Source organism: Caryophanon tenue (assembly GCF_001700315.1).
Taxonomy (GTDB): Bacteria; Bacillota; Bacilli; order Bacillales_A; family Planococcaceae; genus Caryophanon; species Caryophanon tenue.
Window position 1 is genome coordinate 230,685 of record NZ_MASJ01000003.1, and the last position, 57,671, is coordinate 288,355.

58 protein-coding genes and 1 other annotated feature (2 of these 59 cut by a window edge) are annotated in these 57,671 nt (G+C 41.0%); of the genes, 50 read left to right on the forward strand and 8 right to left on the reverse strand.

The features are described from left to right. The 5 genes from ctaD to A6M13_RS04275 all read left to right on the forward strand — a co-directional run. Positions 1-994 carry the 3' portion of a cytochrome c oxidase subunit I gene (gene ctaD / locus A6M13_RS04255; RefSeq protein WP_066543182.1) on the forward strand. The gene continues 899 nt to the left of window position 1, outside the view, so the window shows 994 of its 1,893 coding nt (coding positions 900-1,893); the start codon falls outside the window, past its left edge; its stop codon occupies positions 992-994. Next, positions 994-1,623, forward strand: coding sequence for a cytochrome (ubi)quinol oxidase subunit III (locus A6M13_RS04260; protein WP_066543184.1), 630 nt, complete (start codon positions 994-996; stop codon positions 1,621-1,623). Before ctaD ends, A6M13_RS04260 begins: the two co-directional genes overlap by 1 nt. A 1-nt stretch (position 1,624) precedes the next feature. Continuing rightward, a complete protein-coding gene (locus tag A6M13_RS04265; protein WP_066543186.1) occupies positions 1,625-1,969 on the forward strand; it encodes a cytochrome C oxidase subunit IV family protein in 345 nt (114 codons plus the stop codon). Positions 1,970-2,166: 197 nt separating this feature from the next. Further along, positions 2,167-3,090, forward strand: coding sequence for a cytochrome c oxidase assembly factor CtaG (gene ctaG, locus A6M13_RS04270; protein WP_066543188.1), 924 nt, complete (start codon positions 2,167-2,169; stop codon positions 3,088-3,090). A 17-nt stretch (positions 3,091-3,107) separates the two neighbouring features. Continuing rightward, entirely contained in the window at positions 3,108-3,581 is a 474-nt protein-coding gene (locus tag A6M13_RS04275; RefSeq protein WP_066543190.1) for a DUF420 domain-containing protein, read from the forward strand. Between the two features lie 69 nt (positions 3,582-3,650). Here the strand turns inward: A6M13_RS04275 and A6M13_RS04280 are convergent, their stop codons facing one another. After that, the gene (locus A6M13_RS04280; protein ID WP_066543195.1) at positions 3,651-4,025 is read right to left on the reverse strand and encodes a YugN family protein; all 375 of its coding nucleotides are present in this window, start codon (positions 4,023-4,025) and stop codon (positions 3,651-3,653) included. 178 nt (positions 4,026-4,203) lie between these two features. On the opposite strand from A6M13_RS04280, the gene A6M13_RS04285 reads away from it, so the two are divergent. After that, positions 4,204-5,259, forward strand: coding sequence for a CAP domain-containing protein (locus A6M13_RS04285; protein ID WP_066543196.1), 1,056 nt, complete (start codon positions 4,204-4,206; stop codon positions 5,257-5,259). Between the two features lie 46 nt (positions 5,260-5,305). Here A6M13_RS04285 and A6M13_RS04290 read toward each other — a convergent pair whose 3' ends face one another. Beyond that, entirely contained in the window at positions 5,306-5,806 is a 501-nt protein-coding gene (locus tag A6M13_RS04290; protein ID WP_066543197.1) for a PaaI family thioesterase, read from the reverse strand. An 83-nt stretch (positions 5,807-5,889) separates the two neighbouring features. Between A6M13_RS04290 and A6M13_RS04295 the strand changes: the two genes are divergently transcribed. Continuing rightward, positions 5,890-6,336, forward strand: coding sequence for a YlbF/YmcA family competence regulator (locus A6M13_RS04295; RefSeq protein WP_066543198.1), 447 nt, complete (start codon positions 5,890-5,892; stop codon positions 6,334-6,336). Between the two features lie 54 nt (positions 6,337-6,390). Here the strand turns inward: A6M13_RS04295 and A6M13_RS04300 are convergent, their stop codons facing one another. After that, entirely contained in the window at positions 6,391-8,352 is a 1,962-nt protein-coding gene (locus tag A6M13_RS04300) for an S-layer homology domain-containing protein (RefSeq protein WP_066543200.1), read from the reverse strand. Between the two features lie 203 nt (positions 8,353-8,555). After that, entirely contained in the window at positions 8,556-9,458 is a 903-nt protein-coding gene (locus A6M13_RS04305; protein WP_066543202.1) for a glycerophosphodiester phosphodiesterase family protein, read from the reverse strand. A gap of 126 nt (positions 9,459-9,584) precedes the next feature. Here A6M13_RS04305 and A6M13_RS04310 point away from each other — a divergent pair, with 126 nt between their 5' ends. Next, positions 9,585-9,857: a YlbG family protein gene (locus tag A6M13_RS04310; protein WP_066543203.1), complete on the forward strand. Its 273-nt coding sequence runs from the start codon at positions 9,585-9,587 to the stop codon at positions 9,855-9,857. A gap of 10 nt (positions 9,858-9,867) precedes the next feature. Here A6M13_RS04310 and A6M13_RS04315 read toward each other — a convergent pair whose 3' ends face one another. Continuing rightward, positions 9,868-10,257 (reverse strand): DUF7147 family protein, encoded by a 390-nt coding sequence (locus tag A6M13_RS04315; protein ID WP_066543208.1) that lies wholly within the window; start codon positions 10,255-10,257, stop codon positions 9,868-9,870. A gap of 55 nt (positions 10,258-10,312) precedes the next feature. Here A6M13_RS04315 and A6M13_RS04320 point away from each other — a divergent pair, with 55 nt between their 5' ends. The 4 genes from A6M13_RS04320 (at position 10,313) to A6M13_RS04335 (ending at position 13,997) form a co-directional block, all read left to right on the forward strand. Next, on the forward strand, positions 10,313-11,749 hold the full coding sequence (locus A6M13_RS04320) for a hypothetical protein (RefSeq protein ID WP_066543210.1): 1,437 nt from the start codon (positions 10,313-10,315) through the stop codon (positions 11,747-11,749). Positions 11,750-11,767: 18 nt separating this feature from the next. Next, positions 11,768-12,334, forward strand: a complete 567-nt coding sequence (gene rsmD, locus A6M13_RS04325; protein WP_066543213.1) for a 16S rRNA (guanine(966)-N(2))-methyltransferase RsmD — start codon at positions 11,768-11,770, stop codon at positions 12,332-12,334. A gap of 2 nt (positions 12,335-12,336) precedes the next feature. Beyond that, positions 12,337-12,819 carry a pantetheine-phosphate adenylyltransferase gene (gene coaD, locus A6M13_RS04330; protein ID WP_066543214.1) on the forward strand — a complete coding sequence of 161 codons (483 nt, stop codon included), beginning with the start codon at positions 12,337-12,339 and terminating at the stop codon, positions 12,817-12,819. Positions 12,820-12,944: 125 nt separating this feature from the next. Further along, positions 12,945-13,997 carry a SepM family pheromone-processing serine protease gene (locus A6M13_RS04335; RefSeq protein WP_066543215.1) on the forward strand — a complete coding sequence of 351 codons (1,053 nt, stop codon included), beginning with the start codon at positions 12,945-12,947 and terminating at the stop codon, positions 13,995-13,997. A 44-nt stretch (positions 13,998-14,041) separates the two neighbouring features. On the opposite strand, the gene A6M13_RS04340 is transcribed toward A6M13_RS04335, so the two are convergent. Next, on the reverse strand, positions 14,042-15,253 hold the full coding sequence (locus tag A6M13_RS04340) for a nucleotidyltransferase (protein ID WP_066543216.1): 1,212 nt from the start codon (positions 15,251-15,253) through the stop codon (positions 14,042-14,044). 128 nt (positions 15,254-15,381) lie between these two features. On the opposite strand from A6M13_RS04340, the gene A6M13_RS04345 reads away from it, so the two are divergent. From A6M13_RS04345 to ileS, 23 genes are all read left to right on the forward strand, one after another. Continuing rightward, positions 15,382-15,915: a YceD family protein gene (locus A6M13_RS04345; protein ID WP_066543221.1), complete on the forward strand. Its 534-nt coding sequence runs from the start codon at positions 15,382-15,384 to the stop codon at positions 15,913-15,915. Between the two features lie 20 nt (positions 15,916-15,935). After that, the gene (gene rpmF / locus A6M13_RS04350; RefSeq protein ID WP_066543222.1) at positions 15,936-16,109 is read left to right on the forward strand and encodes a 50S ribosomal protein L32; all 174 of its coding nucleotides are present in this window, start codon (positions 15,936-15,938) and stop codon (positions 16,107-16,109) included. A 161-nt stretch (positions 16,110-16,270) separates the two neighbouring features. Then, positions 16,271-17,038 carry an enoyl-CoA hydratase/isomerase family protein gene (locus A6M13_RS04355; protein ID WP_066543223.1) on the forward strand — a complete coding sequence of 256 codons (768 nt, stop codon included), beginning with the start codon at positions 16,271-16,273 and terminating at the stop codon, positions 17,036-17,038. Between the two features lie 127 nt (positions 17,039-17,165). Continuing rightward, positions 17,166-18,008 (forward strand): ketopantoate reductase family protein, encoded by an 843-nt coding sequence (locus tag A6M13_RS04360; protein ID WP_066543224.1) that lies wholly within the window; start codon positions 17,166-17,168, stop codon positions 18,006-18,008. Between the two features lie 11 nt (positions 18,009-18,019). Then, positions 18,020-18,400 (forward strand): DUF3397 family protein, encoded by a 381-nt coding sequence (locus A6M13_RS04365; RefSeq protein WP_066543227.1) that lies wholly within the window; start codon positions 18,020-18,022, stop codon positions 18,398-18,400. A gap of 95 nt (positions 18,401-18,495) precedes the next feature. Further along, complete coding sequence (gene bshC / locus A6M13_RS04370) at positions 18,496-20,109, forward strand: bacillithiol biosynthesis cysteine-adding enzyme BshC (RefSeq protein WP_066543228.1); 1,614 nt, start codon at positions 18,496-18,498, stop codon at positions 20,107-20,109. A 460-nt stretch (positions 20,110-20,569) separates the two neighbouring features. Next, complete coding sequence (gene rsmH, locus A6M13_RS04375; RefSeq protein ID WP_066543230.1) at positions 20,570-21,520, forward strand: 16S rRNA (cytosine(1402)-N(4))-methyltransferase RsmH; 951 nt, start codon at positions 20,570-20,572, stop codon at positions 21,518-21,520. After that, complete coding sequence (ftsL, locus tag A6M13_RS04380) at positions 21,521-21,898, forward strand: cell division protein FtsL (RefSeq protein ID WP_066543232.1); 378 nt, start codon at positions 21,521-21,523, stop codon at positions 21,896-21,898. Then, a complete protein-coding gene (locus A6M13_RS04385) occupies positions 21,895-24,150 on the forward strand; it encodes a penicillin-binding protein (protein WP_066543234.1) in 2,256 nt (751 codons plus the stop codon). Before ftsL ends, A6M13_RS04385 begins: the two co-directional genes overlap by 4 nt. A gap of 185 nt (positions 24,151-24,335) precedes the next feature. Further along, positions 24,336-25,307: a phospho-N-acetylmuramoyl-pentapeptide-transferase gene (gene mraY, locus A6M13_RS04390; RefSeq protein ID WP_066543235.1), complete on the forward strand. Its 972-nt coding sequence runs from the start codon at positions 24,336-24,338 to the stop codon at positions 25,305-25,307. Further along, positions 25,304-26,653, forward strand: coding sequence for a UDP-N-acetylmuramoyl-L-alanine--D-glutamate ligase (gene murD, locus A6M13_RS04395; RefSeq protein ID WP_066543236.1), 1,350 nt, complete (start codon positions 25,304-25,306; stop codon positions 26,651-26,653). The genes mraY and murD overlap by 4 nt, the downstream gene beginning before the upstream one ends. A 69-nt stretch (positions 26,654-26,722) precedes the next feature. After that, positions 26,723-27,607: a cell division protein FtsQ/DivIB gene (locus A6M13_RS04400; protein ID WP_066543237.1), complete on the forward strand. Its 885-nt coding sequence runs from the start codon at positions 26,723-26,725 to the stop codon at positions 27,605-27,607. A gap of 1 nt (position 27,608) precedes the next feature. Next, positions 27,609-28,295, forward strand: coding sequence for a DUF881 domain-containing protein (locus A6M13_RS04405; RefSeq protein WP_066543239.1), 687 nt, complete (start codon positions 27,609-27,611; stop codon positions 28,293-28,295). Positions 28,296-28,298: 3 nt separating this feature from the next. Continuing rightward, the gene (locus A6M13_RS04410; protein WP_066543241.1) at positions 28,299-28,979 is read left to right on the forward strand and encodes a DUF881 domain-containing protein; all 681 of its coding nucleotides are present in this window, start codon (positions 28,299-28,301) and stop codon (positions 28,977-28,979) included. Positions 28,980-29,015: 36 nt separating this feature from the next. After that, entirely contained in the window at positions 29,016-29,378 is a 363-nt protein-coding gene (locus A6M13_RS04415) for a small basic family protein (RefSeq protein WP_066543242.1), read from the forward strand. A 102-nt stretch (positions 29,379-29,480) separates the two neighbouring features. Continuing rightward, a complete protein-coding gene (ftsA, locus tag A6M13_RS04420) occupies positions 29,481-30,785 on the forward strand; it encodes a cell division protein FtsA (protein ID WP_083998221.1) in 1,305 nt (434 codons plus the stop codon). Between the two features lie 37 nt (positions 30,786-30,822). After that, positions 30,823-32,007: a cell division protein FtsZ gene (ftsZ, locus tag A6M13_RS04425; RefSeq protein ID WP_066543243.1), complete on the forward strand. Its 1,185-nt coding sequence runs from the start codon at positions 30,823-30,825 to the stop codon at positions 32,005-32,007. Positions 32,008-32,197: 190 nt separating this feature from the next. Continuing rightward, positions 32,198-32,872, forward strand: a complete 675-nt coding sequence (locus A6M13_RS04430; RefSeq protein ID WP_066543245.1) for a YggS family pyridoxal phosphate-dependent enzyme — start codon at positions 32,198-32,200, stop codon at positions 32,870-32,872. A gap of 15 nt (positions 32,873-32,887) precedes the next feature. Then, positions 32,888-33,403, forward strand: coding sequence for a cell division protein SepF (locus tag A6M13_RS16650; RefSeq protein WP_066543246.1), 516 nt, complete (start codon positions 32,888-32,890; stop codon positions 33,401-33,403). Positions 33,404-33,429: 26 nt separating this feature from the next. Next, a complete protein-coding gene (locus A6M13_RS04440) occupies positions 33,430-33,720 on the forward strand; it encodes a YggT family protein (protein ID WP_066543249.1) in 291 nt (96 codons plus the stop codon). Between the two features lie 74 nt (positions 33,721-33,794). Beyond that, positions 33,795-34,580, forward strand: a complete 786-nt coding sequence (locus A6M13_RS04445; RefSeq protein WP_066543251.1) for a YlmH family RNA-binding protein — start codon at positions 33,795-33,797, stop codon at positions 34,578-34,580. Between the two features lie 92 nt (positions 34,581-34,672). Beyond that, complete coding sequence (locus tag A6M13_RS04450; RefSeq protein WP_066543252.1) at positions 34,673-35,194, forward strand: DivIVA domain-containing protein; 522 nt, start codon at positions 34,673-34,675, stop codon at positions 35,192-35,194. Positions 35,195-35,251: 57 nt separating this feature from the next. Next, positions 35,252-35,475: a binding site (T-box leader), on the forward strand. A gap of 68 nt (positions 35,476-35,543) precedes the next feature. Next, a complete protein-coding gene (gene ileS / locus A6M13_RS04455) occupies positions 35,544-38,309 on the forward strand; it encodes an isoleucine--tRNA ligase (protein ID WP_066543253.1) in 2,766 nt (921 codons plus the stop codon). Between the two features lie 54 nt (positions 38,310-38,363). On the opposite strand, the gene A6M13_RS04460 is transcribed toward ileS, so the two are convergent. After that, positions 38,364-39,569, reverse strand: coding sequence for a helix-turn-helix transcriptional regulator (locus tag A6M13_RS04460; protein ID WP_083998222.1), 1,206 nt, complete (start codon positions 39,567-39,569; stop codon positions 38,364-38,366). Between the two features lie 216 nt (positions 39,570-39,785). On the opposite strand from A6M13_RS04460, the gene A6M13_RS04465 reads away from it, so the two are divergent. From A6M13_RS04465 to A6M13_RS04535, 15 genes are all read left to right on the forward strand, one after another. After that, the gene (locus tag A6M13_RS04465; protein ID WP_066543254.1) at positions 39,786-40,160 is read left to right on the forward strand and encodes a hypothetical protein; all 375 of its coding nucleotides are present in this window, start codon (positions 39,786-39,788) and stop codon (positions 40,158-40,160) included. After that, complete coding sequence (locus A6M13_RS04470) at positions 40,135-41,703, forward strand: sodium/solute symporter (RefSeq protein ID WP_066543256.1); 1,569 nt, start codon at positions 40,135-40,137, stop codon at positions 41,701-41,703. Before A6M13_RS04465 ends, A6M13_RS04470 begins: the two co-directional genes overlap by 26 nt. Positions 41,704-41,827: 124 nt before the next feature. Next, positions 41,828-42,301: a signal peptidase II gene (lspA, locus tag A6M13_RS04475; protein ID WP_141680896.1), complete on the forward strand. Its 474-nt coding sequence runs from the start codon at positions 41,828-41,830 to the stop codon at positions 42,299-42,301. Next, complete coding sequence (locus A6M13_RS04480) at positions 42,301-43,218, forward strand: RluA family pseudouridine synthase (RefSeq protein ID WP_066543257.1); 918 nt, start codon at positions 42,301-42,303, stop codon at positions 43,216-43,218. The genes lspA and A6M13_RS04480 overlap by 1 nt, the downstream gene beginning before the upstream one ends. A 474-nt stretch (positions 43,219-43,692) precedes the next feature. Next, complete coding sequence (gene pyrR / locus A6M13_RS04485; protein ID WP_066543261.1) at positions 43,693-44,235, forward strand: bifunctional pyr operon transcriptional regulator/uracil phosphoribosyltransferase PyrR; 543 nt, start codon at positions 43,693-43,695, stop codon at positions 44,233-44,235. Between the two features lie 23 nt (positions 44,236-44,258). Further along, the gene (locus A6M13_RS04490) at positions 44,259-45,566 is read left to right on the forward strand and encodes a solute carrier family 23 protein (protein ID WP_066543262.1); all 1,308 of its coding nucleotides are present in this window, start codon (positions 44,259-44,261) and stop codon (positions 45,564-45,566) included. 241 nt (positions 45,567-45,807) lie between these two features. Next, on the forward strand, positions 45,808-46,686 hold the full coding sequence (locus A6M13_RS04495) for an aspartate carbamoyltransferase catalytic subunit (protein WP_066543263.1): 879 nt from the start codon (positions 45,808-45,810) through the stop codon (positions 46,684-46,686). Then, complete coding sequence (locus A6M13_RS04500) at positions 46,686-47,960, forward strand: dihydroorotase (RefSeq protein ID WP_066543264.1); 1,275 nt, start codon at positions 46,686-46,688, stop codon at positions 47,958-47,960. Before A6M13_RS04495 ends, A6M13_RS04500 begins: the two co-directional genes overlap by 1 nt. Next, a complete protein-coding gene (locus tag A6M13_RS04505) occupies positions 47,957-49,057 on the forward strand; it encodes a carbamoyl phosphate synthase small subunit (RefSeq protein ID WP_066543265.1) in 1,101 nt (366 codons plus the stop codon). Before A6M13_RS04500 ends, A6M13_RS04505 begins: the two co-directional genes overlap by 4 nt. Further along, positions 49,050-52,247: a carbamoyl-phosphate synthase large subunit gene (gene carB, locus A6M13_RS04510; RefSeq protein WP_066543267.1), complete on the forward strand. Its 3,198-nt coding sequence runs from the start codon at positions 49,050-49,052 to the stop codon at positions 52,245-52,247. Before A6M13_RS04505 ends, carB begins: the two co-directional genes overlap by 8 nt. 1 nt (position 52,248) lies before the next feature. After that, positions 52,249-53,022 (forward strand): dihydroorotate dehydrogenase electron transfer subunit, encoded by a 774-nt coding sequence (locus tag A6M13_RS04515; RefSeq protein WP_066543268.1) that lies wholly within the window; start codon positions 52,249-52,251, stop codon positions 53,020-53,022. Beyond that, complete coding sequence (locus A6M13_RS04520) at positions 53,019-53,930, forward strand: dihydroorotate dehydrogenase (protein WP_066543270.1); 912 nt, start codon at positions 53,019-53,021, stop codon at positions 53,928-53,930. The genes A6M13_RS04515 and A6M13_RS04520 overlap by 4 nt, the downstream gene beginning before the upstream one ends. Continuing rightward, positions 53,930-54,634, forward strand: a complete 705-nt coding sequence (gene pyrF, locus A6M13_RS04525) for an orotidine-5'-phosphate decarboxylase (protein ID WP_066543271.1) — start codon at positions 53,930-53,932, stop codon at positions 54,632-54,634. Before A6M13_RS04520 ends, pyrF begins: the two co-directional genes overlap by 1 nt. A 1-nt stretch (position 54,635) precedes the next feature. Then, entirely contained in the window at positions 54,636-55,271 is a 636-nt protein-coding gene (gene pyrE / locus A6M13_RS04530; RefSeq protein ID WP_066543272.1) for an orotate phosphoribosyltransferase, read from the forward strand. A 184-nt stretch (positions 55,272-55,455) separates the two neighbouring features. Next, positions 55,456-56,553 (forward strand): acyltransferase family protein, encoded by a 1,098-nt coding sequence (locus A6M13_RS04535; RefSeq protein WP_066543273.1) that lies wholly within the window; start codon positions 55,456-55,458, stop codon positions 56,551-56,553. 481 nt (positions 56,554-57,034) lie between these two features. Here the strand turns inward: A6M13_RS04535 and A6M13_RS04540 are convergent, their stop codons facing one another. After that, positions 57,035-57,671: the 3' portion of a methyl-accepting chemotaxis protein gene (locus tag A6M13_RS04540; RefSeq protein WP_066543279.1), read on the reverse strand. 1,055 nt of this gene lie beyond the right edge of the window; 637 of the gene's 1,692 nt are visible here — the last part of the coding sequence; its start codon lies off the right edge, out of view; the stop codon is at positions 57,035-57,037.

Here is a 57,671-nt window from a genome sequence, read left to right on the forward strand (position 1 = left end):
TACAGTGGGTCTAGGAGCGACGGCGAATGCAATTTTTGCAGTTGCCACGATGTTGATTGCGGTACCGACCGGCATGAAAGTATTTAACTGGCTGCTCACAATGTGGGGTGGCTCGATAAAAGTAACAGTGCCAATGCTTTATGCACTCGGCTTTATTCCATCATTCGTAGCTGGTGGGGTAACCGGAGTGATGCAAGCAGCAGCACCACTTGATTATCAGTTACATGATTCATACTTTATCGTTGCCCACTTCCACTATGTAATTGTTGGTGGTATCGTACTTGCATTATTCGGTTCAGCACATTATTACTGGCCGCTGATGTTTAATCAAATGTTAAGTGAAAAGTTAGGGAAAATAACATTTTGGTTATTCTTTATCGGATTCCATTGTACGTTCTTCGTACAACATTTCTTAGGATTAATGGGTATGCCACGTCGTGTTGCTACATACTTAGACAACCAAGGCTGGGATACATTTAACTTAATTTCGACAGTAGGGGCATTTTTAATGGCAATTGGTGTACTAACGCTTGTCATTAACGTGATTATTACGGCTGTGAAAAATGAGAAAGTTGGACGTGACCCGTGGGGAGATGGACGTACACTTGAATGGGCGATTCCACAACCTGTACCGTTTTATAATTTCCGTCAAACGCCACTTGTGCGCGGTTTAGACACGTACTGGATTGAGAAGCAAGAAGGCAATACGGAAGGGATGACATATGCAGAGCCACTTGGTGATATCCATATGCCAAACAATTCCATTATTCCGTTCGTTATGTCTGTCGGGTTATTTATTGCCTCATTTGGGGCATTATATAATATGGATGCGGATAAAGGCTGGTCGATTTATTTACTCATTGGTGGTCTATTAATTACCTTTATTTCGATGTTTGTACGTTCTGCAAAAGATGACCATGGTTATCATCTTCATGTGGAAGATATTATCGCAGAAGAAGAGCGTTTATACGGCAAAAAAGGGGGTCATGAGTGATGGATTTTAATACGAAATTCACGCCACAAACGTGGCCAGACCATCCAGAGCAAGCAACGTTAGAAGGGAAAAATAAATTTGTTGGCTTCTGGTTATTTTTAGCCTGTGAGATTGTCCTATTTGCGTCCTTATTTGCCACATATTTAGCATTAAAAAATAAAGGACCAAATGGGATGGGCGCAGAATTTACGACACAAGCATTATTTGAATTACCACTTGTGTTTGTTATGACGATGGTGTTATTGACGTCGTCATTAACATCTGTGTATGCCATGTACCATATGAAAAATCATAATTTTAAAGGTACACAAACCTGGATGGGGATTACGGTATTGTTAGGTGCAGTATTTTTAGGGCTTGAAATTTATGAGTTCAACCATTACGTACATTTAGGTTTTAACTACACACATTCAGCCTTTTCATCAGCGTTTTACACATTAGTTGGTACTCATGGTGCCCACGTACTATTAGGGTTATGTTGGATTACGGCGTTAATTATTCGAAATAGTAAGCGCGGCTTAAATTTATACAATGCCCCGAAATATTATGTAGCAGCCTTATATTGGCACTTTATTGATGTTGTGTGGGTATTTATCTTTACAGTCGTGTATTTGATGGGAGCGATGTAACATGGCACATCATGGTGAAGTCGTTGCAAAGACGGCTACAGAATTTAAATATGCACGTGAACAGCGCGCTGCCGGTATGCGCATGCAAGTTGTGACATTTGCGTTGATGATTTTTTTAACGCTCATTGCTTTTTTAGCGGTTGGCGCAGGTTTTTCTTTCTACTTTGTCGCACCGGTTATTTTATTATTAGCAGGCGTGCAAGTCGTGTTGCAACTGTATTATTTCATGCATATGAATGAACGTGAGATGGGATTGATTTCATTCTTCATGTGGAGTGGTATTTTAGTCGCGTTTATTACGATTTTATGCTTTGTCACAATTATTTGGTGGCATAACGCATGGTAAGTTAAACTGTCACAAGTAGGTGTCCACGCTCTTTGTCGAGGACACCTTTTGTGTCTCTCTGAACAACTATTTCATGAAATAGCAAAACATTTGCAACGACATCTGTCTGTTTTCATGAAAATTGTCATACGTTGTTCATTGAAGTACTACATAGGGATACTTATAATGAAGCTAGTGAGAGAAGGGAAGCGTTTTCTATGAAGCTAAGTGTATTTGGCTTTCAGGCGTTATGGAGTCCGTATTTTCTTTGTGTCATCATTCTTGTGTCATTGTTGTTTTTTGCAAGTGCGACAACATGGCGGCATCGCTTTTCAGTAAGTGAGCCTCTAACAAAGGCACAAGCAGTTTATTTTAGTTTAGCGATGATGTTATTGTATATTGTAAAAGGAACACCAATTGATGTACTTGCCCATATTAGCTTTACGATGCATATGGTGCAAATGGCGTTACTCCTTTTATTAGTGCCGATTGTGCTCATAAAAGGAATTCCGTGGTGGATGTGGCAAGCCTTTATTTCGTTGCGGATTATTCGACCATTATGGCGCGTGGTGACACAGCCGATTGTGTCCTTATTTACATTTACATTATTGTTTAGCTTCTATCACATTCCTGTTATTTTAGATGTTGTGAAATTAAGTGAGCCGCTTCATGCAGCGTATACGAGTCTATTATTTAGTAGTGCTGTATGGATGTATTGGTCATTGTTAAATCCAATACCAGGTAGTAAAGAGATAAAGGGCTTACACAAAATAGGCATTGTCATGGCGAATGCGGTACTTATTACACCCGCGTGTGCACTTATTATTTTTGCAGATATGCCGATGTATGAGACGTATGTAGCCGGAGATGCTTGGTTGCAATCGATGGCGCTTTGTGTGCCAGCATCGACATTAGCGATGTTGCCATCACTTGGTGTCACAGGGCCAGAATTATTTATGTCCATGTCGACACTTGAAGACCAACAGCTTGGTGGAATTGTGATGAAGATTATTCAAGAAATTATTTTCGGTGCGTTATTGTATTCAATTTTCCGCAAGTGGTATAAAAACGAGCAGAAAAATGCGGATGCAATTACGGCTGCAGCGTTGGAAGAACGCAAGGCAATGAGTCAATATTATTAAAGTTATAGGAGCGTATTATGGAGCATTTGTTTGGAGAATATTTATTACCAACAATTAGTACAACATTTATTGTCATTAGTGCAATTTTTGTAGCAATTGGTTGGGTATTAGTGGCAAGAGGGAAGATTGAAGCGCATAAAAAAGCGATGTTAGCAGCTGCTGTATCAGCGATTATTTTCTTTGTTATTTACGCATCACGCACTGTATTTTTAGGGAACACATCATTCGGTGGCCCAGCGGACTTAAAAATTTATTACACGGTATTTTTAGTGTTCCACATTATTTTAGCAACATCTGGCGCGGTATTTGGTTTAGTGACATTATGGTTAGGTTTAAAGAACAATATTAAAAAGCACCGTAAAATTGGACCAATTACAAGTGTGATTTGGTTCTTCGTAGCTATTACAGGAACGGCTGTATATTACTTGTTATATGTGAAATATCCAGGTGGTCCAACAACATCATTAATTAAAGCGATTTTAAACTTCTAAGTTGAATACATGACAAAACCCTTCGGTCGTATAGGCGACCGAAGGGTTTTTACGAATAACGCAAGCTTATTACGTAGCAGGTGTAGCAACGATGCCAAACGCAGCAAATTGCTGTTCGACATCGTGTAAAATTCGTTCACAAGCTTGCACTAAATGGTCTGGGAATATTTCGTCTGTATATTCGACACCGTGCGGATAATAATATTTGCCAAGTGCAGGTTTTAAAATTTTTAGTGTTGCATTATGTGCACCAACATCACCGTCAACGGCGTATGTAAACACACGTAGGTAGAAACGGCCTTCAGCAACGTCGAAACAACGGTCAAATGTTTTGCGGTCATAATCCCATGCCCCCGTACTTTCAAGGCCAACGTTCGCCATTACTTTTTCCATTAATTCTTGGTCTGCGGTAATTCCTTCAAGATTTTGGTTTTCAAAGTACATCACGATCTTCCTCCTTTGCAATTGTCTTACTAATTATAATAATAGAGGAAAGAACTTGTGCTTGCAACGCTTACATTGTCGATTGTGAAGGATTCTTGTTATAATGAAGCGAATATACATCGGTTATACGCATAATACGGTACAGTAAAAAGAGAGAATACACGCTGGGGGAACAACTTTGAGAACGATTTATAAATTGATAATTGCCATTTTCGTAGTAGGGTTTATTACGTACTATACAACGAGTTCTGTGAAAGAAAATAAAGCGTTAGAAGGGCCTCAAGTAACGGAGCCACTCCCTCAACAACAACTAGAAGAACAGGTGAATGCTTTAGAGCGACCATCTGAAGGTGTGTCGACATTTGTTGGACAATCTTCAGATGCTTTTTTAGCGAAATACGGAGAGCCACAGCGCAAAGATTTATCGAAATATGATGATGAGTGGTGGATTTATAATACGTCGTATGATGCGTTTATGATGGTCGGTATTACAGCTCAAACCGTTACACAAGTATATGTTGGTGGAGAGCATATTAATATGCATCCATTTTATGTGCAACAACCGATTGACGAGTTATATCGCTCGATGATTATACAGTCAGAAGTAAATGTGCCGATTGGTGATAATTTATATAGCTTTACATTATCAGAAGAGGATTTACACACACGTTTATTAATTGCGTATGAAGGTATGTACGCACAAGTTTATTTACATGAAGACACATCGACAGTACAAGCGGTGCGTTTTATTGATGCGAAGACGCTTGTAGCGCAACAGCCATACGAGATGATGTTTATGGGAGAGCTGGTGACGATACAGCCACCGACGTCGTTCCAACAGCAGGAAATTCATGCAGGGCAGACGGAACAACTTATTGATTTAGTCAATGTAGCGCGCACATCTCAAGATTTATTGCCACTCATCATGGACGATGCATTGCAAATAGTCGCACAACAACATAGTGAAGAAATGGCACAGGAAGGGTATTTGTCGAATGAGTCACCGACAAAGGGCGATATTAAAGAGCAGTTAAAAACAGCAGACATCGCTTACGAAACAGCAGGTTCGAATGTGGCGATTTCATATGTGGATGCAATTGAAGCGATGCACGGATGGATTAACTCTGCCAGTCACTACGAGCTGATGATGGATGACGCCTTTACACATGTAGGGGCGGGTGTATTTTTAGATAATTACACACAAATATTTATTGAGCAGCAATCTATAGAATAGTGAAAGCCCTTTGAACATGCAAACTGTTCAAGGGGCTTTTTATCATTTACGGTAAAGGGATACGCGGAGTGATAATATGAAATGTACCGGTTGCAAAGGCGATATCGCGTCCATCACTATCTACGACACGACACTCGGTAACAATCGATGTGCGCCCAGCTTTTATAATTGTCCCGGTTGCAATGAGTTCAGCAGCTTGTGTCGTTGCTAAATAGTGAATTTGCATCGTTGATGTCACAACAAGTTTTTGTTGTTGCTGTGCTTGTGCAGTGGCGATTCGGCCCATTGCTCCGTCAATAATCGTCGCGATAATACCGCCATGGGGACTTTGAATACTGTTTTGAATCGCTGGTGTATTTTGCACACGTACAATGCCTGTATGATCAGTTGTTTCACCCGTTGAACCAATGAGTGCGTTGAGTGGAAGGCGGTATTCTTCATTATGTATATGTGCATCGAAGCGTTCGAGAACATCTGTTAACAGTTGTCGCTGCGCATCATTGCAGTCTAGAAGGGTTGCTGCTAATTTTTCGATTAATGGGTCCATGATAGTCAACTCCTTTTTCAGTATATGTTAGTACAAACATAGCATAAAATTTGTTATGATGGTGAAAGAATGGGGGAATAACAATGATGATGACGTCGGAATGGGCACTCATTCTAGATGAAGCTGATGAACTGAGTCGCATGATTTTGCAATCGGAACAAGTGATGCATTATCGTGAGGCGTATGTAGCCGTTTATGGCAACAAGGACATTGTTCAGCAAATTAACGCTTTTCAACGTATGAAAGACCATTATGAGGATGTGCAGCGCTTTGGTAAGTATCATCCTGATTACAATACAATTATGAAATCAATTCGTGCGCAAAAGCGTAGTTTAGATATGATTGAAGAGATTTCAGCATTACGTCTTGCAGAAAATGAAGTGCAAGACTTATTAGATGAGGTTAGTTTACTAATTGGTAAATCGGCTTCAGAAGCGGTAAAAGTCCCGGTTAGCAATCCATTTTTCCAAACGGACTCAGGCTGTGGTGGTAGTTGTGGTACAGGTGGCGGCTGTGGCTGCTCTGCATAAATGTATATGTAAAAAGCACTCGTGAATATTGTTCACGAGTGCTTTTTATTGTCATTATTTCGATGTGCTTTCTAATGCGCGCATAATAAACGTTGCAAATTGTGCGCGTGTTACAGCATCATATGGTGCATATGTTGAAGCTGTTTTCCCCGTTGTAATACGGTGGTGATAAAGCGTTTGGATATTGTGATATTGTGCATAACCTGTTGGTGTACCAATATCTGTGAATTTCACAGTAGACGTTCCTTGTAAATCAAAGCCTTTTACAAGTGCTTGTGCCATTTCACCGCGGCGCATTGGTCCTTGTGCATTCATTTTGTTGCCTTTTTCGATATTAATTAAGCCGTACTGATAGGCAGTCGCTAATACGTCATAGCCGTAAGCACCCTTTTTAATATCCGTAACCGTTGCTGGTAATGTTGCGCTTTTCGATGGTGTCACATCCATAGCACGTAGCATCATCATCATCGCATTTAAACGTGATACGGTGTTTGAAGGCTTAAATGTGCCGTTTTCATAGCCTGTAATAATGCCGATTTCAGCCGCATTATTAATATTGTCTAAGTGTGAGCCTTTGCCAACATCTTTAAAGCCTTTAAATGTTGAAAGCGTACTGTAATTGCCTTTTTTCTGTACGTTAATGATATGCCCACGTGTAACGAAGCCTTCATCTAAACGGTCATGACGTGCTTCTTTAAACGTAATTTTTAATTTGTAATTACCGTCTGCGATGTTACCTGGCATCATAATTTCAAACATTTCATCGTAAGAGTTATACTCTAAATTATGTGGTGCTAAGCCTGTTAAAATCTTTTTGTATTCGCCAATAACTTTGTTGTTAGCATTTACGGCTTGCACAGTCATTAAACCACGAGCTGGCACATGTCCTTCGTTTTTAATGCGTACTGTCCCGCGGAATACGAAGCGTTTTTTCGGGTTCACATATGCTTGTACTTTCGATGGTGTAATCGATACGTCATAATGACGCTGTGCAAAATCTGTGCGTGGTGCTAGTAACCAATCCATTGATGATTGTAAAACAGCTGTCGCATCTTCTGCACCACTTGTGTTGTCGTGTGCGCGATTCACCGTTGTTGATTTGTCGTGCCAATCGTAATTGCCTTTATCAACCGTAATGAAATCATAAATTTTAAACGCTGAATACACTAAACGACCTTCGCCGTATTGTACAGCTGTTAAAGCAGGTGTTTCGCCTTTTGTAATGTATTTACTTTTATAGGCTTGACGTTCAGGTGTATATGATTTTAACGAGAAATCTGAGAAGGTTAAAATGCTTTGTGCGTTCTTTGTCGGCCATAAGGCAATACTTTCAATCCATTCATTGCCACTTTCTTTTAACGTGATATTGTTGCGACCTGTTAATTTATACGCATTTTGTAAAATTGGGTGTGTGCTACCTTTTGTATTTGTAATGGTCATATCTGTTAAGACGATATCATCGCGGAATGTTGATTGTAGTGTTTCCGTTAAGTTATCCCATTCCCAAATATACGTTAGTACATCATAAATAAGTGGTGATAAATCCATTTTCTCTGGGTTTGGTTCGAATTTATCCGCTTCATTACGTGCTGTTGCGAAAATAAATTGCGCGTTACCACCGCCATAAACGTAGCGACGTACATTTTCACGTTGTGTATGGTTTAACATAACCGCATATGGTAAAACGATCGCGTCATATGTATTCAGTGTCGCTAAGTTTTTTAAATCGCTATCGGAAATGCGTTGTACGTCATAGCCTTTTTCTTTGTAAAACGAATACATACGAATCGCTTTATCCATTGCTGAGCCGTACGGGCCTTTTGGATCGACTGATACAGAGTAGCTAAATAATGGTGGCTGATATGTGCCAGCAACATTGCTTGAAAACATGAAATCTTCACTTTGCTGCGAAAATAAAACACCAACTTTTTGGGTTGCAGCGTCTGCTTTTTGTGGCGAGAAGAACACAAAAAGTAGCGAGCAAGCGATAAAAAGTAAGCTTGTAAATTTGTTCATAGTTGGAACCTCCTTTAAAGTTAGACAGATTTTGTCTATAAAAGAGTATAACAAAAAGAATGGAGAACTTTGATAAATGAGACAAATTGGCAAAAAAACGTGATGAACAGATGTTTTGTTGTGGGATTTGTAGGAAATAAAGAATGGCGGCGTAAAAGAAAGCTAGTAGGAAAGGGTTATTTTCCTACTAGCTTTTTGAATGATTATGCTTCATCAAATAAAAATTTTGCTAAATCTGGTCGCCCTGTAATAATACCAGTTGCACCTAAGCGTGTTAAGCGCTTCATCGTCACTAAGTCGTTAACATCCCAATAATGTACAGGGATATTTAAATTCGTTAAAAATTGAATGAACTTTGGTGAATCAAGTGCGAATCGATTATGTTTTGGTGGGATTTGGAATACATCCGCTTTTGGATGATATAAATGTCCAAACTGTCCAGTAAACGTTGTAAAGGCGTTTCGAACTTCGGCTTCGCCTGCGCCTAATGCGACGCGATTTTGTGCGTATAAGTTAAAGCGGTCGATTTGCTCGCTATAGAAGCTTGTCACAACGACGCGTTCTGTTGCTTCAAGTTCTTCGAGCAGACGCCATAATTTTGAAGGCATTAAGCTACCTTCATAAGTATCTGGGCTATCTTTAATATCAATATTAACAAGCTTATCTGGGAATGTTGTTAACAGCTCGCGTAATGTCACAGGAGCTACTTGTTCATCACGATATGTGTATTCACCGTCTAAGTTTTGGAAATGGTGGCCATGGTTTAGCGCCTGTAAATCTTCTAATGTAAGTGCAGCAACTGCGCCGGAGCCGTTTGTTGTACGGTCTACTGTTTCATCGTGGAACACTAAAATTTCTTCGTCTTTCGTTAAGCGAATATCAATTTCAAAACCGTCTACCCCAAGTTCAGCGGAGCGGTTAAACGCAAGCATCGTATGCTCAGGTTCTAGCTGGCAGCCACCTCGATGCGCTAAAATGATTGGTCGAGTGGATTGTAAAGCGGGTTTTCCAGGGCGCGCTTCCGGCTTTGATAAAGCTTTTGTACCTGCCCAAGCAGCTGCACTTGCCGCTGCGATTGCGATTGCTACTTTCGTTTTTTTCCCCATGTTCATCCTCCTTAACAATAATCTTCATCTATTATATACGAAAATCACGCTTTATGTCAGCTAATCGCTGTTGCCACGACTGAAAAGCGTATGGTAAGCTCAAAAGTAAGAAAAGAGGGAATGAATATGAATGAACGACAAGGCATTATTATATATGTAAATCAATTAAAACATGCGAAAACATTACGCAAATACGGCAATGTTCATTATATTTCACGTAAGCTGAAGTATGTGGTGATGTATTGTAACCAACAGGATGTGGAAGCGACAATGGCGAAGCTCCAACGCCTTCCTTTTGTGAAAGACGTTGTGCCATCATATCGCCCATTTGTAAAAACGGAGTTTGAAAACGCGAAACCGGATAAAGCGAAAGAATATGACTATAAAACCGGTTTATAGTGGTTTTTTTCTAGTGCATAGGTGGTATATAGTGATTTAGTCTTAAAATACCAATTAAGTATTGATAGTATAAGTTATTTTCCGAGAATATAGATGAATGCTTTATTTCAAAACGGTTAGGAACAACATTGAGTTGTGCCAGGGCTTCCTCGAAAATTGCTAAGCGTTGCGATGGTTTTTCAGCATTATAAGGAATGCCTTCTCGACATAGGTAAATCGGCATGAATTTACTATCGCCAACTGGCTTCAAGCTAATTGCAAGGGAAGCAACTTGTTTGTCATTATGATTGGCATACATGATGAAGGCTTGCTCTAAGCGGTCTGCATTTGTACGAGCAAGTTCACAAATCTCGAAAATATCACCGTAACCTTCACCTAGTTCTATAAAGCGTTGAATCATTTTGTAATACACTTCCTTTCGTTACCTATCTTATCATGCTGCAGGAGGTAAGCACATGAAAAAAATTGCTGTTTTTGTATTTGGACTATCGCTGCTTGTTATTGCAGGTTTAGCGTTTTTCCAGTACCAAGGTTTTTCCGAAAATGTCGATGCAGGTACTGCACCATTTTCGTATACGCAAGAGATTGAAGTTATTTATTCTGAGCAAGCATTACAAATTCGTCATACATTTAATGATTTACCAAATCAACCCATTCCGATTGCATGGTCAATGCAAGCGAATGAAATGGCATGTTATGTAGAAGCAACGACGAGTTGTGACCGTTTAGCAAATGATGCCTACAGCTTTTTAGCAGGTGAGACATCGGCACAAACGGTTGTTTATAATGTACCGTTAGCAAATGGTTTACCGAATCAATTATTACTGGAGCAAATTTTTGCGCAGCTGCCAAATGGTACAGCAACAAACTCAGTTGTACATGTATCGACAGCGAATGCCAAAAAAGGCCAATGGGTAACGGGTTTACCATTGACAAGCAGTTCTACATTAGAAGGCATTACGTATACGATGTTCTCAGGTGCAGGCAATGTATATGATTTATATTGGCAGGCTGGAGACTTTGCATTAAAAGCATCGAATGAAGAATTGTCGGTGTATTCTGCCTATAATGTAACCGATAAATTTATGCAAGAAGTAGAACGTATGGCATTTTCGTTTAATGACCATGTCGCATTAATTCAAGCAAATCAAACGACAACTCATGAAAATTCTCGCTTTATCTTTTTACCGATGCTGAATTTAGCAAGTGTAAAAGAGCAAATTGTTGCCACGCAAGTAGCAGAAATGTTTACGTTTGTGGACACGCCTGCTTGGTTACAACAATTGCTGATTGCTGAAATTGGTGAAACAGCGATTACAGAAGCGCGTGCACAACAAGTGATTGAAGCGTTGCAAGCATATTTATCGAAGTCACAGCAACAAAGCTTTAGCGACCGATTACAAGCGTTAAAAGGCAAAGAGGTATCACCGTTAATTTTGGATGATATTTTATCAGATGTTCTCGGTGCCAAAACAACATTCTTTACGCGTAACGCAACGAGTGAAACGTTCTTCCCAATTGTTGAAGAGGATACACGCGGTGTGTATGTGAATGAAGTGCGCATTGATGAATTAGCTGCCATTTTATATAACGACCGCGTGTATTATGCTGCGCAGCCATTATTGACAGAGCTTGGCTATGAGGCGAGTGCTGGTACAAATGGTTATTATGTCAATAATCACGAAGTATCGTATCGTTTCCCGATTACGCAACTTTTTTATGTGTACAATGAACGTCGTTATGATACGAAGTCACGACCGGTCGACAAAATCGGCGGTCAGTATTATATTGAAGAAGCGTGGTTAGTACGTTTATTTGATGTAGACTTACGTAAAAAAGACCGCGTTATTGAAATTACGACGATTCCGGTTGAAACGAGAGTCGCGGAATAAGAAAGTTTGGTGTCATATATGAGAGTAGTAGCAGGTGACCGTAAAGGCATGCCATTAAAAGCAATGCCCGGCAACAATACGCGTCCAACGACAGATAAAGTAAAAGAATCGATTTTTAATATGATTGGTCCATTTTTTGATGGTGGTATAGCATTGGACTTATTCGCAGGAAGTGGCGGATTAGGATTAGAATGTTTAAGCCGTGGTATGGAACGTGTCGTATTTGTTGAGAAAGATCGCAAAGCGTATAGCATTGTAAAAGAGAATGTTGCAAAATGCCGTTATGAAGAGGAAGCGGAAGTGTTTTGTAATGACGCTGCGCGTGCGGTAAAGGCATTAATAAAGCGTGACATTGTTTTTGACGTTGTATTATTCGACCCCCCGTATCATAAAGCTGAATATTATGACTTAGTGCGTGTTTTAATTGATCATGGTAAAGTAGATCCAAAAGGGGTCATTATGTGTGAACATGCAACAGATGTGACATTACCAGATGCATACGGAGCGTTTGTATGTACGCGTCGTGAGACATATGGCGGTGTCGTTGTGTCGATTTACCGAGTGGCGGAGGAAGAAGGGGAATAAGTGTGAAAGAAAAAATCGCAGTTGTACCAGGAAGCTTTGATCCGGTAACGAATGGTCATGTAGACATTATTCGTCGCGCGGCAGATATTTTTGATGTCGTGTATGTCGCAGTGTTAAATAATTCATCTAAAAATCCGTTGTTTGATGTCGAAGAGCGTAAAGCGTTAATGGCAGAAGTGACGAAGGAAATGCCGAATATTCGCATTGAAAGCTCATCGGGTTTATTAATTGACTATGCACGTGAAAAAAATGCGAATGCTATTGTGCGTGGCTTACGTGCCGTTTCTGACTTTGAATATGAAATGCAAATTACATCGATGAACCGTTTTTTAGATGAGTCGATTGAAACGTTTTTCATTATGACGAAAAACCAATACTCATTTTTAAGCTCGAGCATCGTGAAAGAAGTTGCTAAATATGGTGGTAATGTGGAAGAACTTGTTCCACCAGTCGTTGCAAAAGCATTAAAAGAAAAATATATGTAAATGATCAAGATGTCCGGTGAAAACCGGGCATCTTTTTTGTCGTAAACTTTTGAGTGTCACAAAGCGTCAAATAATTGAGAAAGGTGTATCATAAAAGGATACGCGAGTACATAGGGAGGCTGTATATGAAAGAAAAACTGAAAATAGGATTCAGCGCGCTTGTCGGCGTGGCATTGGCAGGTCTTTTAGCGTTGTACCCGCTAGATTATTATATTATGAAGCCAGGCGGAGCTTACGAAATCGGTCAATTTGTAGCCGTAGCAGACGGTGATATAGATGATGAAGGCACGATGAACTTAATGACGATTGCGATGATGCAAGCATCTCCGCTCACATATGCACTGTCGTACGTATTACCAAATCGTGAGCTGTTAAAAACAGAGGAAGTACGTTATGAAGATGAAGACGATGAGGCGTACAATATTCGACAAATGAAATTAATGACAGACTCACAATTTAATGCAAAATATGTAGCGTTCGGGCTAGCTGGAAAAGACGTCGATGTCACATCAAATGGTATTTTTGTATTAAATGTATTACGTGAAAGCGCAGCGGATGGGATTTTACAGCCAGGTGATGAGATTATACAAATTGCAGGGCGAACGATTGAAACAACCGAGGATGTACAAGCGGTGCTACGTAATCGCGAGCAAGGGGAGCAAATTGTATTATCTATTTCCCGCGGCAGTAAAGTGCTAGAAGAAACGGTAACATTGAAACACCTTCCTGGCGAAGAACGTGTTGGCGTTGGGATTACGTACGCTGGCAATCAGACGATTGATACAACGCCAGAAGTAACGATGAAAGCAGACGATATTGGTGGTCCATCTGCGGGCTTAATGTTTACGCTTGAAATTTATAATCAGCTTGTCGAAGAAGACATTACAAAAGGTTATCATGTGGCTGGAACAGGTGAGATGCTGATGGACGGTACTGTTGGACGTATTGGCGGAGTAGATTATAAAGTGATCGCCGCTGACCGTGATAACATGGATATTTTCTTTGTACCGGATGATGTGATTACTGATGAGATGCGTGAATTTGATGCAACCGTTCAGTCGAATTACGAAGAAGCGTTAAGAACGGCAAAACATATTGACACGGATATGAAAATCATTCCTGTAAAGACCGTACAAGACGCGTTACATTATTTAGATAGTTTACCGCCAAAAGAGTGAAAAAACGTGTTACAGCACAAGTACAAGCTGTGACACGTTCTTTATTATAAAACACGAATTGGTGGCGTCGCATAATCCGTTTGGAACCGCGGTGTAGTGCGTCCTAAATTTGTGCCGATTTCGTATAAATTCGCCGCATGCAAATCAAATGATAGCATCGGGTCATTGCTCGCAGCAACGCGACTAATGAGTGTTAAGGGAATATGCTTTTTTTGTAGCCCTAAATAACGTTGCCCGGCTGCGGTCATGCCTAACAAGCGAATATAGCTAGGCTTGTCGAATTGCGCTTGGATGTCTTTTGTATAGCCCGTATAAATATGGGTTAACATACGCTGTAGTCGTGTCCATGTGTAGCGTTTTGATTTTACTTTTGTCATAAAGCCAGCAAATGTTTGCTCACTTGCCGCGGCTTTTAAAAAGGCGTATTCGATTCCTTCTGAGACGTCAACATATTGGGTAAGTTGTTGCGGCGTTTTGTGTAAAATGCTGTATTGTAACAGCGGATAAAACAGCTCCCACTGAACGAATGGATTTTGTTGTTGCCATTCATTGAGGAGTGCGTATGTTGTTTCGGGTACAAATGATTGAATCGGCATTAATTCCTTCGTGTCAAATAGCGCTTTTCGAATCGCTGTTGCACTCGCAATCGATGCATGTGAAAAGCTCTCATCGTGATAGTTAGCAGCTGTACGTGGAATGGTCATCGGCTGTATCGTCGGCGTTAACTGCTGTGCAGCTTCTACGTAATGATAGCCTAAAATATTGTTCGGCTGGGCAAGGTCAATAGTGTCGCCTGTACGATAGGCGAGCACGGCTTGATACGCTTGCTGCAATGCTTGAGGATAACTCATGCCATCTGTCATACTTTTTTTAATAACAGCTTCATATTCATCGCGATGTGTCGAGATTAAATCGTACGTATGTAAAAATGGGGCGATGTCGCCATTTTCACTGCCAAACACAAACGATTCACAGCCAATTGCCGCTAAAAGTGAAATCGAACCACTCGCAAAATCACGTGCTTGTGCGGTACTATATACATAAGGAAGTTCGATAACGATATCGACACCGGCGTTTAAGGCCATTTTCGCACGGGTCCATTTGTCGACAACAGCAGGTTCACCACGTTGTAAAAAAGAACCGCTCATAACGGCAATACAAATGTCTGTATTCGCTTGTTTTTTTGCTTGTGCAATATGGTAAGCATGCCCATTATGAAACGGATTATATTCAACGACGATACCTGTAGCGCGCATAAAATCACCTCATTGTCATATTTTATTTACGATTATACGGGCGATTTTATGTAGTGACAAGAAATTATCTTGACATCCTAAAATACACACTATATAATCAACAGTGTTGTCTCGAGGTGATGAAACGAATGAAATGGTCAATTCATCAATTATCTAAGTATCGCCAAAGTGGGATGCCGATTGATGCGTTTGTACAATTGGACGAGGTAAAGGATCGAAACCAAGATATTCGGGAGATTTCACCCGTTCATGTAAAAGGGCTATGTACTTTTGGTGCATCGCAAATGACTTGTCAACTAACGTTGACAGCAACATTAACGCTTCCATGTGCTCGCACTTGGGAAGATGTTGAATACCCGGTTGAGCTAGATACAGTTGAAGTTTTCAGCTGGATTGATGCTGAAAAGCGTGTAGACGAAGATGGCGACATTCACTGGGTGGATGGCGACGTAATCGATTTACAACCAGTGCTAGAAGAATTAATTCTTTTAGAAGTACCGATGCAAGTATTCCAAGAGAATACCGATGGACAAATGCAAGGTGGTAAAAGCTGGTCGTATTTAACAGAAGAAGATGTAGCTCGTCAACAGCAGGAAGACGAACCAAAATTGGATCCAAGACTGGCTGCTTTAGCTAAGTATTTTGATCAAACAGACGAATAGATCTGTAAGGAGGTGCCACAATGGCTGTACCATTTAGAAGAACATCTAAAACTGCAAAAAGAAAGCGTCGTACGCATTTCAAATTATCTGTACCTGGTATGGTAGCTTGCCCAAACTGTGGTGAAGCAAAATTAGCTCACCGCATTTGCAAAGCTTGCGGACAATACAAAGGTAAAGAAGTAGTAAGCAAATAATTCAGTATTTGCGTACTAAAAAGACGGTAAGAGAGACCATGGCTCTTTTACCGTCTTTTTTCTATGCCGAAAATTGCTCGAAACATGTATTTCAGAAAATTCCGTGAATCTGTTATGGTACAATAAAGCAGAAAGATGTATATACATAAGGGGGAGCAATAATGGCATATTTAATGACAAAAGAAGATGGTGTATTAACGTTTACGATTAATCGTGAAGATAAACATAACGCGATTAATAGTGAAGTAATGGAAGGTTTTAAAGAAGTGATTACATATGTGAAAAATCATGATGATGTGCGCTTTTTAGTCATTACTGGGGCAGGAGAAAAATCATTTTGCTCGGGTGGCGATTTAGCTGAGTTTCACTCGTTACATACCGAAGATGAAGCATTCGGTATGTTAAGTAAAATGGGCAATATTTTATATGAACTGGCGACATTACCTGTACCGACCATTGCCCTTATTAATGGAACAGCAGTTGGTGGTGGCTGTGAAATCGCAACAGCTTGTGATTTCCGTTTAATGAAGCGTGGTAAAAAGGCTGGCTTTATTCAAGGGACGCTTGCGATTACGAGTGGCTGGGGTGGCGGCACGTATTTATTTGAACGTGGGTTACGTCATGACCGTGCATTAAAAATGCTTGTTGATGCAAAGCCGTACGATGCCGATTTATTGTATGATATCGGCTGGGCAATGCGTGTTTATGATGGCACGAATGAAGAAGCGCTAGCGGAATTTATTGAGCATATGCGAAACATTCATCCATCTGTACATCAAGCATATAAGGAAATTGAATTACGTAAATGGCGTGAACGTAATATGTATGGTCGTGTCATGGAAGAAATTCGTCTATGCGCAAAATTATGGGAACATGATGCACATCATGAAGCGGTGAATAATTTCTTAACAAAAAAAGCGAAAAAATAACGAAGTAATTATGAAGCGTCCCGGATGATCGACTGCGGACGCTTTTTTATTGTGATGTATAATTGGTTGTTGTTCTGTGAAAAAGTCGGTAAAGTAAAAGAAGATGTACTGAAGGAGCAGAACAATTATGACATATACAATTATTGGTGGTGGCGCGGTCGGCTTAGTATTGGCGTCTTATTTAGCTACGCAAGGGTCTGTAACGATTGTCGTAAAACGGCAACAGCAAGCACAGTTATTACAGCAACACGGCATTACTTGTCACAGTGAATGGGGGCAATCGATTGCGCATGTACACGCAACAACAACGATTCCAAATGACCCAGCGCAACATATTTTTATTTGTACAAAAGCATATGCGTTACAGACGATTACGGAACAATTAGCACATATAGAAGCTGCAACAATTACAGCGTGTCAAAATGGTCTTGCGCATCTTGCATTGCTGGAGCATCCATCTAGTTGTGCGGCTGTTGTCGAGTTTGGCGCTTATAAAGAAAGTGATACGATTGTCCATCATACAGGTGTTGGACGTGTCGTTATCGGGGCGTTATCAGGTGGACAGGTGCCCTTTATAGCATCGACACAACAGCTACCGATTATATATGACGAGAGCATTCAAGATGTCATGTGGCGTAAAGCATTATTAAATTGTTGTATCAATCCATTAACAGCGATTATGCAAGTGAAAAATGGGGAACTTATAACTAACCCATCTTTATGGCAAATTGTGATGCGTATGCACGCAGAGTTGGAGGAAGCATTACCGAAGCAGATGAAGAATGTACCGCTAAAAGCTGTGTATGAGCTTTGTGAAAAAACAGCACAAAATCGTTCGTCGATGCATGTAGATATCGCGCATGGTCGCCAAACCGAAATTGAAGAAATTGTCGGTGCTGTTTTAGCATTCACTGCACATCCACTCCCAACATTACGCGTGCTATATGACCAAATAATTGCCAAACGATAAGGAGTGAGGCTATGGGGATTTTACAGTGGGTATTTGTATTAGCGATTTTTTGCCCGTTTCTCGTATTCGTTATAAGCGCTTGGTTTTTTAAACATCCAGATCAATCCATTACTTTTCGAACGGCGATGGATATAACGACACCATTTTTTATTGTCGCTGTCATTCTTGGCTTACATAGTGTTTTTGAGCTACCAGGTATGGTGATTACAACGGGATTATGCGTGCTACTTGCTATTTTTATGTTTTATGTTGAACGAAAAATACAAAAAAGAATTAAAATCATTCCATTTTTACAACGTATTTGGAGAGCTTATTTTTTAGTGTTTTGTGTGATATATTGTTGTATATGGATTTTTGGTATCGTGATTTATGGCTTCCGCCAAGTGTTTTAAGGCAGATTACTTTAATATCGAGATATTTCATAATAAGATGAAATACATACCATGTTTAGTGAGGTTACATATAGTAAGTAGAGGAGATTTGACACATGCATTTGGAGCAAGTTTGCATTCCATTTAATAATAAAATTTTGGAGCATTATGATGCGCAACATGAAACGATGGCAGCGTTTTTTCCGTATGGCGTAAGTGATGAGGAGTTTCAACGACGTTATACGTATTTAAAACAGCAACCACGCACAGCCGGTTTAGCGGAAGCGATTCGTGCATATATGACACCATTCGGTTTAACAGAGGCAATTGAACAAAATATTACGGCATTGGCAAATGGTGCTGTAGCGATTGTTGGCGGGCAGCAAGCGGGTGTATTCACAGGTCCTTTGTATTCGGTCTATAAAGCAATTACGGTACTTGTTGTTGCAAAACAGCAGCAACAGAACCTACAAGCGCCTGTTGTTCCAGTGTTTTGGATTGCAGGAGAAGACCATGATTTAGAGGAAATTAATCATACGTATACGATTGCGCAACAACAGGTGAAAAAGCGTGGTTATAGTGAGCGTGTAACACGAAAAACAATGGCGTCGACAACAAAGCTGTCGCAAGAAGCGATTGTGCAGCTTATTGAAACGGTGTTTTTCGATTACGGGGAAACGGCGTATACTGCACAGCTTGTGGAGCAGTTAAAAGAAGCAGCAGCAAAAAGTGAGACATTCACAGATTTCTTTACACATGTGATGAACGGTTTCTTTAGTGCGCACGGCTTATTAATGATTGATGCGGCATCTGCTAACATGCGACAATTAGAAAGTGCATATTTTGAGCGTTTAATTGATGCTGCACCGTCGATTGCACAAGCGGTAACTGCGACAGAAGCACAGTTTGACAAAGCAGGCTACGGTACACCGATTATGGCACAGCCGAACAATGCCAATATTTTTTACGTACGTGAAGGTGAGCGTTTTTTACTGACGTATAAAGACGGTGTTTTTTCAAATGCGCAAGCAAATGTTCATTTTACATCGGCACAATTAAAAAACATTGCAAAAAACACGCCTGAGCAGTTAAGCAATAATGTAGTGACGCGCCCAATGATGCAAGAGATGGTCTTTCCGGTGCTTGCATTTGTTGGTGGTCCGGGTGAATTAGCATATTGGGCAACGCTAGCGAACGGTTTTGAACAAGTAGGCTTACAAATGCCGATCTTCGTGCCGCGCTTTATGTTTACGATTGTCGATAAGACGATTGAAAAATGCGCAGAGCAGCTGGAGTTAGACATTCCAACGGTGATTGCACATGGCGTAACGCAGCAACGCGAAGCATTTATTGCGTCACTACAAACGCAACAAGTGACGTCACCAGTATTACAAATGGAACAACAGCTACGTGAACAATATGTTCAATTACAAAGCTTTTTACAACAGCAGCACATTCATTTAGATAATGTGCTTGCAAAAAATATGAAGCAACATACGCAGCAACTTGATTATTTAATGGCAAAAATTGAAGAGCAAGTATTGCGTCAACATGACACGACACTTCAACACTATGACGTATTAGCACATCAATTACGTCCGAATGGTTCTTACCAAGAACGCGTATTTGCGCCGCATTATATGCTGAATAAATATGGTGAAGATTTTGTCGACCGCTTACTACGCTTGACGTACAGTGTAAACAACACACATAAAATCATTTTTGTATAAACATATTTCACTTTTAAGCTACAGAGAGAGGGGCAACCTTTTTCTGTAGCTTTTTGTCTTTATAAGAGGGAATACGCATTCCATCAAGCTTCCAGAAATCAGTTAAGCATAATTGCGAAAAAGAAAGGGTCTATTTTCTTATTTTTTGTAATGTACATTACAATTACAGAAATGCTGTAGAGGAAAGTAAGGGGTTGTGGTACATTATATGTTATAAAGTGGGGAAGTAACAGCATTCTAGGCGATTACTGATTCGAAAACAGTGACCGAATGAAGGATAAAAAATAGGTCTAAGGTTTGTTGTTTAGTTCTTTTTTTATGACTACTTTCTGGAAGTGCAAATCATGTGAACACCTCACGCACAGTCGTTGCCTATTCTAGCATGTGAAAGGAATAGCGCTAACGCTGTAAGAAAATTTAAATGGCTTTGATTTTTAAGCCTCAAAGGAGCGTCACCAGTATGTTCGATCATACGACTGTCTTACTGGCAGAAACTGTAGATGGCTTGAACATCAACCCAGATGGTATCTATGTGGACTGCACATTAGGTGGAGCGGGTCACAGTGAATATTTAGTCAAACAATTATCAGAAAAAGGTCGTCTTATTTGTTTCGATCAAGATACAATTGCAATTGAAAATGCAAAAGTGCGTTTAGCACCTTACATAGATCGCGTTACATTTGTCCATTCAAATTTCCGCTATTTAAAGGATGAGCTAGCGGCACTAAATATTGATGAAGTAGATGGGATTTTATACGACCTAGGAGTTTCATCGCCACAATTAGATACCCCAGAGCGTGGATTCAGCTATCACCATGACGCACTGCTTGATATGCGTATGGACCAAACAGCGGAGTTAACAGCCTTTCATGTTGTGAATGAATGGGCATATGAAGATTTAGTGCGTATTTTCTTCCGTTACGGTGAAGAGAAGTTTTCAAAGCAAGTAGCTCGTAAAATCGAAGCGGCACGTGAGCAAGCGCCGATTCGTACAACTGGCGAATTAGTAGAGTTAATTAAAGATGGCATTCCAGCACCGGCACGTCGTAAAGGTGGACACCCTGCAAAGCGTGTATTCCAAGCGATTCGTATTGCTGTAAATGATGAACTAGGCGCAGCTGAAGATTCATTAATGGATGCCATTGACTGCATTAAAGTGGGGGGGCGCATTAGCGTTATTACGTTCCACTCACTAGAAGATCGTTTAACAAAAACGATTTTTAAAGAAGCATCGTCGTTACCAGATTTACCACCAGGCTTACCGATTATTCCAGATCATTTAAAGCCAACGTTGAAGCTTGTTACACGCAAGCCGATTTTACCTTCAGAAAGTGAACTTGAAAGCAATAACCGAGCGCGTTCAGCGAAGCTCCGTATTGTAGAAAAAATCAACGACAAAGGACGTGAGTAGATGGCATTACGTGCACAGCAACCACAGTTTGAACCACAACACCAACCACAGCGCGAGCAAAAGAAAAATCGCCAACCGAAGCCTGCCAGAAAATTTGGCTGGTTTCATGTGACCCCTGGTGAAAAAGGATTAATGGCATTATTTTGTATTGCATTAGCATTTTTAGGTATTTTAAATTTAAATGCACATTCGGCTGTACAAGAAACAAATATTGCGATTTCAAAAACTGAAGATCAAATTAATACGATTTCCGATGAAAATGAAGAACTATACGTACAAGTGTCAGAGCTTTCACGTTATGAACGTATTTGGGAGCGCGCACAACAATTAGGCTTAACGCAAAATGAAGAGAATGTTCGGGTAGTGTCAGGTCAATGAAACAACAATTTGTATCAAAGTGGGGAGCCTTTGCTTTATTAGTCTTTTTCGCAGGGCTCTCTTTACTATTTATCGGACGATTTTTTATCATTCAATCTTCAGGACAAACGCATGGTGAAGATTTAGTATTAAAGGCAGCTGCGCAATATGAGCGACAGTATATTTTAGATGCGAAGCGCGGAGAAATTTTAGACCGCAACGGGCGCGTCATTGCAGAAGATACGCAAAGTTTCCGTCTTGTTGCGACAGTCGATGAATCATTATCACAAGTAGGACGTAAACCGATTCACGTGGTGGACCCTGAGGAAACAGCAAAAGTGTTAGCGAAATATTTAAATGCGACCGAGGAACAAATTTTAGAACGTTTATTAAAGCCAGGTGCGAAGCAAGTAGAATTTGGTTCGTATGGGCGTGGCTTAACCTATGAAACGATGGCGCTTATTAAAGAAGAGGAATTACCAGGTATTTTCTTCTATAGCGATTCAAAACGTTATTATCCAAACGGTAGTTTCGCATCCTTTTTAATCGGTTATGCAAAGTCCGATGAAGTAAAAGATGAACGGACAGATACGTACAAAATGCAAACGACTGGTCAAATGGGTGTCGAAGCGTATTATGATGATATTCTTGAGGGTACAGATGGTTATGAGAACTATCAAGCAGACCGTAGAGGCTATTTATTACCAGGTTCAACGCATTTTATTACCGAGGCAAAAGATGGTTACAATATTAAATTAACGCTCGACAAAACGATTGAAAACTTTGTCGATGATGCGATGACACGTGTGTACGATAAATATGATCCACAAGAAATGGTCGTTGTTGTAGCCGATCCAAATACCGGTGAGATTTTGGCGATGTCACAACGTCCAACGTTCGACCCGAACACACGCGCAGAGCTACCTAAAATTTCATCATGGCTAAACCAAGCGACAGAAGATACGATCGAGCCTGGTTCAACAATGAAAATTTTCACGTTAGCAGCAGCAATTGAAACAAATAATTGGCTGCCGAATGCACAATATAAATCTGGGCAATATAAAATGCCAAACTCGATGCGTATTGTACGTGACCATAATCAAGTTGGTTGGGGAACGATTTCGTTTTTAGAAGGATTCCAGCGCTCGTCTAACGTGGCAATTGCGTATATGATGGAACGACTTGGGACAGCAACATTTTTAGAGTACGTTGAAAAGTTCGGTTTTGGTCAAAAGACAGGGTTTATTACGAAACAAGAAGCGAGCGGTGTTATTTTAAAAAATAACCCGCAAGATATTATTTCGACTGCGTTTGGTCAAGGTTCAACTGTAACGCCTTTACAGCTTGTACAAGCAATGACGGCGATTGCGAATGAAGGTGTGATGATGAAACCTTATATCGTCGATGAAATTGTTGACCCAAATACGGGGAAAGTTGTTGAAGCGAATGAGCCTACACAATTAGGCACACCAATTTCTGCAGAAACAGCGCAGCAAGTAAAGGATATTTTAGCATCAACGGTTACGGTTGCTCATGGTACAGCAAAGCAATTTGCAATTGACAATTATTCAGTAGCAGGTAAAACGGGTACAGCGCAAATCGTCAATGAAAATGGTACATATGATTGGGGCTCAGATGAGTTCTTGTACTCATTTTTAGGAATGGCGCCTGTGGAAGACCCACAGTTAATTGTTTATGTAGCGGTGCAAAAACCGAAGCTAGAAGGTGTAGCAGGTAGTACCCCAGTTGCAGAAGTGTTTACATCCGTTATGGAAAATAGTTTGAAATATTTAAATATCGACCCTGCAAATACAGTAACAGCAGAAACAACAAAGCTGGAACAGTATGTTGGGCAGACGGTAGCAGCGGTACAGCCACAGCTTGAAAGCTTAGGGCTTGATGTGTCTATTATTGGTGAAGGTGGAACGATTACAGCGCAGTACCCAGCAGCGGAAACAGCGATTGTGTTAGGCGACCGTGTGTTTTTACAAACGGATGGTCCGACTGTGTTGCCAGACTTTACAAATTGGTCATTGCGTCATATTTTAACGTTTGAACAACTGGCCAACTTAAATTTAGTGCCGGTTGGTGAAGGATATGCCGTTAGTCAAAATGTGGAGCCAGGTACGCTTATGACAAGTCGTACGCCAGTGGACATTTTATTGCAAACACCACAAGAGCAATATATGAACAGCGAAGCAAGTACTGAACAGGCAACCGACGAGGAAACACAACAGGTTGCTGAGCCGGAAACATCGGATGAACAGCAATAATACAAAAGCCGTTCACGTATAAACTGCCTAGCAGTTGTGAACGGCTTTTTTTATTCGTTGCGCGTTCTGAATGAGGAATAGAAATAAATTACAAAATTTCTCGAAACCTATCTTTTAAAATCGCGTAGAAAGTTCTATTATTAGGGATGGACAACATAAATTGAACAACAATAGAGGAGAGCATTATGACAGTCGCATCGACCATTATTATTTTAGTAGTAGCATTTTTATTATCAGTTGTTATTGCACCATTCGCGATTCCGATGCTGCGCCGTTTAAAATTCGGGCAAAGCATTCGTGAAGAAGGTCCGCAATCACATTTGAAAAAAGCAGGCACACCAACGATGGGTGGTATTATCTTTTTACTATCGATTTTACTGACAACGATTATTCTAGGCTTGGTGTATGAGTACTTTACGGTAGAAACAACGATTTTATTATTAGTATTTATCGGCTTTGGTGTTATCGGCTTTTTAGATGACGGCTTAAAAGTAATTTTTAAGCGTAATTTAGGCTTAACATCAATTCAAAAACTAATTGGCCAAATTATTATTGCCATCGTCGCATACTTTTTACTGCAAATGGGCGATACATTTGAAACAACATTATCGCTATTTGGTGCAACGGTTGATATTGGCATTTTATATGTTGCCTTTTTAATTTTCTGGTTAGTAGGTTTCTCAAACGCCGTCAACTTAACGGATGGCTTAGACGGTTTAGCATCAGGTACATCGGCGTTTGCGTTTGCGGCATTTGGGATTATTGCTGTGCTACAAGACCAAGCGGATGTTGCGATTTTCGCCTTTGCGGTAACAGGTGCGTTACTTGGCTTCTTAGTATTCAATATGAAGCCAGCAAAAGTGTTTATGGGTGACACAGGTTCATTAGCACTTGGTGGCGCATTAGCTATGTTATCTGTATTAACGAAAACAGAATTTTTATTATTGCTAATTGGTTTAGTGTTCGTTATTGAAACATTATCGGTTATTTTACAAGTAGGTAGCTTTAAATTACGTGGTAAACGTATTTTCAGAATGAGCCCAATTCATCACCACTTTGAAGAAGGTGGCTGGTCTGAGTGGAAGGTTGTTATTGTCTTCTGGTCAGTCGGCTTTGTGGTAGCGGTAATTGGTGTATTAGTGGAGGCGTTCGTATGAAGCAGTACAAAGATTTAGTCGCAAAAAAAGTATTGGTATTAGGGTTAGCGAAATCAGGCGTGGCAGCAGCAGAGTTATTACATTCATTAGGTGCATTTGTAACGGTGAATGACGCGAAGCCATTTGATGCAAGTCCAGATGCACAAGGATTATTACAAAAAGGCATTACGGTTATTTGTGGCCGTCACCCGGAAGATTTATTGGATGAAGGCTTTGAATTAGTCGTGAAAAACCCAGGGATTCCATATTTTAATCCTGTTGTGGCAGATGCGACACGCCGTGGGATTCCAGTATGGACAGAAGTGGAGCTTGCGTATTTAATAAGCGAAGCGCCAATGATTGGTATTACAGGTTCTAACGGCAAGACAACAACGACAACATTAGTATACGAAATGTTACGTGTTGGAGGTTTACAGCCGTTAATCGCAGGGAATATTGGTACGGTGGCTTGTGGTGTTGCTGAAAAGGCGACAGCTGATAATGTCATTGTAACGGAATTATCATCATTCCAATTAATGGGCACAAATAGCTTTAAGCCACATATTGCGGTATTAACGAATTTATATGATGCGCATTTAGATTACCACGGAACATTCGATGCGTATGCAGATGCGAAGTTTGGTGTAACACGTAATCAAGATGAGCATGATTACTTTATTTATAACGCAGACCAGCCGACTGTTGTCGCATATGCGGAGAAGTCAAAGGCACAAAAAATCCCATTCACAACAAAGGGGCGTACAGAGGTTGGTGCAAGTGCTGATGATGTCGCAATTTATTGGAATGGCGAAAAAGTAGTCGATCGTGCAGATATTGTATTACCAGGGCAACATAACGTAGAAAATATTTTATGTGCGATTGCAACGGCAACTTTATTAGGGTGTGAAGCGTCAGCTATGACACAAGTGTTAGCGACATTTGGCGGTGTTCGTCACCGTACGCAATTTGTGCGCGAATGGCAAGGTCGTCGTATTTATAACGATTCCAAGGCAACAAACTGTTTAGCGACAAAAAGTGCACTAGAAGCGTTTACGTCACCACTTGTATTATTAGCAGGGGGCTTAGACCGCGGTCATTCATTTGAAGAATTGCGTGAAGCGATGCAGCATGTACGTGTATCCATTTCATTCGGTGAAACAGGCATGCGCTTTGCAGAGTTTGCAAAGTCTTGTGGTGTAGAAGAAGTCATCGTTGCGGTAAATGTAGAAGATGCAGCGGCGTATGCACGTAAGCTTTCGCAACAAGGCGATATCATTTTACTATCACCTGCATGTGCAAGCTGGGATCAATACGAAAGCTTTGAAGTTCGTGGCGATTTATTTATTGAAGCTGTGACGAAATTTTAAAAACGAACAGGAGTGGTAGAGAAATCGTGGCGACTTCTCTACCACTTTTTTGTGAAATGAGGTGGCATATTGGCGAAAAAAATAATTGATATTGAAAACCGTATTCCACAATTAGCTCGTCGAAAAAAGCGCCGGCGTATGCTTCAATATAGCTTTATTGGCATTATTGTGTTGTTACTTGTTGTGATTGTGATTTATCAACAGTCGCCATATAGTAAAATCCAAACGATTCAGATTGATGGAGCAGATTATAAAGACGAAGCTTATTATAAAGAGCAATTACCGCTACAAATAGGTGACTCGATGTGGTTTAATGTCGGCGATATGGAGCAAACAATTGCCAATAATGATTGGATTAAACAGGCACATATTGAACGGGATTGGTTAACGACCGTGTCGATTACGATTGAAGAGTATGCACATGTCGGCTATGTTCAGCAAGAAAATGAATATTATGCTGTGTTGGAAAATGGCGATATTGTCGGCGAGTCATTAGCAGCATCGGTCATTGATGCACCATTATTAAGCGGCTTTCATGATGATGCGTATTTTAGTGAAATGTTGAAGCAACTAGCGCAGTTAAAGCCAGAAGTGTTGACGTTAATTTCTCAAGTGCTGTATACACCTTCAAAATCTGATAAAAGTGTTGTTACTTTATATATGACAGATGGCTATGAAGTGCGTGTATTAATTCATGAGTTCGCAACGAAAATTAATTATTATCCTGCGATTGTTGTGCAGCTTGCGGATATTGAAGCAAAAGGCATTATTGATTTAGAAGTCGGTTCATACTTCACGTCATTTGATGCGGAGTACGGCATTCGTATTCAAGAAGAAACGTATATTGAGGAGTCGGATGAACAGCCAGCAAGTGATGAAGTGCCTGAGACAGAACAGGAAGCACCAGCAAGTGATGATACAGAAGCGGTCAATACGTCAGTAGGAGCAGCATAATATGTTGACGACGCGACGCATTACATTGCTGTTAGTATCAATCGCCACGGGTTTTTTAGTGACGTACGCGTATAAAGTAACGCAGCAGCAAGAGGTACAATTACCAGCTAGCTTTGAACAGCGGGAGGCGTATCGACAAGAGCTAATTGAACAACAGGAGCGCAATAAGGCGTTAGCTGAGGAGTTACGAGCTGTACAGGAGGCTGTATTTGCCTACGAGCAACAACTTGCGACAGAAGCGCGCGAGTATGAGCAAAATGTTGACGAAGCGGAGCGTTTGCGACAATTAATCGGTTTATTACCTGCTGAAGGGCAAGGTGTACGTGTGACGCTAGAAGACGGTGATTACGACCCGAGATCTTATAATCCAAATGATTACATTGTACATGAGCGCCACATATTCGAAGTGGTCAATGAGTTGAAAATAGCAGGCGCGGATGCAGTAGCAATTAATGGCAAACGGCTAAAAGCGAATTCGTATATATTTTGCAACGGTCCGGTTGTTGTTGTAGATGGTGAAGAATTTCCCGCACCGTTTGTCATTGAAGCGATTGGTGAGCGTAATACGTTAGAAGAAGCGGTTCGTTTAACAGGTGGCGTGTTGGATCGCCTGGTGAATGACCGTGTTGTTGTGACAATCGAGCCAGTTGAACGTTTAATGCTCGGCGTTGCGCAAGTAGGGGAGTAGCAAATGAAAACATTTTTATTTACAGTGCTCTTTTGTCTATTCGGTTTTTTAGTGGCAGTACAATATAACACCGTACACACACCACAGGAAGTGAGAGACACGCGTGAAACATGGGAAATTCGTCAAGCATTGGCCGAAGAAAGAGAGCAACATTCAGCGTATTTAGAGCAAATCGAACAACAAACAGCGCTATTGACGCAATATAAACGAGCTACGACAGATGAAACAACACAAGTATTGACCGATACTGTTACGCAGCTTGAGCAAGTGGCAGGCCTCACGCCGTATAACGGTCCTGGCATAACAGTACACATTGCCCCAGCTGAAGAGGCAGTGGCGCTAGGCTTAGAAGCGAGTCACATACCAGTAACAACGCTACAACGTTTTGTGAATGATATGTATCGGTACGGTGCGCGCTCGATTGACATTGCAGGCGAGCGTTTAATCGCGACATCGGCAATACGTACGATTGGTGACGTGACAACAGTTAATAGCCGGGCGATACAAAAGCCACCTCTGACGATTCATATTGCAACGACAACGCTTGAAGCAGCGGAAACATTGCGTCAACGTTTAGTTGTGTCGACCGCTGTGGAGTCTTTATATATCGACAATTTAACGGTGCAAATAGACGCACCTTCACAGAATACGACATTAGCACCTTATGTAGGAGACCGGAATTAGGTAAGCTTTACACAAGCAATAGGGAGGATGAAGACAATGTGGTTACCACTTTTAGGACTCGCGTTAGGTATTGCACTTGGTATGCTCACAAATATTCAAATCCCCGTTGCTTATGAAAGTTATTTATCGATTGCGCTGTTAGCGACAATGGATACACTTGTTGGCGGTGTTCGGGCACATTTACAAAAAGTTTACGATGACGTTGTATTTGTAACCGGATTTTTCTTCAATATTGTGCTAGCAGCGGGGCTAGCGTTTTTAGGTGTACATCTCGGCGTGGATTTATATTTAGCCGCTATTTTCGCATTTGGTGTGCGATTATTTCAAAATATCGCGGTCATTCGTCGCTTATTGCTTGCCAATTGGTCAGAGAAGCGCACACAATCGAAAAAAAAGTAAGCAAATCGCAGTGAAAATTCGAGTTTTCTGCTGTTTTACTTAGACAACAGACACAATTTACAATAGAATGTAAATAGGAGTAATAAAAGGAGGTGCAGTCAGTTGGGTCAGCAAAAAATATATGCAGCATTAGATATTGGATCTTCTGCGGTAAAAGTATTAATTGGGGAAATTGGTAATGGCCAGCTGCATGTCATTGGTGAAGGTAAAGCACATTCAAATGGCGTAAAAAAGAGCGCAATTGTTGATATAGAAGCAACAGTGCAGTCGATTAAACGTGCTGTTGAAAATGCCGAGCGCATGACAGATTTAAAAATCGATGAAGTCATTCTAGGCATTCCTGCAAATCAGGTCGCTTTACAGGCAGCAAAAGGCGTTGTTGCTGTAAATAGTGAGAATAAAGAAATTAGTGATGATGATTTGCATCGTGTAATGGATTCTGCACAAGTAATGTCGATTCCACCCGATCGCGAACTTATAAACTTAATTCCACGTCAGTTTATTGTGGATAGCTTAACAGAGATTAAGGACCCACGTGGTATGATAGGTGTGCGTTTAGAAGTAGATGCCACATTGATTACAACGTCGCGCACATTAAGTCACAACTTAATTCGTTGCGTAGAGCGCGCAGGTTTAACGATTCGTGAAATTGTATTGCAACCTTTAGCGGGTGGGCGATTAGCATTAACAGATGATGAATTAAATCAAGGAACGGCATATATTGATATTGGTGGCGGCTCGACAACTGTTGCGGTATTTGAAGACGGTCTATTAAAACATACGGCAGTTGTACCGGTTGGTGGCGACCACGTCACGAAAGATTTATCAATCGTCTTAAAAACAACGACTGATGAAGCGGAACGTATTAAATATCAATATGGTCATGCATATTTTGAAGAAGCGTCAGATACCGAGTTATTTGATGTAACGATTGCTGGGGCGGATTCAAAAGACCAATACAGCCAGAAATACATAGCTGAAATTATTGGTTTCCGACTTGAAGAATTGTTCGAAATGGTATTGGATGAACTTGGACGTATGGGTATTCAAGATTTACCAGGAGGCATTGTGCTAACGGGTGGTATGGCGAAACTAGAAGGTATTGCGCAGCTTGCACATCAGATTGTGCAAACGCGTGTACGTGTATATGCGCCAGATTATATCGGGGTACGTGACCCGAGCTATACGACAGCAGTTGGGTTAATCCATTACTTTGCAGAAGAAGAAGCGTTTTACGGTGACTCGTCAGCAACAGAGCAAATCGATTATGGAAATAATCCGTATGACGGAGAAGAAGACACGTGGGATTCGAATTCTGAATACGAGGATGAAGTAGAAGCAACACGCGAGAAGAAACCAGATGTAAAGGCGAAAGTAAAGAATTTCTTTACACGTATGTTTGAATAAACTATATTACGATGAGTCACGGTAGGAGGAGAAAATAATGTTGGAATTTGATACAAATATTGACCAAATGGCGATCATAAAAGTTGTCGGTGTAGGTGGCGGCGGTAATAACGCTGTAAACCGTATGATTGAGCACGGTGTGAAAGGTGTCGAGTTCATCGTTGTGAACACAGACGCACAAGCATTAAACTTATCAAAAGCAGAAACACGTATTCAAATCGGCGGTAAATTAACACGCGGTTTAGGTGCAGGTGCGAACCCTGATGTCGGTAAAAAAGCGGCAGAAGAAAGCCGTGAGCAATTAGAAGAAGCTTTACGTGGCGCAGACATGGTATTCGTGACTGCAGGTATGGGTGGCGGTACAGGTACAGGTGCAGCACCGGTAATCGCACAAGTTGCACGTGACTTAGGTGCATTAACAGTAGGTGTTGTGACAAAGCCATTCACATTCGAAGGGAACAAACGTCAAAAGCAAGCAATCGGTGGCGTGAATTCAATGAAGGAAGCGGTTGACACATTAATCGTGATTCCAAACGATAAGTTATTACAAATCGTTGATAAAAACACACCAATGCTTGAAGCATTCCGCGAAGTAGATAATGTATTACGCCAAGGTGTATCTGGTATTTCGGATTTAATCGCGGTTCCTGGTTTAATCAACCTTGACTTTGCAGACGTGAAAACAATTATGTCTGAAAAAGGTTCAGCATTAATGGGTATCGGTATGGCTTCAGGTGAAAACCGCGCAGCAGAAGCAGCGAAAAAAGCCATTTCATCTCCATTATTAGAAACATCAATCGAAGGCGCTAAAGGTGTTATTATGAACATCACAGGCGGCTCAAACTTAAGTTTATTTGAAGCTGGTGAAGCAGCAGATATTATTAAAGCGGCAGCTGATTCAGATGTAAACATCATCTTCGGTTCTGTTATTAACGAAAATTTAAAAGATGAAATTATCGTAACGGTGATTGCGACAGGTTTCTCTGATGAGTCTGCAACGCGCCAAGCACCACGTCCAGGTATGGGCATGGGTCGTCAAGCGCAACAGCAACCACCAGTGCAACAACAGCAACCACAATACGACTATTATCAACAACCGCCTGTACAACAGCAACCAGTACAGCAAGAACCAATTCGTCAAGCACCGCCGCAACAGCAGCAGTATAACCAAGACGATTTAGATGTTCCAGCGTTTATTCGTAACCGTCGTAACAATCGTTAATTTCGTAAGAAGCCGGCACATTTTTGCCGGCTTTTTTTGTGATGACAAGCAGCTAAGCGTGAGCGTGAACGAGCAGGGCGAACGCTGTGCTTCGTCATGTAAGACCGATGTAATACAGCTACCCTCAATTCGTTGATAATTCGGACGTAGCTTGTTACAATAAAAGAAAAATGTAAAGTTGGGAAGTATTGTGACAACGATTAAACAAAATTTAGCAACGATTACACAACAAATAGAAGACGCGTGCCAAAAAGCGGGACGTTCAGCAACGGAAGTTACTTGTATCGCTGTAACAAAATCCGTATCAGTTGAACGTACGCAAGAAGCGATTGATACAGGCATTCTACATGTCGGTGAAAACCGTCCAGAGGGCTTACTGCACAAACAGGAGCATATTACAGCACCTGTCGTGTGGCATTATATTGGCTCGTTACAAACACGTAAAGTCAAACAAGTTATTCAAACAATTGATTATTTACATTCGTTAGACCGTATGAGTTTAGTAGAAGAAATTCAAAAACGTGCTGAGAAAACGGTAAAATGTTTTGTTCAAGTAAATGTATCGGGGGAAGAGTCAAAACATGGCTTAACACCAGCAGACGCAATTGCTTTTGTAAAGACGTTGGCAGCATATGACCGCATTGAAGTAGTCGGTTTAATGACAATGGCACCTGATGTGGAGGACGAGGCAGTCATTCGTCGCACATTTAGCGGGTTAAAAGAAGTGCAACAGCAAATTTGTGCGCTTGAATTACCGTACGCCCCTTGTCGCGAACTTTCAATGGGCATGTCAGGTGATTTTGCAATTGCTATTGAAGAAGGAGCAACGTTTATTCGCATTGGTACAGCACTTGTTGGCGAATGAAAGTGAGGGATGAGCATGAGCTTCATCAATAAACTGAAAAATATTCTTGACTATAACGATATTGAAGAAGATGATGACGATGTAGTTCAAGAACAACCAGAGCGTAAGGCTGCGCCAAAGATTCAAGCAGCGCGGTCAGTAGAACAGCAGGTTACACCGATTCAAGCTGTTCCACGACCTGTTAAAAAGGAGGCACCACGTATCGTGAATGAAGTATCACAACAAAATAATTTAGTGAATTTACAAGCAGCTGTACAGGCAAAAACATCAAAAGTAACGCTTGTAGAACCGCGTGTTTATGCCGAGGTAAAAGATATTGCAGATGAGCTAAAAAGCCGTCGCTCTGTCATTGTGAATTTGCATCGTGTTGAGCACGAGCAAAAGAAGCGTATTATCGATTTTTTAAGTGGCACAGTATATGCCATTGCTGGCGATATTCAGCGCGTAGGGGCAGATATTTATTTATGCACACCAGCAGATGTTGAAGTTTCAGGTGAAATTTCAGCAATGCTAGCCAATGAAGATTTTTAAAAATACATTTATGAGTGAGGGTCCATATGACAGTATCGTTAGCGTCTAGCATTTTATCGTTAATAAATATTTTATTTACGATTTATTCATTCGCGATTATTGCCTATATTTTAATGAGCTGGATTCCGTCTTTACAGGAATCCGCAGTCGGTCAATTTTTAGCTAAAATTGTCGAGCCGTATTTAGGCATTTTCCGCAAATTTATTCCACCGATTGGTATGATTGATATTTCACCAATCGTTGCGATTTTCTTGTTAAACTTTATTCAACGTGGTGTATTGATTGTAGCGCAATATATTTTAGTTGCATTAATATAAACGCATAAACTAGCTGTGCTGGAAGCTTTTCGCTTTTGCACAGCTTTTTATGTATACGGAGAGGGATGGAACAAATGGAGCATTTAATTCAGCATTTTCGACAAGACGAACAGCCATTTATCGAGCAAGTATTAGGATGGCAACGAGAAATTGAAGACCGGTACACACCGAAATTAACGGATTTTTTAGACCCACGCCAACAATTTATTGTTGAAGCGGTCATTCGACAAAATGATGATATTCAATTAGCGTTAGACGGTTGTTTTGTGGAAGCAGAACGCCAACGTATGATGCTGTATCCGTCGTATTACGAGCTACAGGCAGAGGATTTTCAAATTACGATTTTTTCCTTACAGTATCCAACGAAATTCGTGACGTTGAAGCATCCAGATGTATTAGGAGCACTTTTATCGATTGGTTTAGAGCGTTCGAAATTCGGCGATATTCGAATTGAAGATGGGCATGTGCAATTTGCGGTAGCTTCGGAGGTGGCAGATTATGTACGTTTACATTTAACCGGTATTGGTAAAGTGAAAGTGCATGTAGAAGAACTAACAACGGAGCCACTTATTCAAATGACGGAAGCGTGGATTGAGCAGTCACATACGGTTGCGTCGATGCGTCTAGATGTTGTTATGGCGACGATTTTTAATATTTCACGTCAAAAATCACAGGCACTTATTAATGGTGGCAAAGTGAAAGTGAACTGGACAGTGCGTGAGCAGGTTGCATTTGAATTACAAGAAGGCGATATTTTATCGGTGCGTGGCTATGGACGTGCGAAAGTCATTGCGACAGAAGGGCGTACCAAAAAGGATAAAATTCGACTAATTGTGGGACGACTTGAATTGAAGGCATAATACTTTTACAGCAATTATGTAAAAGTATTATGTAAAAACGTGTAAGTAAGGGTATAATGTACGTAGTATGAAGTTGTAAAGGAGAGACACATATGCCATTATCGCCTCTTGATATACATAACAAAGAATTTACGAAAGCGTTTCGTGGATATAGTGAAGATGAAGTCAATGATTTTCTTGATCAGGTCATTAAAGATTATGAAATTTTAATTAAAGAAAAATTAGAGTTAGAAGAGCGCTTAAAGAAAGCAGAAGCGACGATTCAAAACTATGAAAAGATGGAAGAGACATTGCAGTCAGCCATCTTGTTAGCGCAAGAAACAGCTGAAGAAACACGTAGCTCAGCGCATAACGAAGCGAAGCTTATTGTGAAAGAAGCCGAAAAAAATGCAGACCGTATTGTGAGCGATGCGCTACAAAAAGCACGAAAAGCAACAGCGGATATGGACGATTTAAAGAAACAATCGATTGTGTTCCGTCGTCGTTTGCAAATTTTAGTGGAAACACAATTAGAAATGTTAAAGCAAGGTGAATGGGAGCAACATTTAGACTTAAATGCGGACGTAGCAGAAGTGATGAATGTTGACATTCTAGAGGAAAAGCCGAACGAATAATAGAATATCGCTTGACGTATAATGGATGAATTCTTTATACTGAAAAGCGAAATACTTATATAAGCATCGACGGAGACAGTACTTATTGTGTGCAAGTGAAGCGAGTTAGGGATAGTGAAAGCCTAATCAATGCAGCAATAACGAATATCACTCCTGAGCTAAATTATTGAAATTGTAGTAAATAATTTCGTTTCACGCAGCGTTATTTGCGTCTAAGAGGTATAGCTTTTGCGCTATGCAAATTAGGGTGGTACCACGAGCAATCGCTTCTCGTCCCTTTTTATAGGGGATGAGGGGCTTTTTTTATTTTCGTGCAATAATGCCAACACAACTGAAGGAGGAAAACACAATGGTAGAGTATAAAAAAACATTACGTATGCCGGATACACCGTTCCCAATGCGCGGTAACTTACCGGCAAACGAACCGAAAACACAACAAAAATGGGCAGAATTAGATATTAACAAATTGGTGATGGAGCGCACAGCAAACCGTCCAACATTTATGTTACATGATGGCCCTCCGTACGCAAATGGTGATATCCATATCGGTCACGCATTAAATAAAGTGTTAAAAGATATGATTAACCGTCATAAATCAATGACAGGCTTCCACGTAAACTATGTACCAGGTTGGGACACACACGGTTTACCAATCGAGCAAGCATTAACAAATAAAGGTGTGAACCGTAAAGAAATGTCGGTTGCACAGTTCCGCGAGCTTTGTGAGCAATATGCGTATGAGCAAGTAGCAAACCAAAGCGGTCAATTCCAACGCTTAGGTGTACGCGGTGATTGGGACAACCCATATATCACATTAAAACCAGAATTCGAAGCACGACAAATCGAAGTGTTCGGTAAAATGGCTGAAAAAGGATATATCTATAAAGGATTAAAGCCAGTATATTGGTCACCATCTTCTGAATCAGCATTAGCAGAAGCAGAAATTGAGTATCAAGATGTGGAATCATTCTCAATTTACGTAGCATTTGACTTAAAAGAAGCGAACGGTGTCGTACCAGCAGATGCAAAATTCATTATCTGGACGACAACACCTTGGACGATTCCAGCAAACTTAGGGATTTCAGTAAACCCTGAAATTGACTATGCAGTAGTAGCAGTTGGCGATGCAAAATACATCGTTGCACAAGCATTACTTGAAACAGTAGCAACAGAATTAGGCTGGGAAGATGTTGAAACAATCCAAACGGTTAAAGGGGAAGCGCTAGATCGTTTAGTAGCAGAGCACCCTCTTTACAAGCGTGATTCTTTAGTAATGGTGGGCGACCACGTAACGACTGAAGCAGGTACAGGCTGTGTACATACAGCACCTGGTCACGGTGAAGACGACTATAACGTTGGTAAATTATACGGCTTAGACGTATTATCACCAGTGGATAACCGCGGTTGTTATACAGATGAAGCACCTGGCTTTGAAGGATTATTCTATGAAAAAGCAAACCCAATCGTTATCGATAAGTTAACAGAAGCGGGCGCATTATTAAAAGTATCTAAATTCTCACACTCATATCCACATGACTGGCGTACGAAAAAGCCGGTAATCTTCCGTGCAACGCCACAATGGTTTGCATCAGTGGATATGTTCCGCGATGAATTATTACAAGCTGTCACATCAACAACGTTCACACCAGCATGGGGTGAGACGCGTTTATACAACATGATTCGTGACCGTGGCGACTGGGTAATCTCTCGTCAACGTGCATGGGGTGTACCGATTCCGATTTTCTATGCTGAAAACGGTGAGCCAATCATCACACCAGAAACTATTGCACACGTATCAAGCTTATTCCGTGAGCACGGTTCAAACATTTGGTTCCAAAAAGAAGCAAAAGAATTATTACCAGCAGGCTTCACGCATGAAGGTAGCCCGAATGGCGAATTCACAAAAGAAAATGACATTATGGACGTATGGTTCGACTCTGGTTCTTCACACCAAGGCGTATTAGCAGAACGTGGCATGCAATACCCAGCAGACCTTTACTTAGAAGGTTCTGACCAACACCGCGGTTGGTTTAACTCATCATTAATCACATCGGTTGCGATTAATGGGTACGCACCATATAAAGGCTTATTAACACATGGTTTCGTATTAGACGGTGATGGACGCAAAATGTCAAAATCACTTGGTAATGTTATCATTCCACAAAAGGTAATGGACCAATACGGTGCAGACATTTTACGTTTATGGGTAGCATCAGTAGATTACACAGCGGATGTGCGTATCTCGATGGATATGTTAAAGCAAGTAGCGGAAGTGTACCGTAAAATCCGTAATACATTACGTTTCTTACATGGTAACGTATCTGACTTTACAGAAGCAGACCGTGTAGCGTATGCAGATATGCACGAAATGGACCAATACATGTACATGCGCTTACAAGAAACATTACAAACAGTGCGTGACGCGTATGACCGTTATGACTTCTCAACAGTATACACAACAGTGAATAACTTCGTAGCAATTGAATTATCATCATTCTACTTAGATATCGCCAAAGATGTTGTTTATATCGAAGGGCCAAACAACGCAAGCCGTTTAGCAATGCAAACTGTGATGTATGATACGTTAATGACGTTAGTAAAAGTATTAGCGCCAATCTTACCGCATACAGCAGATGAAATGTGGCAGTTCTTAGGACAAGAAGAAGTATCGGTACAATTAACGGACTTCCCTGAAGCTGTAACACATGACAACTATGCAGACTTACATGCGAAATGGTCAAACATCATCGCAGTACGTGATAGCGTATTAAAAGTATTAGAAACAGCACGTAACGCAAAAGTTATTGGTAAATCATTAGAAGCAAAAGTAACAGTGTACAGTGAAAGCGAAGCAATCGAGTTCTTAAACGATGCACGCATTAACTTTGCACAATTAGCAATCGTATCGCAATTCAACATCGGTGGCGCGTTAGAAAACGCACCAGCAGATGCAATGGCATTTGAGGGCTATGCATTAACAGTTGAAAAAGCTGACGGTGAAAAATGTGAGCGCTGCTGGACAATCTCTGAAACAGTTGGACAAGACGAGCGCCACGTAACATTATGTACACGTTGTGCAACAGTTGTAGAAGAGCACTATAGCGACGTAGAATAAGCAACGATAAAAGCGAGGTACAACACGATCAATTCGTGTGTATCCTCGCTTTTTTTATTTAAAGAAAATCTCACGCGTGTGGCGATAATCGCTCGGTGATAGCGTCACGTATTTTTTGAAAATGCCACTAAAATAGCTTGATGTATTAAAGCCATAATCCGCTGAAATTTGTTCGAGCGTCTGCGTTGTACGACGCAGTGGAATAAGCGTGTGGATAATGCGTATATACGCCGTGTATTCCGGAAAGTTCAGCCCTGTTTCTCGCTTAAATAATTTGCCGAAATAAGCAGGGCTAAATCCGACAACGCGCGCGACTTGTGAAATATTTAATGGCTCATGGCAATGTTTCTCAATATAATCGACTGCCTGTAAAATGCTCGGATGCTTAGGTAATTGTTCGGCAAAGCGCATATGAATCCAATTTGCGGGTGGCTTGCGCCGTGCCATACGCGCTTGAATATAAGAATGGTATAAGTCCAGTGGTTTACCAACAGTTGTGCCAATGCCCATATATGTATAGATGTGAGCCGTTTTTAACGTGTCAATCACCTGTGTTAGCGCGTCGATACCGGTCGTCCATTCGAGAAAGGATTGATATGGATTTGGGACGTGTATGAGTACAACTAGCCGATTCCCAAATGGTAAACAGTGCAACTCATCTTGCGCAAAAGCTGCTTTCAGTAAGGTGTAGACATGCTCGCAGTGTTGTAATGGTGTTGGTGTTCCGGTAGCGAAACATTGTAAAAAGAGCACAGTGTTTGGGAATTTCTTCATAGAAATCGGTGCGGTTGCTTGCAGTAATTGCTGCTCCGTTTGAATTTCTTTTCGGATGATACTACGTAATAATGTGTCGTAATACAGCGACCCAGCTTCTTGCATTTCTACCGATAAATCTTCATAGTCGAATGTCGACTGCTGCTTTTGCTGTTGAAACGTTGTATAAATTTTACGCGCTGCACGTAAAAATTTATGTTTTTGAAGCGGTTCAATCAGCAAATAAGCAAGTTGTAACTCAACAGCGATGGATGCAGAGTATGCAAGTTTACTCGGTACGATGGGGATGATGATACATTGTGGATACGCGCGTTGAATGCGTCGCAGTGTAATCCAATCGTACAGATGGTCGATTTGTGTAATATAGAGACTTGCTTCATCAAGTGAATGCGTAAACGTAATATTTGGTAAAGCTAGTTCCGCAATCCACTCTTTCATTTGTTGCATGTATTCGGGTTGTTGACAATGAACGTATATATTGAACATTAAACACCCTCCTATATTATTCGTATATAAGAATATTGTACATAAAAAAGCGAAAAATTACATCATTGTAGCTAAAAAGTGTAAGGTGTTATGATACAGAACATATTACACTAGCTATAAGCTTTCTGTTCATATTTTTCTGTAATATGTAGATTATTTTGTACTTTATGTGATGTGACGGATAAATGCTTAATTTACCAATAAGGAGGAGTTTGCATGGCAGCAGAATATCAAGACTATGATTATGTTGAAGCAGGAACGATTGATGCGAAGGATTTACCGCCATTAAAACCACAAATTAAAAAGAACATGCGCGGGGAATTATCGACAGGTTTAATTTTAGCGACCATTTATTTTGCATTTATTTTTTCAATTCCCGTATTAAACTGGTTCTTTCCCGACATTGCGTTTAAGCCGTTTTGGGGTGGGATGACAGTTACATGGTTTTTAACGACAGTTATTGGTATGGCAATGGCATTTATCATCGGTGGTTTACACACATATTTATATGAGCGTCGCCTAAAGAAATATGTTACGACAACAGATGTGAAGGAGGCGGACGAAGATGCTCGAAACACTACTATCTCCTAAAATGATTTTGACGATTATCCTAATGGGAACAATCGTCTACATTACATATTTAACGAAGAAAAACGAAAATGCCTCGGAGTTTTTCGTTGGTGGACGTAGCTTTGGGTGGTTCACGAACGGTTCGGCAATTGGCGGAGATTATTTAAGTGCCGCGACGTTTTTAGGAATTGCCGGTTTAACATTCCAACTTGGTTATGATGGTGCGTATTATGCATTATGTTTCTCAATTGGTTTAACGCTGCTGGCGATTTTTGTTGCAGGGCCATTACGCCGCTTCGGAGCATACACAGTAGCCGACTTTTTAGGCTACCGCTTCCATAGTAAGCGCGCTCGTTTAGTAGCGGTACTTGTTGTCTTTTCGATTTCAGGCTTCTATGCCGCGCCACAATTATTAGGTGCCGCGCAAATTTTAAGTATGTTCTTCGGTACATCGTATGAATTTGGCATTATTTTCACATGTGCGGTAATGGTATTTTACGTAGGTGTTGGAGGTATGAAAGGAACAACGATTAACCAAGCATTAGAGCTGTGGATTCGTCTAGCAGCGTTTGTGATTATGGCAGGTGTTGCGATTTACGGTGGTCTGCATTATGACAAAGTGCTAGATGGCATTAACTCATTTACAGGTCCGATTGCAGATACGTCTCCGTACGCATTAGACGGTAAAGATATTGAGTTTGATGGGGAAGCATGGACAGGGACAGGTTTCTATTTCCCATCATTCTGGGATACAATCAGTATTACAATCGCATTAGCATTAGGAACAATTGGGCTTCCGCATATTTTACTGCGCTTCTACACAAATCCAAGTGCAAAAGCCGCGCGTAAATCAGCATTAATGGCAATTGGGATTGCGTCCGTGTTCTTCTTATTTGCTGTATATTTAGGGACAGTAGGTCGTTCGATTTTCTTAAGCGGTGAAGCAAGTGACCAAGTGATGGCGGATATGGTTGCAGGCGGTAACAACATGGTCATTCCGTCCACAGCGCAAGCACTCGGTGGGGAGTGGCTGCTTGGTTTAGTCATTGCTGGTGCGTTCGCTGCCGTGTTCTCGAATTTATCGGGCTTATTTATCGCAAGTTCAGGTGCATTAGCGCATGATTTATACGGCACATTTATTAAAAAAGATATGACACAAAAGCAGCGCGTAATGGCTGGTAAAGTGGCAATTTTAATTTTAGCGGTTGTGTACGGTGCGCTTGGTCTACTTGTAAAGGATGCGTCAATTGGTCACCTAGTAGCGCTCGCCTTTACGGTCGCAGCAAGTACGTTTGCGCCGATATTTATTTTAGGCATTTGGTGGAGACGCATGACTGAAAAAGGAGCGATTGCCGGTTTACTAGTTGGCTTAATCGTGTCGATGTGGATGATTTTCTTACCAGGTACAGTGCCAGACTTCTTAACATTTAAAGTGCCGGGTATTGTGACTGTTCCAATTGGCTTCTTATCGGTAATTGTTGTGTCATTACTTGACCGTAAAGTACCAGCAGATGTGAATGACTTTATGGAAAAGGTTCACTCAAAAGAAGCAGAAACAGTATAATACACAAATTTGCAACTCTTCGCTATGCGGAGAGTTGTTTTTTCATCGATGACACTTCTTTACAGTAGGCATTACGAGAGGGGCTATGTTAAAATAGTCAACGTATGAGTAGGAGGCGTAATTTGTGAAAAAGATGTATTTGCTTGCATTTTTCGTAATATTGATTGACCAATGGACGAAGTGGTTAGTCGTCAAAAATATGGAACTAGGAGAACGCCTCATTGTTTGGGACCCATGGTTTGCATTATTATCGCATCGTAATCGAGGCGCAGCATGGGGTATGCTTCAAGGACAAATAGGGTTCTTTACAATTGTAACAATCGCCGTCATTATTGGCGTTATTTATTTCTACCATAAAGAGGCGAAAGGAAAGCCTTTAATGCAAGCGAGTTTAATGTTATTGCTTGGTGGAGCAATCGGTAATTTTATTGACCGTTTATTCCGAGGAGAAGTAGTAGACTTCTTTGATGTATTAATCCCTGTGATTGATTACGACTTCCCAATCTTTAATATTGCTGACGCGGCGTTAACAATTTCTGTAGTTTTATTGTTCTTTGTCATTTTATTTGATAAAGACGAGAAAGAAAAGGTGAAGTAATGACTGTAGAAACATTTCAAGTAACAGAAGAATTTGCAGGAGAGCGTATTGATAAAGCATTAAGCGCGATGCAACCAGAGTGGTCACGTACACAAGTAGGAAACTGGGCAACAGAAGGTATTGTATTAGTAAACGGCAATGTCGTAAAAGCGAAGCAAAAAGTAAAAGCAGGCGACGTAATTGAAGTGACGGTACCAGAGCCAGAGCCACTTGATGTCATTCCAGAGGCAATGGATTTAGAAATCGTGTATGAAGATGCAGACGTATTAGTTGTCAATAAGCCACGTGGTATGGTTGTACACCCAGCACCTGGTCATTTAACAGGTACATTGGTGAACGGCTTAATGCATCACTGCACAGATTTATCAGGCATTAACGGTATTATGCGTCCAGGCATTGTTCACCGTATCGATAAAGATACGTCGGGCTTATTAATGGTTGCTAAAAATGACGTTGCACATGAATCACTGGTCAACCAATTAGTAAACAAAACGGTAACGCGTGTCTATACAGCGCTTGTACACGGTCATATTGCCCATGAAAAGGGTACAATTGATGCGCCAATCGGACGTGACCAAAAAGACCGTCAAAAGCAAGCTGTTGTTGACAAAGGGAAACATGCTGTAACACATTTCCGTGTGTTAGAACGTATCGGTGGTAGCTTTACATTAGTAGAGTGTCGTTTAGAAACAGGTCGTACGCATCAAATCCGTGTACACATGAATTATATTGGCTTCCCATTAGCAGGAGACCCAAAATATGGTCCACGTAAAACAGTTGATTTTGATGGACAAGTATTACACGCGGGTGTATTAGGATTTGAACATCCGACAACAGGTGAATATTTAGAGTTTAGTGCGCCAATCCCAGAAGATTACGCAGCGTTATTACAACAAATTCGTTTAGAAAACGCATAATTGAAGAAAAGGGACTACATCGACAACGAAGTCGATGTAGTCTCTTTTTTTACAGTTGTTTTTGAAATTGTTTGTAATGTGAAGGAAATGCTACAATGTGTATTTTATTTATATATAATCTGAAAATATGATGTATTTTGATAAAAAAGACTTTTCTTTTTAGTTGTCCGACCTTTCAAACGTCAGTTGACACGATAAAAAAAGAGGCATATACTAGCAACAGTGAACAGCAAGCGATTCGACAGAGAGCGAAACTTGCACCAATCACACTTTTAAAAATTGTATAGTATTAACCTTTAATGGCAGTCCAGAGAGGCTGAGAAGGTACTGGTGAAGCATACTAGGCCGTTTTGTGCGCAAAACGAGTATAGATGCGTTATTTCAACATGCAAACTTTCCAACCCTCTAGCGATAGAGGGTTTTTCTTTTGCCTTGAAACACAGTACGGATTATTCAAGAGGAAGGAGAACAGACATGTCACAAGTCATTGAGCTTTTAGATGGACCTTCAATGAGCCGAGCGATTACGCGCATTGCCCATGAAATTATTGAGCGCAATAAAGGTATTGATGAAGTAATTTTAGTCGGCATTAAAACACGCGGAGCTTACTTAGCAAGACGCTTAGCAGAACGCATCGAGCAAATTGAGGGGAAAGCAATTCGTACAGGTGAATTAGACATTACGTTATACCGTGACGATTTATCAACGAAATATGAAAATGCGGAAGCGCAAGTACAGCAGGTTGATGTTGAGCATGATGTCAGCAATCAAAAAGTCATTTTAATCGATGATGTACTGTATACAGGTCGCACAGTACGCGCAGGGTTAGATGCCATTATGGATTTAGGCAGACCTTCACAAATTCAATTAGCAGTATTAGTAGACAGAGGACACCGAGAATTACCGATTCGCGCAGATTACGTAGGAAAAAATATTCCAACAGCAGGACACGAACGAATCGTTGTAAAACTAGATGAAGTAGACGGGCAAGATGTCGTACTGATTCACAGAGACTAACAAAGAGTGAGGCACGAACAACAATGGCAAGTAAACCAATATTAGACATTCATGATAAACCAAGTGCAACACAGCTTGTCACATTAAGTTTCCAACATTTATTTGCAATGTTTGGTTCGACGATTTTAGTGCCACAGCTAGTGGGCTTAGATCCAGCAATTGCCTTACTAACAAGTGGGATTGCAACGATTATCTTCCTATTAATTACACAATTTAAAGTACCGGCGTATTTAGGGTCATCCTTCGCATTTATCGCGCCCATTATTACAGTCGCAGGTTTAGATGCATCAGGTGTTGCTGTAAACCCAGGAAATGCGATGATAGGCGCAATGCTTGTCGGGATTGTGTATGCGATTGTCGCACTCCTAATCAAAACAACAGGCTATAAATGGTTGATGGCATTATTACCACCAATCGTTGTTGCACCAGTTATTATCGTTATCGGTTTAGGATTAGCAGGAACAGCAGTAGATATGGCGATGAATATTACAGTAGACGGTGTAAAAGAGTATAGTGGCTTGCACTTCTCAGCAGCACTTGTTACATTGTTTGCGGCCATTATCTTCAATGTATACTTTAAAAATATTTTAAGCGCGATGCCAATCTTACTTGGCTTAATCGTCGGGTATGTATACGCAATGGGCATTGGCATAGTTGATTTTACAGCAGTGAAAGAAGCATCATGGTTTGAAATGCCAAACTTCTTAATTCCAGGTGTGGATTATGAGTTCAGCATTACAGCAACGATTGTTGCAGCGATGATTCCAGTTGTTATCGTAACCATTTCAGAACATATTGGACATCAATTAGTACTGGGTAAAGTGGTCGAACGTAATTACATTAAAGACCCAGGTTTACACCGCTCTTTACTAGGTGACGGATTAGGGACATTCGTTAGTGCTTTAATCGGTGGCCCACCAAAAACGACATACGGTGAAAACATCGGTGTATTAGCTATTACACGTGTGTACTCCGTATATGTTATCTTTGGCGCAGCCATTGTCGCAATCGTTATTTCCTTCTTTGGGAAAGTGATGGCCGTTATTTCTACGATTCCAACGGCAGTACTTGGCGGGATTTCCATTCTACTATTCGGGATTATCGCTTCAAGCGGCTTACGCATGTTTGTCGATAGCCAAGTAGACTTCGGTAACAACCGTAACATGGTCATTGCATCGGTCATTTTAGTCATCGGTATCGGTGGTGCGAAATTAGAAATCGGTTCATTTGTTATGTCAGGTATGGCATTAGCAGCAGTCGTTGGTGTACTACTAAACTTAATCTTACCAGGTAGAGATAAAGGTGTAACAGATGTACATGATCTTGATTAATTAAATAGAACGACCTTTTAAAAATTGTCCAGAGAGGCAAACAAGGGAACGTAAGCATAGCCAGCACATAAGTTTTATGATGCCTTAGCTTCGTGCACCCTAAATTGCCTCGCTTCTGACAGAAGTGAGGCTTTTTTATACGCTGAAGTTTGTGAAAATTCATGAATCTGTAAAATGAGAATTATTTGAAATAGGACGCTTGTCCAAAAAGATAAACGCCATTTCAAATGGGAGGCACATTATGAAAAACTTATTGTCAATGGAACACTTATCAACAGAAGAAATTTTACACATGTTAAGCCGAGCAGCAGCATTTGAACGCGGAGAAGCGGCAGCACTACAACGTACATATCATGTCGCGAACTTATTTTTCGAACCAAGTACGCGTACGAAAACAAGCTTTGAAATGGCAGAGCGTCGCGTCGGCTGTGAAGTCATTCCGTTTGATGCAGGCTTCTCAAGTGCACTAAAAGGCGAGACAATGTATGACACAGTGAAGACATTAGAGATGATTGGCATTGACGCGGTGGTCATTCGTGCAAAGGAAGATGAATATTATAACGAGCTATTAGAAGGCATCAACTGCGCAGTGATTAATGCAGGAGACGGTGCAGGTCAGCATCCATCGCAATGCTTGCTTGATTTATATACGATTCATAAAGAGTTTGGACACTTTGAAGGTTTAAACATAACGATTGTCGGTGACATTTCACATAGTCGTGTTGCGAAGTCAAACGCAACAGCATTAACGCGCTTAGGTGCAAACGTAAGATTTCTTTGCCCGGCAGAATGGGCAGGCAACTTTGAAGCAGCACACAGTTGGGATGAAGTGTTAGAAGATAGTGATGTCATCATGTTATTACGTATCCAACATGAGCGTCATGCAGTAAGTAAAAACTTCTCAAAAGATAGCTATCATGAAGAGTTCGGCTTAACGCCTGAACGTGAACGACGCATGAAAGAAGGGGCAATTATTATGCACCCAGCCCCAATTAACCGCGATGTTGAAATTGCAGACGAGCTTGTAGAGTGTGAACGCTCACGCATTTTTGCACAAGTACGCAATGGTGTATTCGCACGTATGGCAATTTTAGAAACGATTTTAAAGGAGAGAAACTAATGACGACTTTCGTAAAAAATATCAAATTAGTAAAAGCAGGCAATGAGCTTGAACTATCAAGCATTACAATTGAGGACGGAAAAATCGTTGAAATCGGCGGCGTAGAGCCAGCAGGTGCAGAAGTAATTGACGGAAACGGACATATCGTTTCACCAGGGTTTGTCGATGTGCATACACATTTACGCGAGCCAGGTTTTGAACATAAAGAAACAATCGCAACAGGTACAGCTTCAGCAGCAAAAGGCGGCTTCACAACAATTTGTGCTATGCCGAATACAAAGCCAGTACCAGATTCAGTGGAAAACATGCAGTTAATTAACGGCTTAATTGAAAAGAGCGCAGTTATTCGCGTATTACCATACGGCTCATTAACGAAAGATATTTCAGGTGAAGTAAAAACAGACATGGCAGAGCTAAAAGCAAACGGTGCGGTTGCTTTCTCAGATGACGGTGTAGGCATTCAACTTGCTTCAACAATGTACGAGCAAATGCAACAAGCAGCAAAACTTGACGCAGTCGTTGTAGCTCACTGTGAAGACAACTCACTTATTTACGATGGTGTTATGCACGAAGGTACACGCAATAAAGAGCTTGGCTTACCAGGTATCCCATCAATTTGTGAATCTGTACAAATCGCACGAGACGTACTATTAGCAGAAGCAGCAGGTGCCCGCTACCATGTATGTCACGTATCAACAAAAGAATCAGTACGCGCTGTACGCGATGCAAAAGCAGCAGGTATTAAAGTAACGGCTGAAGTTTGTCCACACCACTTATTATTAGAAGAAATGGATATTCCATCAGATGATGCAAACTGGAAGATGAACCCACCATTACGTGCAGCAGACGACAAAGATTCATTACACGCTGCACTACTTGACGGCACAATCGATTGTATCGCAACAGACCATGCACCACACACAGTAGAAGAAAAATGCTGCGGCATGGTTGGCGCACCATTCGGTATTGTTGGATTTGAAACAGCATTCCCACTGTTATACACACAGTTTGTAAAAACAGGGAAATGGACGTTGGAACAATTAATCGATTGGATGAGTGTGAAAGCTGCTCAAATTTTCGACCTGCCATATGGCACATTAGAAGTTGGCGCATCAGCAGATTTCGTACTGATTGACTTAGAAGCAGAAAAAACAGTGGATGCAGAAGGCTTTGTTTCAAAAGGTCGCAACACACCATTTAACGGCTGGGTAGCGCAAGGTTGGCCAGTACTAACAATTTTCGAAGGTAAAATCGTATACCAGGAGGCACAATAATGAAACGTTTATTAATTTTAGAAGACGGCACAGTATTTACTGGGGAAGCGTTCGGTAGCAACAACGCTAGCCAAGGTGAAGTAGTATTCACAACAGGCATGACAGGTTACCAAGAAACAATTTCTGATCCATCATTTTACGGACAAATTATTACATTAACATACCCACTTATCGGGAACTACGGGATTAACCGTGATGACTTTGAATCAATTACACCAGCCATTCGTGGATTTGTTGTACGTGAATTAGAAGAAAATCCATCAAACTTCCGCAAAGATTCATCATTAGGTGATTACTTAGCGTCAAAAAATATTCCAGGGATTCAAGGAATTGATACGCGAAAATTAACACGTATTATTCGTGCAAAAGGTGCGGTACGTGCACTATTAACAGAAGCAGGTGCAGACGTAAATGTCGACGAAATCGTTGCACAATTACAAGCAACGCCACTCATTACACACCATGTAAAAGAAGTGTCACCAAAAGCTGCTTACCCATCACCAGGTCGCGGCAAGCGCGTTGTATTAATCGACTTCGGGATGAAGCACGGTATTTTACGCGAATTAAACAAGCGTGACTGTGATGTGTTAGTCGTTCCTTACAACACACCAGCATCTGAAATTTTAGCATGGCATCCAGATGGCATTATGTTATCAAACGGACCTGGTAACCCAGAGGACGTAACAGAAGGTATTGAAACTGTACGCGAATTAATCGGCAAAGTACCGATGTTTGGAATCTGCTTAGGACACCAAATTTTCGCATTAGCGTCAGGGGCAAAATCATTTAAACTGCCATTTGGTCACCGCGGAGGGAATCACCCAGTAAAAGATTTACGTACAGGTCGTACAGATTTAACATCTCAAAACCATGGTTACGCAATCGACATTGAATCATTAAAAGATACAGATTTAGAATTAACACACGTAGCATTAAACGACGGTACATGTGAAGGTGTACGCCATACGAAATATCCGATCTTCACAGTACAGTATCACCCAGAAGCATCACCAGGACCAGAAGATTCAAATCACTTATTCGACGAGTTCATCGACATGATGGAAAAAGAAGCAGCAAAGGAGAAACAACATGCCTAAACGTACAGATATTGAAACTATTTTAGTAATCGGGTCAGGCCCAATCGTTATCGGTCAAGCAGCAGAGTTTGACTATGCAGGGACACAAGCTTGTCTTTCATTAAGAGAAGAGGGTTACAAAGTAATTTTAATCAACTCAAACCCAGCAACAATTATGACAGATACAGAAATTGCAGATAAAGTATATATCGAGCCGATTTCATTAGAATTCGTATCACGTATTTTACGTAAAGAGCGTCCAGATGCAATCTTACCAACACTTGGTGGTCAAACAGGTTTAAATATGGCAATCGAGTTAGATGAGTCAGGCATTTTAGACGAGTTAGGCATTGAAATTTTAGGGACAAAATTAGATGCAATTCATAAAGCGGAAGACCGTGACTTATTCCGTAACTTAATGTACGAACTAGGTGCACCAGTACCTGAATCAGACATTATTCATAATATGGAAGAAGCATACGCGCTTGTCGCACGTATTGGTTACCCGGTAATTGTACGTCCAGCATTCACATTAGGTGGTACAGGCGGCGGTATTTGTTACAACGACCAAGACTTAGAAGAAATCGTAACGTCTGGTTTAAAATATTCACCAGTAACGCAATGTTTACTTGAAAAATCAATTGCAGGCTATAAGGAAATTGAATATGAAGTAATGCGTGACTCAGCAGACAACGCCATCGTTGTATGTAATATGGAAAACTTTGACCCAGTCGGTATTCACACAGGTGACTCAATCGTTGTTGCACCAACACAAACATTATCGGACCGTGAAAACCAAATGCTACGTAATATCTCACTTGATATTATTCGCGCACTAAAAATCGAAGGTGGCTGTAACGTACAGTTAGCACTTGATCCACATAGCTTCCAATACTATGTAATCGAAGTAAACCCTCGTGTATCTCGTTCATCAGCATTAGCATCAAAAGCAACGGGCTATCCAATCGCAAAACTAGCAGCGAAAATCGCAGTAGGTTTAACATTAGATGAAATTAAAAACCCAGTAACAGGTTCAACATATGCTTGCTTTGAGCCAGCACTTGACTACATCGTAGCGAAAATCCCACGTTGGCCATTCGATAAGTTCGAATCAGCAAAACGTAACTTAGGGACACAAATGAAAGCAACTGGTGAGGTTATGTCACTAGGACGTACGTTTGAAGAAGCGATTTTAAAAGCAGTTCGTTCATTAGAAACAGGTCACGTACACATCGAAATGAAACATGCGGAAGATTTAACGGATGCATGGATTGAAAAGCGTATTAAAAAAGCAGGCGATGAGCGTTTATTCTTCATCGGTGAAGCATTACGTCGCGGTGTAACAGTAGAAACAATCCACGAATGGTCAAAAATTGATCTTTGGTTCTTACACAAGCTACAAAAAATCGTCAACATGGAACAGACACTTGCAGACAACAAGCAAGATAAAGACGTGCTTTATAAAGCAAAACGTTTAGGCTTTGCGGATAAGAAAATTGCGGAGCTTTGGGGCATGACGGAAATGGAGATTTACAACTTCCGTAAAGAAGCAGGTATTACACCAGTGTACAAAATGGTTGACACATGTGCAGCGGAGTTTGAATCGAACACACCATACTTCTACGGTACGTACGAAGAAGAAAACGAGTCAGTACGCTCTGAAAAAGAGTCGGTTATCGTACTTGGTTCTGGTCCAATCCGTATCGGTCAAGGTGTTGAGTTCGACTACGCAACAGTACACTCTGTATGGGCAATTCAAGAAGCAGGGTATGAAGCTATTATTATTAACTCAAACCCAGAAACAGTATCTACAGACTTCTCAATCTCAGATAAATTATACTTCGAGCCATTAACAATCGAAGACGTTATGCATATTGTAGACCTTGAGAAACCAATGGGTGTTGTTGTACAGTTCGGTGGTCAAACAGCGATTAACTTAGCAGATAAATTAGAAGCACATGGTGTGAAGATTTTAGGGACAACGCTTGAAGATATCGACCGTGCAGAAAATCGTAATAAGTTTGAAGCGGCATTACAAGAGCTAAACATTCCACAACCACAAGGACAAACAGCGGTGTCAAAAGAAGAAGCATTAGCAATCGGTGAAAAACTAGGCTTCCCAGTATTAGTACGCCCGTCATACGTACTTGGTGGACGCGCAATGGAGATTGTGTATAACCTAGACGAGCTTGCACACTATATGGAACACGCAGTAGAAGCATCACCAGACCACCCAGTATTAGTTGACCGTTACTTAACAGGTCAAGAAATCGAAGTGGATGCGATTTGTGACGGTGAAAATGTGTTAATTCCAGGGATTATGGAGCATATTGAGCGCGCAGGTGTTCACTCAGGTGACTCTATCTCAGTATATCCACCACAAAAATTAACAGACGCACAAAAAGAAACATTAGTCGATTACACAACGCGTTTAGCAAAAGGCTTAGGTATTGTTGGCTTAATGAATATTCAGTACGTACTATCAGAAGGCGAAGTTTACGTAATCGAAGTAAACCCACGTTCATCTCGTACGGTACCGTTCTTATCAAAAATCACAAATATCCCAATGGCGAACATTGCGACAAAAGCGATTTTAGGTCAGTCAATTATCGAACAAGGCTACCCAACAGGATTAGCACCAGAACAAGCAGGCGTATTTGTAAAAGTACCAGTGTTCTCATTCGCGAAATTACGTCGTGTAGACATTACATTAGGCCCTGAAATGAAGTCAACAGGGGAAGTAATGGGGAAAGATGCAACATATGAAAAAGCATTATACAAAGGTTTCGTAGCAGCAGGCACAAAAATTAAAACAGAAGGTACTGTTTTATTCACAGTATCAGATAAAGATAAAGAAGAAGCGATTAGCTTAGCAAAACGTTTCTCTACAGTTGGCTACCGCATTATGGCAACTGAAGGTACAGCGAAAGTATTTGAAGAAAACGGTGTACACACAGATGTTGTTGAAAAAATCGGTGCAAAAGGCAAGACATTATTAGATGTCATCCAAAACGGTGAAGCACAATTAGTTGTTAACACATTAACAAAAGGTAAACAGCCAGCGCGTGACGGTTTCCGTATTCGTCGTGAATCAGTGGAAAATGGTGTGCCATGTTTAACATCATTAGATACAGCAGAAGCGATGCTACGCGTTATCGAATCGATGACATTTACAGCTGAAATTATGCCGAAAGCGGAGGTAGTGCATTAATATGATCCGTCAAGAAAAAATGACGGTCGTAGCGCAAAAGCAAATCGCAACGAACATTTTTGAATTAACACTTCGTGGGGAACTGGTACAGGATATGAATCCTGGCCAGTTCGTCCATGTCAAAGTGTCTGACTCATTCGAACCGCTTTTACGCCGACCAATCAGTATCGCCAACATTGACAAAGACAATCACGAATTTACGATGATTTATCGCGCAGAGGGGCGTGGAACATCAATTCTTTCGACAAATCGCGAGGGGCAATTAGTCGACGTACTTGGTCCAATCGGTAACGGTTTCCCAGTGGAGGAAGCTGCACCAGGTCAAACAGCGCTACTTGTTGGAGGAGGAATCGGTGTACCGCCGCTTCATGAATTATCGAAGCAATTAACAGCACGTGGTGTAAATGTTATTCACGTACTTGGCTTCCAATCAGAAGATGTATGCTTCTATGAAGAGGAATTTACAAAGCTTGGTGACACGTACTATGCAACAGTAGACGGTACGAAAGGTACAAAAGGCTTTGTCACAACTGTTTTTGATGAGAAACAACCAGCATTTGACGTGTTTTACTCATGTGGGCCAATGCCGATGCTACGTGCATTAGAGCAGTATTACCCAGAGAAAAAAGGATTTATGTCATTTGAGGAACGTATGGGCTGCGGTATCGGCGCATGCTTCGCGTGTGTATGTGACACAACAGAAGGACAAGACAAAGCATATGTCAAAGTATGTTCGGACGGTCCAGTATTCCCGAAAGGAGTTGTGGCACTATGAGCCGCTTACGAATGGAATTACCAGGGTTAGATTTAAAAAACCCAATTATGCCAGCTTCAGGCTGCTTCGGCTTCGGTCGCGAGTATGCACAGCTATATGATTTATCAAAATTAGGTGCCATCATGATTAAAGCGACGACGGTGGAGACACGTCGCGGCAATCCGACACCACGCGTTGCAGAAACAGCAGCGGGTATGTTAAATGCAATCGGCTTACAAAACCCAGGCATTGATAAAGTAATGGGCGAGGAGCTAAAGTTTTTAGAAGGTTATGACGTACCAATCATTGCAAACGTCGCAGGAACAGAAATCGAGGACTATGTAGAAGTAGCGCGTCGTATTTCTGCAGCGCCGAATGTTCATGCACTGGAACTAAACATTTCTTGTCCAAACGTAAAATGTGGAGGCATTCAGTTCGGTACAGACCCAGCAACTGCAAAGCAATTAACAGCAGCAGTAAAAGCGGTGTCACAAGTACCGGTCTATGTGAAGCTATCTCCAAACGTCACGAGCATTGTTGATATCGCAAAAGCGGTAGAAGAAGGCGGCGCAGACGGCATTACAATGATTAATACACTTGTTGGCATGCGTTTACATGAGCGTACAGGGAAACCAGTTATTGCAAATGGTACAGGTGGTTTATCAGGTCCAGCGGTAAAGCCTGTAGCGATTCGCATGGTATATGAAGTATATAAAGCAGTAAATATTCCGATTATCGGTATGGGTGGCGTAACGTGCGCACAAGATGTCATTGACTTTATGTCGGTTGGTGCATCAGCGGTTGCTGTTGGTACAGCAAACTTCGTAGACCATTTCGTTTGCCCAACAATTATTGAAGAATTACCAGCAAAATTAGATGAACTAGGTGTTAACCACATTTCAGAAATTATCGGAAGGAGCCACCGTTAATGAACACAAAACCAATTATCGCACTAGACTTCCCAACAGAAGAGCGCGTGCTGACATTTTTACAGCAATATAATGAGCCATTATTCGTGAAAATCGGCATGGAGCTTTATATGCAAGAGGGACCACAAATTGTCGAAAAAGTAAAAGCTTTAGGGCATGATGTGTTCTTAGATTTAAAGCTACACGATATTCCAAATACGGTGAAGTCAGCAATGAAAGGCTTAGCGAAGCTTGGTGTTGATTTAGTAAATGTACACGCAGCAGGCGGACGTGCGATGATGGAAGGTGCATTAGAAGGGCTTGAGGCTGGTACACCAGCAGGACAAAGACGCGCAGCATTAATCGCTGTGACGCAGTTAACATCAACGACAGAGCAACAAATGCAACAAGAACAACATATTAACCTATCGCTGCAAGATTCAGTGTTGCATTATGCAAAACTGACACATACAGCCGGCTTAAATGGCGTTGTTTGTTCGGTGCATGAAGCACGTGCTATTGCAGACGTATGTGGAGAAGACTTTTTACGTGTGACACCAGGTATTCGTATGCTTGGTGGCGACGCGCATGATCAAAAGCGCATCGCAACACCAGACGGGGCGAAACAAGATGGTTCAACCCAAATTGTTGTAGGGCGCGCGATTACAGGTGCACAAGACCCAGTCGCGGCATATCATGAAGTACTGAAATTATGGGAGGCATAAAATTATGTTACAAAAAGACATCGCAAAAGAAATGTTACGTGTAGGCGCAGTAGAATTAAACGCAACGGAGCTATTTACATGGGCTTCAGGCATCAAATCACCAATTTATTGTGATACGCGCTTAACGATTTCAGACCCAGCTGCACGTAAAGCATTAGCAAAAGGCTTAGCAGCAAATATTCAAGAATTCTTCCCAGGTACGGACATTGTAGCCGGCACTGCAACAGCGGGCATTCCACACGCAGCATGGGTATCAGATATTTTAGATTTACCAATGGTGTATGTACGCTCAAAAGCGAAAGAACACGGACGTGGCAATCAAATTGAAGGCAAATATGCTGAAGGACAAAAAGTAGTCGTTGTTGAAGATATCGTGTCAACAGGGGGTTCGTCAATTACAGCGGTTGAAGCGTTACGTGCAGCTGGCTGTGAAGTACTAGGCGTTGTATGTGTGTATACATATAACTTACCGAAAGCAGAAAAAGCGTTTGACGAAATCGGTGTAAAATATGTATCATTAACAAACTTTGATTACCTAATCGAAGCAGCATCAGAAACAGGTGCAATTGATGCAGACCAAATTCCATTTTTAAAAGACTGGCACGCAAAGTTAAAAGCAGGCGAGTTAACAGCGTAAGTTTGTCGCTAACAGCGTTACATGAAAACTTGTATAGACCAATGTCTATGCAAGTTTTTTCGTATAAAGCATTGAATAGATGTCGAAAAAAATGAAACTATTTCAGTATTGCTCCGTCTGTAACGGGAGAAAATAGTGAAATCATCGCTGAACGCAAGGTGATTGATTTTTTAGTGGAGGCAATATGAACGATTTAGTCCAAACATCTTATAAAGTATTTTATAAAGAGTTAGAAGTATTGCGTGTTATCAGTATTGTTTTAGTCGTCTATTCGAGCTTTATGCATCAGCAAATCGGCAATATCGGGGCATTTTTTGTCATCATCGGTTATGTCACGATGCTGTCGTTACAACGGCATGTTCAGCAATACGAAGACATACATATGTACCGAAGAATGAAACGCTTTATTCGACGGACGACACCGCTTGCTTCAATTGTCATCATCGCTGTAACAATATATATGTATGTGTTGTATTCTCCGGCGCAATGGCAAGCGCAAGCAAAACATGTCATTGCATCGATATTATATGTTGAAAACTGGTATGTCGTGAAGCACGCCATAATCGATCACAAAACGGGACGCATTAGCCCACTACAACATTATGCTGTACTTGCTTTGTTTGTACAGTATATGTTTGTCTTACTAATTGGGGCAAAGTTGTTGCAACAACTTTGTCAGCATACGACTCTGTCACTCCGCAAGGCCGCTATTATTAGCATTATATTAGTGGGAACGTTGTCATTTATTGCGAGTTTTTTTATGCCAGCGGGGACATTAAGCGCGCAAGTATGGATGTTTTTAAGTGGTGCCTTACTTGTTTTTATAAAGCCCTATATACATATGCGAAGCGTTCTATCACGCTTTATACAGATTGGTAGCTTATTGTTATTAGTAGTTGTCGGAATAATGATGCCGAAGTCGGAACTATTTGTAAGTGAGTGGTCGATTGTGAGTGTAGCGAGTGCAGTGCTCTATGTGATCGCAATACAACAACGACGAACACTTGCGCGTCAAAAATGCAGGATTCTGGGCGGTGTATCAAGTTATATGTACGCGTTCTTTTTAATTCATTGGCCGGTACTTTACTTGTATGAACGGCACGCATCACAAGCGTTGACCTGGGGAGAGATTGTGGCATTAATAGCATTGACGGGATTATTAGCAATGGTCTGCACATTAGTTGTGAGGTATATTATACGAAAAATCATTACGCCAAAACAGATGACTGCTTTTTGCGTGATGATAGCGGTATTTATGATTGCAGTAGTTAATATGTTGTGAACATGCGAAGAACTGAGGACAAAAGGAAATGAGGCTGGGACAGAAGGGTAATTCAAATCAATCCCAACGATGTTCGATGATAAATATTTGATACGTCGTCGTTAAATGAAGAGCGGACTTCTAGCGGAACAGTACGAGCGAGAGACTACAGGCTCGAGCCGTACCGCAGAAAAGCCTGCTCGAAAATTTACGTCGACGAAAGCAGAAAAGTATTAGGAGAAATGACGAGATTTCTCCTAACACTTTGTTTTGTCTCAGCCTCATTTTTTTACTTTTGGTGCTACGCCATATAGCAGACACGTTTCGCAGGCCTGGCTTGAGGCAAACACAACGTTTGTCATATCCGCTTTGTCACACGATATGGCGTTCTTGGCAGATGTTCGCTCTTCGTTTAACGATGACATATTAAATTTTTATGATCGAACATCATTGGAATTATACTTTTGTACGAGCCATTTTATTATGGTAATGGTAGTGAGGCTTATACTTTAAATTGTGCTGTTAGCTGTTGAAGCTCATGTGATTTATCGGCTAAGTCAACCGAAATCGCGCCAACTTCTTGCATTGTTGCACTTTGTTGTTCGACTGCAGCTGCGACGTTTTCCGCATAGGCTGCAGCATTATCTGCACCATTGGCAATTTCAGCGACAGAAGCAGAGACTTCCTCGGCACTCGCTGAAATTTCTTCAGAAGCGGCTGAGATTTCTTGGATTTGAGCAGTCATTTGTTGGACCGATGTATAAATGTTGGCAAATGATGTGCCAGCATTGTCAATGATTGTTACACCTTCTTCAACGGATTGTAACGATGATTGTACCGCTTTTTCAACGTTAATCGTATCAGCTTGAATCGTATCTGTTAAGGTCGAAATTTGTGTAGCGGATTGCTTGGACTGCTCGGCAAGTTTACGTACTTCATCTGCTACAACGGCGAAACCTTTACCATGTTCGCCGGCACGAGCTGCTTCAATGGCAGCATTGAGTGCTAGTAAATTTGTTTGGTCGGTAATATCTGTAATGACCTTTGTAATATGGCCAATTTCTGCTGATTGTTGCGTAAGTTGTTGTACAAGTTGATTTAATGTACGCGTATTTTGCTCAATTGTAGACATTTGGTGT

What these genes read in the sequence shown, in the direction of transcription:
- rsmH (WP_066543230.1), top strand. Translation starts at nt 20,570, where the DNA reads ATGTTCGATCATACGACTGTCTTACTGGCAGAAACTGTAGATGGCTTG.
- A6M13_RS04490 (WP_066543262.1), top strand. Translation starts at nt 44,259, where the DNA reads ATGGCAAGTAAACCAATATTAGACATTCATGATAAACCAAGTGCAACA.
- A6M13_RS04450 (WP_066543252.1), top strand. Translation starts at nt 34,673, where the DNA reads ATGCCATTATCGCCTCTTGATATACATAACAAAGAATTTACGAAAGCG.
- murD (WP_066543236.1), top strand. Translation starts at nt 25,304, where the DNA reads ATGAAGCAGTACAAAGATTTAGTCGCAAAAAAAGTATTGGTATTAGGG.
- A6M13_RS04310 (WP_066543203.1), top strand. Translation starts at nt 9,585, where the DNA reads ATGAATGAACGACAAGGCATTATTATATATGTAAATCAATTAAAACAT.
- A6M13_RS04345 (WP_066543221.1), top strand. Translation starts at nt 15,382, where the DNA reads ATGAAATGGTCAATTCATCAATTATCTAAGTATCGCCAAAGTGGGATG.
- A6M13_RS04280 (WP_066543195.1), bottom strand. Translation starts at nt 4,025, where the DNA reads ATGTACTTTGAAAACCAAAATCTTGAAGGAATTACCGCAGACCAAGAA.
- A6M13_RS04495 (WP_066543263.1), top strand. Translation starts at nt 45,808, where the DNA reads ATGAAAAACTTATTGTCAATGGAACACTTATCAACAGAAGAAATTTTA.
- A6M13_RS04340 (WP_066543216.1), bottom strand. Translation starts at nt 15,253, where the DNA reads ATGCGCGCTACAGGTATCGTCGTTGAATATAATCCGTTTCATAATGGG.
- A6M13_RS04365 (WP_066543227.1), top strand. Translation starts at nt 18,020, where the DNA reads ATGGGGATTTTACAGTGGGTATTTGTATTAGCGATTTTTTGCCCGTTT.
- pyrR (WP_066543261.1), top strand. Translation starts at nt 43,693, where the DNA reads ATGTCACAAGTCATTGAGCTTTTAGATGGACCTTCAATGAGCCGAGCG.
- mraY (WP_066543235.1), top strand. Translation starts at nt 24,336, where the DNA reads ATGACAGTCGCATCGACCATTATTATTTTAGTAGTAGCATTTTTATTA.
- A6M13_RS04315 (WP_066543208.1), bottom strand. Translation starts at nt 10,257, where the DNA reads ATGATTCAACGCTTTATAGAACTAGGTGAAGGTTACGGTGATATTTTC.
- A6M13_RS04440 (WP_066543249.1), top strand. Translation starts at nt 33,430, where the DNA reads ATGACAGTATCGTTAGCGTCTAGCATTTTATCGTTAATAAATATTTTA.
- A6M13_RS04535 (WP_066543273.1), top strand. Translation starts at nt 55,456, where the DNA reads ATGAACGATTTAGTCCAAACATCTTATAAAGTATTTTATAAAGAGTTA.
- ctaG (WP_066543188.1), top strand. Translation starts at nt 2,167, where the DNA reads ATGAAGCTAAGTGTATTTGGCTTTCAGGCGTTATGGAGTCCGTATTTT.
- A6M13_RS04465 (WP_066543254.1), top strand. Translation starts at nt 39,786, where the DNA reads ATGGCAGCAGAATATCAAGACTATGATTATGTTGAAGCAGGAACGATT.
- A6M13_RS04355 (WP_066543223.1), top strand. Translation starts at nt 16,271, where the DNA reads ATGGCATATTTAATGACAAAAGAAGATGGTGTATTAACGTTTACGATT.
- A6M13_RS04265 (WP_066543186.1), top strand. Translation starts at nt 1,625, where the DNA reads ATGGCACATCATGGTGAAGTCGTTGCAAAGACGGCTACAGAATTTAAA.
- A6M13_RS04275 (WP_066543190.1), top strand. Translation starts at nt 3,108, where the DNA reads ATGGAGCATTTGTTTGGAGAATATTTATTACCAACAATTAGTACAACA.
- A6M13_RS04360 (WP_066543224.1), top strand. Translation starts at nt 17,166, where the DNA reads ATGACATATACAATTATTGGTGGTGGCGCGGTCGGCTTAGTATTGGCG.
- A6M13_RS04385 (WP_066543234.1), top strand. Translation starts at nt 21,895, where the DNA reads ATGAAACAACAATTTGTATCAAAGTGGGGAGCCTTTGCTTTATTAGTC.
- A6M13_RS04500 (WP_066543264.1), top strand. Translation starts at nt 46,686, where the DNA reads ATGACGACTTTCGTAAAAAATATCAAATTAGTAAAAGCAGGCAATGAG.
- A6M13_RS04305 (WP_066543202.1), bottom strand. Translation starts at nt 9,458, where the DNA reads ATGGGGAAAAAAACGAAAGTAGCAATCGCAATCGCAGCGGCAAGTGCA.
- A6M13_RS04410 (WP_066543241.1), top strand. Translation starts at nt 28,299, where the DNA reads ATGAAAACATTTTTATTTACAGTGCTCTTTTGTCTATTCGGTTTTTTA.
- ileS (WP_066543253.1), top strand. Translation starts at nt 35,544, where the DNA reads ATGGTAGAGTATAAAAAAACATTACGTATGCCGGATACACCGTTCCCA.
- ftsZ (WP_066543243.1), top strand. Translation starts at nt 30,823, where the DNA reads ATGTTGGAATTTGATACAAATATTGACCAAATGGCGATCATAAAAGTT.
- A6M13_RS16650 (WP_066543246.1), top strand. Translation starts at nt 32,888, where the DNA reads ATGAGCTTCATCAATAAACTGAAAAATATTCTTGACTATAACGATATT.
- A6M13_RS04320 (WP_066543210.1), top strand. Translation starts at nt 10,313, where the DNA reads ATGAAAAAAATTGCTGTTTTTGTATTTGGACTATCGCTGCTTGTTATT.
- pyrF (WP_066543271.1), top strand. Translation starts at nt 53,930, where the DNA reads ATGAACACAAAACCAATTATCGCACTAGACTTCCCAACAGAAGAGCGC.
- A6M13_RS04260 (WP_066543184.1), top strand. Translation starts at nt 994, where the DNA reads ATGGATTTTAATACGAAATTCACGCCACAAACGTGGCCAGACCATCCA.
- ftsL (WP_066543232.1), top strand. Translation starts at nt 21,521, where the DNA reads ATGGCATTACGTGCACAGCAACCACAGTTTGAACCACAACACCAACCA.
- A6M13_RS04295 (WP_066543198.1), top strand. Translation starts at nt 5,890, where the DNA reads ATGATGATGACGTCGGAATGGGCACTCATTCTAGATGAAGCTGATGAA.
- A6M13_RS04290 (WP_066543197.1), bottom strand. Translation starts at nt 5,806, where the DNA reads ATGGACCCATTAATCGAAAAATTAGCAGCAACCCTTCTAGACTGCAAT.
- A6M13_RS04520 (WP_066543270.1), top strand. Translation starts at nt 53,019, where the DNA reads ATGAGCCGCTTACGAATGGAATTACCAGGGTTAGATTTAAAAAACCCA.
- A6M13_RS04515 (WP_066543268.1), top strand. Translation starts at nt 52,249, where the DNA reads ATGATCCGTCAAGAAAAAATGACGGTCGTAGCGCAAAAGCAAATCGCA.
- A6M13_RS04460 (WP_083998222.1), bottom strand. Translation starts at nt 39,569, where the DNA reads ATGTTCAATATATACGTTCATTGTCAACAACCCGAATACATGCAACAA.
- bshC (WP_066543228.1), top strand. Translation starts at nt 18,496, where the DNA reads ATGCATTTGGAGCAAGTTTGCATTCCATTTAATAATAAAATTTTGGAG.
- A6M13_RS04405 (WP_066543239.1), top strand. Translation starts at nt 27,609, where the DNA reads ATGTTGACGACGCGACGCATTACATTGCTGTTAGTATCAATCGCCACG.
- A6M13_RS04300 (WP_066543200.1), bottom strand. Translation starts at nt 8,352, where the DNA reads ATGAACAAATTTACAAGCTTACTTTTTATCGCTTGCTCGCTACTTTTT.
- A6M13_RS04335 (WP_066543215.1), top strand. Translation starts at nt 12,945, where the DNA reads ATGAAAGAAAAACTGAAAATAGGATTCAGCGCGCTTGTCGGCGTGGCA.
- rpmF (WP_066543222.1), top strand. Translation starts at nt 15,936, where the DNA reads ATGGCTGTACCATTTAGAAGAACATCTAAAACTGCAAAAAGAAAGCGT.
- rsmD (WP_066543213.1), top strand. Translation starts at nt 11,768, where the DNA reads ATGAGAGTAGTAGCAGGTGACCGTAAAGGCATGCCATTAAAAGCAATG.
- A6M13_RS04415 (WP_066543242.1), top strand. Translation starts at nt 29,016, where the DNA reads ATGTGGTTACCACTTTTAGGACTCGCGTTAGGTATTGCACTTGGTATG.
- carB (WP_066543267.1), top strand. Translation starts at nt 49,050, where the DNA reads ATGCCTAAACGTACAGATATTGAAACTATTTTAGTAATCGGGTCAGGC.
- A6M13_RS04445 (WP_066543251.1), top strand. Translation starts at nt 33,795, where the DNA reads ATGGAGCATTTAATTCAGCATTTTCGACAAGACGAACAGCCATTTATC.
- A6M13_RS04470 (WP_066543256.1), top strand. Translation starts at nt 40,135, where the DNA reads ATGCTCGAAACACTACTATCTCCTAAAATGATTTTGACGATTATCCTA.
- A6M13_RS04480 (WP_066543257.1), top strand. Translation starts at nt 42,301, where the DNA reads ATGACTGTAGAAACATTTCAAGTAACAGAAGAATTTGCAGGAGAGCGT.